General features: G+C 70.9%; 53 protein-coding genes and 1 pseudogene (1 of these 54 running past the window's edge). 30 read left to right on the top strand and 24 right to left on the bottom strand.

The window, feature by feature from the left end; genetic code table 11:
* The 4 genes from cyc2 to QQM72_RS32100 all read right to left on the bottom strand — a co-directional run.
* Positions 1-1,133 carry the 5' portion of a germacradienol/geosmin synthase Cyc2 gene (cyc2, locus tag QQM72_RS32115; protein ID WP_314224344.1) on the bottom strand. It extends 1,081 nt beyond the left edge of the window, so 1,133 of the gene's 2,214 nt are visible here — the first part of the coding sequence; the start codon lies at positions 1,131-1,133; the stop codon falls past the left edge of the window.
* 284 nt (positions 1,134-1,417) lie between these two features.
* Positions 1,418-2,710, bottom strand: a complete 1,293-nt coding sequence (locus tag QQM72_RS32110) for a damage-control phosphatase ARMT1 family protein (RefSeq protein WP_314224343.1) — start codon at positions 2,708-2,710, stop codon at positions 1,418-1,420.
* A 75-nt stretch (positions 2,711-2,785) separates the two neighbouring features.
* Positions 2,786-3,436 (bottom strand): ScbR family autoregulator-binding transcription factor, encoded by a 651-nt coding sequence (locus tag QQM72_RS32105; protein WP_314224342.1) that lies wholly within the window; start codon positions 3,434-3,436, stop codon positions 2,786-2,788.
* Between the two features lie 595 nt (positions 3,437-4,031).
* On the bottom strand, positions 4,032-5,840 hold the full coding sequence (locus QQM72_RS32100; RefSeq protein ID WP_314224341.1) for a S8 family peptidase: 1,809 nt from the start codon (positions 5,838-5,840) through the stop codon (positions 4,032-4,034).
* 366 nt (positions 5,841-6,206) lie between these two features.
* Here QQM72_RS32100 and QQM72_RS32095 point away from each other — a divergent pair, with 366 nt between their 5' ends.
* A complete protein-coding gene (locus QQM72_RS32095; RefSeq protein ID WP_314224340.1) occupies positions 6,207-7,142 on the top strand; it encodes a lytic polysaccharide monooxygenase auxiliary activity family 9 protein in 936 nt (311 codons plus the stop codon).
* Between the two features lie 76 nt (positions 7,143-7,218).
* Here the strand turns inward: QQM72_RS32095 and QQM72_RS32090 are convergent, their stop codons facing one another.
* Complete coding sequence (locus QQM72_RS32090) at positions 7,219-7,854, bottom strand: Tat pathway signal sequence domain protein (protein WP_314224425.1); 636 nt, start codon at positions 7,852-7,854, stop codon at positions 7,219-7,221.
* A 686-nt stretch (positions 7,855-8,540) separates the two neighbouring features.
* On the opposite strand from QQM72_RS32090, the gene QQM72_RS32085 reads away from it, so the two are divergent.
* The 8 genes from QQM72_RS32085 to QQM72_RS32050 all read left to right on the top strand — a co-directional run bounded on the left by QQM72_RS32085 (position 8,541) and on the right by QQM72_RS32050 (position 16,462).
* Positions 8,541-9,206, top strand: coding sequence for a DUF6230 family protein (locus tag QQM72_RS32085; RefSeq protein ID WP_020125291.1), 666 nt, complete (start codon positions 8,541-8,543; stop codon positions 9,204-9,206).
* Positions 9,206-9,667 carry a DUF6114 domain-containing protein gene (locus QQM72_RS32080; protein ID WP_314224339.1) on the top strand — a complete coding sequence of 154 codons (462 nt, stop codon included), beginning with the start codon at positions 9,206-9,208 and terminating at the stop codon, positions 9,665-9,667. Before QQM72_RS32085 ends, QQM72_RS32080 begins: the two co-directional genes overlap by 1 nt.
* A 240-nt stretch (positions 9,668-9,907) precedes the next feature.
* Positions 9,908-10,900 (top strand): sporulation protein, encoded by a 993-nt coding sequence (locus tag QQM72_RS32075; protein ID WP_314224338.1) that lies wholly within the window; start codon positions 9,908-9,910, stop codon positions 10,898-10,900.
* Between the two features lie 385 nt (positions 10,901-11,285).
* Positions 11,286-12,302, top strand: coding sequence for a substrate-binding domain-containing protein (locus QQM72_RS32070; protein WP_314224337.1), 1,017 nt, complete (start codon positions 11,286-11,288; stop codon positions 12,300-12,302).
* Between the two features lie 61 nt (positions 12,303-12,363).
* Entirely contained in the window at positions 12,364-15,054 is a 2,691-nt protein-coding gene (locus tag QQM72_RS32065) for a sensor histidine kinase (protein ID WP_314224336.1), read from the top strand.
* A gap of 11 nt (positions 15,055-15,065) precedes the next feature.
* Complete coding sequence (locus QQM72_RS32060; protein WP_020125285.1) at positions 15,066-15,500, top strand: roadblock/LC7 domain-containing protein; 435 nt, start codon at positions 15,066-15,068, stop codon at positions 15,498-15,500.
* A gap of 1 nt (position 15,501) precedes the next feature.
* Entirely contained in the window at positions 15,502-15,858 is a 357-nt protein-coding gene (locus QQM72_RS32055) for a DUF742 domain-containing protein (protein WP_267021273.1), read from the top strand.
* Complete coding sequence (locus tag QQM72_RS32050) at positions 15,845-16,462, top strand: GTP-binding protein (RefSeq protein ID WP_314224335.1); 618 nt, start codon at positions 15,845-15,847, stop codon at positions 16,460-16,462. The genes QQM72_RS32055 and QQM72_RS32050 overlap by 14 nt, the downstream gene beginning before the upstream one ends.
* Positions 16,463-16,558: 96 nt before the next feature.
* Here the strand turns inward: QQM72_RS32050 and QQM72_RS32045 are convergent, their stop codons facing one another.
* On the bottom strand, positions 16,559-16,975 hold the full coding sequence (locus QQM72_RS32045; protein ID WP_314224334.1) for an ankyrin repeat domain-containing protein: 417 nt from the start codon (positions 16,973-16,975) through the stop codon (positions 16,559-16,561).
* A gap of 205 nt (positions 16,976-17,180) precedes the next feature.
* Between QQM72_RS32045 and QQM72_RS32040 the strand changes: the two genes are divergently transcribed.
* Complete coding sequence (locus QQM72_RS32040; protein WP_314224333.1) at positions 17,181-18,551, top strand: glycoside hydrolase family 43 protein; 1,371 nt, start codon at positions 17,181-17,183, stop codon at positions 18,549-18,551.
* A 42-nt stretch (positions 18,552-18,593) separates the two neighbouring features.
* On the opposite strand, the gene QQM72_RS32035 is transcribed toward QQM72_RS32040, so the two are convergent.
* Together QQM72_RS32035 and QQM72_RS32030 are read right to left on the bottom strand one after the other, a co-directional pair.
* The gene (locus QQM72_RS32035; protein WP_314224332.1) at positions 18,594-20,570 is read right to left on the bottom strand and encodes an aromatic amino acid lyase; all 1,977 of its coding nucleotides are present in this window, start codon (positions 20,568-20,570) and stop codon (positions 18,594-18,596) included.
* Positions 20,571-20,639: 69 nt separating this feature from the next.
* On the bottom strand, positions 20,640-21,596 hold the full coding sequence (locus QQM72_RS32030) for an ABC transporter substrate-binding protein (RefSeq protein WP_314224331.1): 957 nt from the start codon (positions 21,594-21,596) through the stop codon (positions 20,640-20,642).
* A gap of 402 nt (positions 21,597-21,998) precedes the next feature.
* Here QQM72_RS32030 and QQM72_RS32025 point away from each other — a divergent pair, with 402 nt between their 5' ends.
* The 6 genes from QQM72_RS32025 (at position 21,999) to QQM72_RS32000 (ending at position 28,449) form a co-directional block, all read left to right on the top strand.
* Positions 21,999-25,316, top strand: a complete 3,318-nt coding sequence (locus tag QQM72_RS32025) for an ATP-binding protein (RefSeq protein WP_314224330.1) — start codon at positions 21,999-22,001, stop codon at positions 25,314-25,316.
* Complete coding sequence (locus tag QQM72_RS32020) at positions 25,313-25,789, top strand: roadblock/LC7 domain-containing protein (RefSeq protein WP_020125273.1); 477 nt, start codon at positions 25,313-25,315, stop codon at positions 25,787-25,789. Before QQM72_RS32025 ends, QQM72_RS32020 begins: the two co-directional genes overlap by 4 nt.
* Positions 25,790-25,820: 31 nt before the next feature.
* Entirely contained in the window at positions 25,821-26,264 is a 444-nt protein-coding gene (locus QQM72_RS32015; protein WP_020125272.1) for a DUF742 domain-containing protein, read from the top strand.
* Complete coding sequence (locus QQM72_RS32010) at positions 26,251-26,850, top strand: GTP-binding protein (RefSeq protein ID WP_020125271.1); 600 nt, start codon at positions 26,251-26,253, stop codon at positions 26,848-26,850. Before QQM72_RS32015 ends, QQM72_RS32010 begins: the two co-directional genes overlap by 14 nt.
* A 175-nt stretch (positions 26,851-27,025) precedes the next feature.
* Entirely contained in the window at positions 27,026-27,469 is a 444-nt protein-coding gene (locus QQM72_RS32005) for a RidA family protein (RefSeq protein WP_314224329.1), read from the top strand.
* Positions 27,470-27,699: 230 nt separating this feature from the next.
* Positions 27,700-28,449 (top strand): class I SAM-dependent methyltransferase, encoded by a 750-nt coding sequence (locus tag QQM72_RS32000; protein ID WP_314224328.1) that lies wholly within the window; start codon positions 27,700-27,702, stop codon positions 28,447-28,449.
* Positions 28,450-28,624: 175 nt separating this feature from the next.
* Here the strand turns inward: QQM72_RS32000 and QQM72_RS31995 are convergent.
* From QQM72_RS31995 to QQM72_RS31975, 5 genes and pseudogenes are all read right to left on the bottom strand, one after another.
* Positions 28,625-28,810: pseudogene (locus tag QQM72_RS31995) on the bottom strand (transposase); the annotation flags it as partial.
* Positions 28,811-28,883: 73 nt separating this feature from the next.
* Positions 28,884-29,552: an ABC transporter permease gene (locus tag QQM72_RS31990; RefSeq protein WP_314224327.1), complete on the bottom strand. Its 669-nt coding sequence runs from the start codon at positions 29,550-29,552 to the stop codon at positions 28,884-28,886.
* Entirely contained in the window at positions 29,549-30,265 is a 717-nt protein-coding gene (locus QQM72_RS31985) for an ABC transporter permease (RefSeq protein ID WP_314224326.1), read from the bottom strand. The genes QQM72_RS31990 and QQM72_RS31985 overlap by 4 nt, the downstream gene beginning before the upstream one ends.
* A complete protein-coding gene (locus QQM72_RS31980) occupies positions 30,262-31,416 on the bottom strand; it encodes an ABC transporter ATP-binding protein (RefSeq protein WP_314224325.1) in 1,155 nt (384 codons plus the stop codon). Before QQM72_RS31980 ends, QQM72_RS31985 begins: the two co-directional genes overlap by 4 nt.
* Positions 31,417-31,498: 82 nt before the next feature.
* Positions 31,499-31,897 (bottom strand): hypothetical protein, encoded by a 399-nt coding sequence (locus QQM72_RS31975; protein ID WP_314224323.1) that lies wholly within the window; start codon positions 31,895-31,897, stop codon positions 31,499-31,501.
* Between the two features lie 136 nt (positions 31,898-32,033).
* On the opposite strand from QQM72_RS31975, the gene QQM72_RS31970 reads away from it, so the two are divergent.
* Positions 32,034-32,894 carry a dolichyl-phosphate beta-glucosyltransferase gene (locus QQM72_RS31970; RefSeq protein ID WP_314224322.1) on the top strand — a complete coding sequence of 287 codons (861 nt, stop codon included), beginning with the start codon at positions 32,034-32,036 and terminating at the stop codon, positions 32,892-32,894.
* The gene (locus QQM72_RS31965) at positions 32,891-35,092 is read left to right on the top strand and encodes a mannosyltransferase YkcB-related protein (protein WP_314224321.1); all 2,202 of its coding nucleotides are present in this window, start codon (positions 32,891-32,893) and stop codon (positions 35,090-35,092) included. The genes QQM72_RS31970 and QQM72_RS31965 overlap by 4 nt, the downstream gene beginning before the upstream one ends.
* A 258-nt stretch (positions 35,093-35,350) precedes the next feature.
* Here the strand turns inward: QQM72_RS31965 and QQM72_RS31960 are convergent, their stop codons facing one another.
* The 3 genes from QQM72_RS31960 to QQM72_RS31950 all read right to left on the bottom strand — a co-directional run bounded on the left by QQM72_RS31960 (position 35,351) and on the right by QQM72_RS31950 (position 37,843).
* Positions 35,351-36,085 (bottom strand): FAD:protein FMN transferase, encoded by a 735-nt coding sequence (locus QQM72_RS31960; RefSeq protein ID WP_314224320.1) that lies wholly within the window; start codon positions 36,083-36,085, stop codon positions 35,351-35,353.
* Position 36,086: 1 nt separating this feature from the next.
* Entirely contained in the window at positions 36,087-36,323 is a 237-nt protein-coding gene (locus tag QQM72_RS31955) for an FMN-binding protein (protein ID WP_314224319.1), read from the bottom strand.
* Positions 36,324-36,505: 182 nt separating this feature from the next.
* Positions 36,506-37,843, bottom strand: a complete 1,338-nt coding sequence (locus QQM72_RS31950) for a ferredoxin reductase family protein (protein ID WP_314224318.1) — start codon at positions 37,841-37,843, stop codon at positions 36,506-36,508.
* A 152-nt stretch (positions 37,844-37,995) separates the two neighbouring features.
* Between QQM72_RS31950 and QQM72_RS31945 the strand changes: the two genes are divergently transcribed.
* From QQM72_RS31945 to QQM72_RS31935, 3 genes are all read left to right on the top strand, one after another.
* On the top strand, positions 37,996-38,688 hold the full coding sequence (locus QQM72_RS31945; protein WP_078615461.1) for a response regulator transcription factor: 693 nt from the start codon (positions 37,996-37,998) through the stop codon (positions 38,686-38,688).
* Positions 38,685-40,145, top strand: a complete 1,461-nt coding sequence (locus tag QQM72_RS31940) for a sensor histidine kinase (protein WP_314224317.1) — start codon at positions 38,685-38,687, stop codon at positions 40,143-40,145. Before QQM72_RS31945 ends, QQM72_RS31940 begins: the two co-directional genes overlap by 4 nt.
* A 686-nt stretch (positions 40,146-40,831) precedes the next feature.
* Positions 40,832-41,845, top strand: coding sequence for a lysylphosphatidylglycerol synthase transmembrane domain-containing protein (locus QQM72_RS31935; protein ID WP_314224316.1), 1,014 nt, complete (start codon positions 40,832-40,834; stop codon positions 41,843-41,845).
* Between the two features lie 57 nt (positions 41,846-41,902).
* Here the strand turns inward: QQM72_RS31935 and msrB are convergent, their stop codons facing one another.
* The 4 genes from msrB to QQM72_RS31915 form a co-directional block, all read right to left on the bottom strand.
* The gene (msrB, locus tag QQM72_RS31930) at positions 41,903-42,313 is read right to left on the bottom strand and encodes a peptide-methionine (R)-S-oxide reductase MsrB (RefSeq protein ID WP_314224315.1); all 411 of its coding nucleotides are present in this window, start codon (positions 42,311-42,313) and stop codon (positions 41,903-41,905) included.
* A 13-nt stretch (positions 42,314-42,326) separates the two neighbouring features.
* Positions 42,327-43,712, bottom strand: a complete 1,386-nt coding sequence (gene murC / locus QQM72_RS31925) for a UDP-N-acetylmuramate--L-alanine ligase (protein ID WP_314224314.1) — start codon at positions 43,710-43,712, stop codon at positions 42,327-42,329.
* A gap of 196 nt (positions 43,713-43,908) precedes the next feature.
* The gene (locus tag QQM72_RS31920) at positions 43,909-44,382 is read right to left on the bottom strand and encodes an indole-3-glycerol phosphate synthase (RefSeq protein ID WP_314224313.1); all 474 of its coding nucleotides are present in this window, start codon (positions 44,380-44,382) and stop codon (positions 43,909-43,911) included.
* Between the two features lie 190 nt (positions 44,383-44,572).
* A complete protein-coding gene (locus tag QQM72_RS31915; protein ID WP_314224312.1) occupies positions 44,573-45,412 on the bottom strand; it encodes a pyrimidine reductase family protein in 840 nt (279 codons plus the stop codon).
* A 37-nt stretch (positions 45,413-45,449) separates the two neighbouring features.
* Here QQM72_RS31915 and zapE point away from each other — a divergent pair, with 37 nt between their 5' ends.
* The 6 genes from zapE (at position 45,450) to QQM72_RS31885 (ending at position 51,751) form a co-directional block, all read left to right on the top strand.
* Positions 45,450-46,556, top strand: a complete 1,107-nt coding sequence (gene zapE, locus QQM72_RS31910; protein ID WP_314224311.1) for a cell division protein ZapE — start codon at positions 45,450-45,452, stop codon at positions 46,554-46,556.
* A 183-nt stretch (positions 46,557-46,739) separates the two neighbouring features.
* The gene (locus tag QQM72_RS31905) at positions 46,740-47,153 is read left to right on the top strand and encodes a hypothetical protein (RefSeq protein ID WP_314224310.1); all 414 of its coding nucleotides are present in this window, start codon (positions 46,740-46,742) and stop codon (positions 47,151-47,153) included.
* A gap of 90 nt (positions 47,154-47,243) precedes the next feature.
* Positions 47,244-47,825 carry a carbonic anhydrase gene (locus QQM72_RS31900; RefSeq protein ID WP_171400094.1) on the top strand — a complete coding sequence of 194 codons (582 nt, stop codon included), beginning with the start codon at positions 47,244-47,246 and terminating at the stop codon, positions 47,823-47,825.
* Positions 47,822-49,324 (top strand): SulP family inorganic anion transporter, encoded by a 1,503-nt coding sequence (locus tag QQM72_RS31895; protein WP_314224309.1) that lies wholly within the window; start codon positions 47,822-47,824, stop codon positions 49,322-49,324. Before QQM72_RS31900 ends, QQM72_RS31895 begins: the two co-directional genes overlap by 4 nt.
* A gap of 126 nt (positions 49,325-49,450) precedes the next feature.
* Positions 49,451-50,287: a slipin family protein gene (locus QQM72_RS31890; protein ID WP_314224308.1), complete on the top strand. Its 837-nt coding sequence runs from the start codon at positions 49,451-49,453 to the stop codon at positions 50,285-50,287.
* Positions 50,288-50,377: 90 nt separating this feature from the next.
* Complete coding sequence (locus QQM72_RS31885) at positions 50,378-51,751, top strand: alkaline phosphatase PhoX (protein ID WP_314224307.1); 1,374 nt, start codon at positions 50,378-50,380, stop codon at positions 51,749-51,751.
* Positions 51,752-51,766: 15 nt separating this feature from the next.
* On the opposite strand, the gene QQM72_RS31880 is transcribed toward QQM72_RS31885, so the two are convergent.
* Together QQM72_RS31880 and QQM72_RS31875 are read right to left on the bottom strand one after the other, a co-directional pair.
* Positions 51,767-52,345: a transposase gene (locus QQM72_RS31880; RefSeq protein WP_399079474.1), complete on the bottom strand. Its 579-nt coding sequence runs from the start codon at positions 52,343-52,345 to the stop codon at positions 51,767-51,769.
* Positions 52,346-52,374: 29 nt separating this feature from the next.
* Positions 52,375-53,148, bottom strand: a complete 774-nt coding sequence (locus tag QQM72_RS31875) for a maleylpyruvate isomerase N-terminal domain-containing protein (protein ID WP_314224306.1) — start codon at positions 53,146-53,148, stop codon at positions 52,375-52,377.
* A gap of 483 nt (positions 53,149-53,631) precedes the next feature.
* Between QQM72_RS31875 and QQM72_RS31870 the strand changes: the two genes are divergently transcribed.
* Positions 53,632-54,486: a polysaccharide deacetylase family protein gene (locus tag QQM72_RS31870; protein WP_314224305.1), complete on the top strand. Its 855-nt coding sequence runs from the start codon at positions 53,632-53,634 to the stop codon at positions 54,484-54,486.
* Positions 54,487-54,599: 113 nt separating this feature from the next.
* The gene (locus QQM72_RS31865) at positions 54,600-54,788 is read left to right on the top strand and encodes a hypothetical protein (protein WP_314224304.1); all 189 of its coding nucleotides are present in this window, start codon (positions 54,600-54,602) and stop codon (positions 54,786-54,788) included.
* Between the two features lie 453 nt (positions 54,789-55,241).
* On the opposite strand, the gene QQM72_RS31860 is transcribed toward QQM72_RS31865, so the two are convergent.
* A complete protein-coding gene (locus QQM72_RS31860; RefSeq protein ID WP_314224303.1) occupies positions 55,242-55,913 on the bottom strand; it encodes an ABC transporter in 672 nt (223 codons plus the stop codon).
* The gene (locus tag QQM72_RS31855; protein WP_314224302.1) at positions 55,910-56,770 is read right to left on the bottom strand and encodes an ABC transporter ATP-binding protein; all 861 of its coding nucleotides are present in this window, start codon (positions 56,768-56,770) and stop codon (positions 55,910-55,912) included. The genes QQM72_RS31860 and QQM72_RS31855 overlap by 4 nt, the downstream gene beginning before the upstream one ends.
* 57 nt (positions 56,771-56,827) lie before the next feature.
* Here QQM72_RS31855 and QQM72_RS31850 point away from each other — a divergent pair, with 57 nt between their 5' ends.
* Positions 56,828-57,550 carry a peptidyl-tRNA hydrolase gene (locus QQM72_RS31850; protein ID WP_314224301.1) on the top strand — a complete coding sequence of 241 codons (723 nt, stop codon included), beginning with the start codon at positions 56,828-56,830 and terminating at the stop codon, positions 57,548-57,550.
* Positions 57,551-57,671: the final 121 nt, after the last annotated feature.

Genomic DNA, 57,671 nt, shown 5'->3' with positions numbered 1-57,671 from the left:
GGCACGTGCGCGTACGCCCGCAGCCTCCCCCACCGCCCGGAGGGCGTGGGAGGCGCCCCCATGGCGGCCGAGGCGAGCAGCGCGCCGACGTCGGCGGCGGAGGTGCCGGGACCGGTCAGCCGCTGCCAGGGCGCGTCGGAGGTGGCGCCCTTGTTCATGTACCGGCTGGAGCGCATGTGCCACTCGTGGCCGCCGGACTGCCAGTCCTGCAGGCCCTTGGTGTACGCGGCGACCGCGAGGACCTCGTCGGGCGTGAGGCCCCTCTCCAGGGCCACCGCGGGCACTTCGGTGAACGCGGTGTGCTCGAACTGGTGGAGGCGGGAGGTGAGGATGTCGTTGACGGTGTCGGCGGCCTCCTGGGTGGTGCAGCCGAAGAACGTCTCCAGGACGAGCACGCCGTTGCTGTTCTCGCCCTCGTCCTCCACCTCGCGCTGGTAGGAGAACAGGTCGTTGCGCAGGTGCACGGCGTCGGAGAACGTCTCCATCAGCACCCTGAGCGGCCTCGACCCGGCGACGGCGGAGGGGACTTCGGCGGTCGCGTACTCCACGAGCCCCGCCGACCAGGGCGCGCCGCCCACCTTGCGCCGCATCTCGATGTACTCGACGGGGTTGGCGATCCGCCCCTCGTTGATGTTGGACAGCTCCCACATCGACTCGTTGAGCAGGTGCTCCGTCGCCACGGCGAAACGACGCCGCCAGTCCAGCGACATGTCCGGCACCGTGCGCGTCCACAGGTCGGCGAGGCCCGCCTCGACCGGGTTGCGCGGCTCGGGCACGGGCGTCGACAGGTCCAGCGGCATGAACAGCGGCAGCCGGTCCAGGTGCGCCTTGCCGGCGGCCCGGTCCGGGGTGCGCTTGAACATGTCGAGGAAGTGGTCGTCGAAGAAGAACACCCACACGTACCAGTCGGTGATCAGCGACAGCGCGGGACCGTCGCAGTCGGGGTGGGTGTAGGCGCAGAGCAGGCCGTAGTCGTGCGCCTCCAGGTCGGCCTGCTCCCAGATCCCGGACCCCTCCAGCATGCCCATGTCGCGCGCCCACTGCGTCGAGTGGGCCCGCGCCTCCTCGACGTGCGGGTTCAGGCGCGCGGGGTGCGGCATGTAGAAGTGCGGGAGTTCGAACGGTTGCGTCATGGCCGGGCCCTACCCGGGGGTCCGTGCCGCCATCCGCGGGGCGACACATGATCACACCATCGCGTGAATCGGGCGGGAAGCCCTGAACCGCACGGGACTTGACGTATCCGTCGCCGGGGCCCGCACCGCCACCTGCCCGATCGTCGGCGATGTCGTCGGTCAGCGCCGTCGACACGGGGGGACCACGGCGGGCGCTCCGGTCGCGTTCGCCCGGCAGTTCGGTGCCCGCTCGGGGCCCTGCTCGGCAACCCCGACGACCTCTTCGCGCGGCCGCCCCGCGGGTGTCACTCCCGTACCTGGATCAGCGCGTGCGTTCCTCCGGTGCGCCAGCGCTGCCCCTCGGCGGCGACCAGGGCGGCCTCGGTGCCGGCCTCCAGGCCGGTGATCACGTCGGACTTCAGGGTGCGAAGCGCCGCGACCGGGCCGGGGAAGTAGGCGGTGACATCGGCGAACGGGGTGGTCGGGCGCCACCGGCTGTCGCCGACCAGACGACGGTAGTTGAGGTCGCCCTTCACGATCGTCAGGGAGGCCGCGGCGAACTCGGCCCGCAGGTCGTCCGGCATCGCGGCGTAGGGCAACGGGGCGGCGGAGAAGGGATGGGCCCGCACCGTGAGGGTGCCGTCGGCCATGGCCGCCCAGAGCCGCCGGCCGAAGTCGGCGGCCGCCCCCCGCGCGGCCGTCAGCTTCCTGAGCGCGTCGACGACATCGGCCGTGGTGGCGTCGGAGACGTAGTACGGGTACGGCTTGACGTGCAGGACGACGCGGCCGCACCGCCCGCTCGCGAGCAGGTGGGCGGCCAGGAGGAGATCCGGGATCAACTCCCGACCCGCGTTGTCGGCGACCAGGCACAGGGTGCCTGCACCGCTGCTGGTGCTGGTGCCTGTACTGGTACCGGTGCCTGCGCCTGCGCCGGTATCGGCCCATGTACCGGCACCGGTACGGGAACCGGTTTCCGTACCTGTATCCGTATACGTGTCCGCGACCGGCAGCAGCGACCAGAGCGTCTCGCTGTCGTCGGCGACCAACCCCGTCACGGCGGCCCGCTTCTCCGCCTCCACGTCGGACAGCCGGAACCCGAGGTCGGCACGGTTGCCCCAGAGGGACCCGTGCAGGAGCGCGCGGGCCCGTTCCTCGACCGGGCGGCCGTCGAGGGTGTCGAGCACGGCCAGTTCCTCGTCGGTCTCGGGCGCGTCGAGCTCGGCGAGCTTGAAGGGACGGAACGGGTCGATGCCCCGCCAGGGTCCAGGACCGAAGTAGCCGACAGTGTCGAGGAGTCGGCGATAGAAGTAACTCTCCGACCACAGCCAGGGGACGTCGAACCAGGATCGGCCGACGTACGCGTCGAGACCCCAGGTCCGCCACCGGTCACGGTCGGGCGCGCCGGCAAAGAGCGGTTCGATCACGCCCTTGGTGCAGTTGTCCAGCAGCGCGTCCAGACTCCGGTGGATGTCGGGACCGTAGGGGAACGCCTCCCGCACCTGCCGGATGATCGCCGGATGCCGTTCGGCCAGGACGCCGTGGGGGAACGAGCCGGGTTCGTCGCCGAGGATCACGGGCGGCGCGGGGGTGTCGGACATGCGGCTCACCGTATCCCGGGGGCGCACCGCGCGGGCCGACCGTCACCGGCACCACGGCCGCGCGCCACGAGCCCCTCACACCACCGCCATGATCTCCCGCTCCAGCCGTGCCGCGAGGCTGAGATAGCGCGGTCGGCGCGGTACCGGCACCAGGCCGCGGATGAGGACGTGCCACATCTCGGCCATCCGGCGGGGCAGTCGGCCGACGGGTTCCCGGGTGCGGCCGACGACCCGGGTGCCGACGAAGAAGCAGACCAGGGAGTGCGCCACGACGTCGACATCGACGTCCGGATGGATGTCGGACTCCTTGAGCGCGCCACCGAGCCGCCGGGAGATCAGGTCCAGCAACTCCGCGAAGGGGTGCGGCAAGGGCGGCCGGACCGCCACTCCCCCCGTGGCGAGCCGCAGGCCGGCCCGGGTGATCGGGCCTTCGACCGACAGCCGCGTCAGGGCGAACGTCAGGCGCATCAGGGCTTCGAGCGAGGCGTAGCCACGGTCGTCGATCTCGCCGGCGATCCGGCGTGAGGCCGAGGACTGCAACTCCATGATGGCGTGCGCCAGATCCTCCTTCGCCGCGAAGTGGAAGTAGAGGGCGCCCTTGGTGACATGGGCGTGCTCGACGATGTCACTGAGGCTTGTCGACTCGTAGCCGTGCCGGTCGAACAGGTCGGCGGCGGCCGTGATGATCGTCGTGCGGGTCTGTTCGGCGCGTAACTGCCTCGCCATCGACTGGTACTCTCCCGGGCCGGTAACGAACGGGTCATGCCGTTTTTTCTTACTCCCCGTACACAATAGCTCACGGTACGGCTGTAGTGGCCACGGGAGTGACAGACCGCCGACGCCCCCTGCTCTCAACCGACTTGCACGCCATCGCCGGACTATCGGGGAAGCCTCCCACAGAGAACGTACCGGAGGCATAATCGAGCCTGACTCAAAAGAGACGGGCTGTGCGGTTTCCGCTTGTGAGCGCCTTGCGGGCAGGGTCCCGGAACGCCCGAGCGACACGTGTAACCGCATACCGAGGCTTCCACGGCACCCTGCGGAGCACACCTCTCGGGCGGCATTCATGTGCGAGGCGGCCGGTTTGTTTTCCGGGGAAACGGCTGGAAACACACAGGTAACCCATCGCCGCCGAGGGGAGTTTGCCGATCGCACCGGAGCCGGCCCACGGCGCCGCACGGAAACAGGCCGAAAACATGCTGAAACACGCCGAGACGGGCCTCGCCGGAAACAGGCCGGAACAGACGAGGGCGGGCCGGCCGGTGTCCCTCCACACCGGTCGGCCCGCCCTGTCGTCGAAAGCGGCGAGAGGCGAGTTGCCTCAGAACGTCAACTGCCAGCTGTTGAGCTTGCCGGTGTCCTGCGCCGCGGTGTCCTGGACACGCAGCTTCCAGGTGCCGTTGGCGGTTTCACCGGAGGCGTTCACCGAGTAGGTGGTGCTGACGTTGTCGGCGGAGTCCGAGGAGCTCGCCGCCTTCAGCCGGTAGGCGGTGCCGTCGGGCGCGACGAGGTCGATCACCAGGTCGCCGCGGTAGGTGTGGGTGATGTCGACGCCGACCTTGAGGGCGGCCGGGGCATTTCCGGAGCGGCCGCTGACGGCGATCGAGGACTCGACGGCGGATCCGTTGTCCGGGATCGCGACCGCGGTCGTGTTGGTGAAGGTGGTGCCCCCCGTGGAGCCGCCGGAGCCGCTCACCGCCTGCACCGTCCTGGCCGCGTCCGCCAGACCCGCGCCGCAGCCACCGGAGCAGGCGCCGGGCAGCGCGCGGGCGTTGTTCTTGATGGCCGCCTCGATCTGCGCGGGGGTCAGCGTGGAGTTCGCCGACTTGACCAGCGCGACCAGGCCCGCGATGTGCGGGGTGGCCATGCTGGTGCCCTGGTAGTAGGCGTACGACTCGCTCGACGGCGTCTTGGTGCCGGAGTTCAGGGTGGACAGGATGCCGTTCGCGGTGCCGGTGCTGGTCTGGCCGCCGGGCGCCGAGATGTCCACGAGGGAGCCGTAGTTGGAGTAGGACGCCTTGGCGCCGGTGCGGTTGGTCGCCGCGACCGAGATGACGTTGTCGCAGTTGCCCGGCGAGTGGTTCGCGACGTTGTCGCTCTCGTTGCCGGCGGCCACCACGACGGTCGTGCCCCGGTTCACGGCGGCGGTGACGGCGCTCTGGGTCGCCGAGGTGCAGGCGCCGTCGCCGCCCAGGCTCATGTTGATGACCTTGGCGACGCTGGAGTTGGCGGGAACACCGGAAACGGTGCCGCCGGACGCCCAGGTGATCGCGTCGATGATGTCGGAGTCGTAACCGCCGCACTTGCCGAGCACCCGGACCGGCGAGATCTTCGCACCGTACGCGATGCCCGCGACACCCTTGTTGTTGTTCGTGACGGCGGCGATGGTGCCCGCCACGTGGGTGCCGTGCCAGGAGGAGTTGCTCGCCGGGACGCCCGAGCCGCACTCGCCCGCGGCGTAGTAGTCGCCCGGGTCGGCCGGGTTGCTGTCGCGGCCGTCGCCGTCGACGGAGACCGCGGTGTCGGCGATGAAGTCGTAGCCGCCGACGATGTTCGCGGCGAGGTCGGTGTGCGCGACGTAACCGGTGTCGATGACGGCGACGGTGACACCGGTGCCCGTCGAAGTGGTCCAGGCGCCCGGCACGTTCATACCGGCGGTGGACTCGAAGAGGTCCCACTGCTTGGTGTACTCGGTGTCGTTCGGGTCGGCCTTCGGCTTGTTCAGCCGGTCCGGGACGACATAGGCGACCTGCGGGTCCGCCCGGTACTGGGCGACCACGTCGGCGACATCCGCCTTCGTGAGGTCGTCGCCCAGGTCGACCAGGGCGGCGCCGGTGCCGAGGCGGCGCCGGAAGTCGACGTCCTCGCCGGTCTTCTCACCCTTGGCGGCGGCGTCGGCCTCGGCGGCCGGGTTCGACCTGGCCTCGGCGGCACCGGACTTGTAACCGACGATGAGGCGCTCGGCAGGGATGCCGGGCGCGGCCTCGGTCTGGGCGGCGGGGACGGCGGAACCCTGGGAAACGGTTTCCTGGGCGGCGACGGCCGAGGCCGTCGAAGCGGCGGTGAGCAGGGCCGCGGAGGCCGCGGCGACGGATATCAGTTTCCGTCTCAGGACGGGTGAGGTGCGCAAGGGCGTGCCTTTCGTAACCGACTCCGGGCAGGGCGGAGCGGCGGTCGATTCGCTTCGGAGGGGAAGCGGCGGGGGGTGCATCGAAGAGCAGCGCGAAAGGCCGGCCAGGCGCGGGAACCGACCCCGTCGGGGTTACCTGTGGGTCGGCTGTGCAGGAACGATAGGCAAAGGATCAGTCATCCGGATACAGGGGAAACCCTTGATCCGGCCAAAAACAAACCCTCGACGCAACAGATCGGCCAACTGGCGCCCGATTTGATCGTGTCCGTACGGCGTGACAGCCGTCGGACGACGCACTGAACGCGCCGGACCGGATTCCCGTACTGACTGCAGACCGTTCCCGCGCCGGCCGAGGAGACGTCCCCGATGCCCCGCACGACCGCACACCGCACCGCAGCTCTGGCGACCGCCGCCGTGAGCCCGCTCCTGCTGGGCCTGTGGGCCGCCGGACCGGCCCAGGCGCACGGCGCCCCCACGAATCCGGTCAGCCGGGTGTTCGCCTGCTCCCCCGAAGGCGGAGCCGACGCGCTGACCGCGGCCTGCCGGGCGGCCGTCGACGCAAACGGCACGTCTTTCGCCGCGTGGGACAACCTGCGGGTGGCCAACGTGAACGGCCGCGACCGGCAGACCATCCCCGACGGACAGTTGTGCAGCGGTGGCCTGTCCGCGTACAAGGGACTCGACCTCGCCCGCGCCGACTGGCCGTCGACCCGGCTCACCCCGGGCGGGACACTGCGCATGACGTACGCCTCGACGATCGCGCACACCGGCACGTTCAAGCTGTATCTGACGAAGCCGGGATACGACCCGTCGAAGCCGCTCACCTGGTCCGACCTGCCGACGAAACCGTTCGCCGAGGTCAAGGATCCCGCGCTGACGGACGGCGCCTACCACCTCACGGCGAAGCTGCCGGCCGACCGGTCAGGACGCCAGATGCTCTACACGATCTGGCAGAACAGCAGCACGCCGGACACCTACTACTCGTGTTCGGACGTGGTGTTCCCGGAAGCGGTTTCACAAAGCAAGCCGGAGAGCAGCCCGGCGGCGAAGACGCCCGCTTCGGCCACGCCCTCGGCGTCCGCGCGCACGACGCCGAGCTCACCGTCCGCCGCTCCGTCGGTGGCGGCCGCGTCCGGCGCCGCGCCCGCCCAGGCCGCCTCGGCCGGTCCCGAGAGCACTCCGGTGGCGTCCACCACCGGGGCCGGCTCCGGGCCGTCCGCACCCATGCTGGCGGGCGGCGCCGCGGCGGTGTTGGTGCTCACCGGCGGCGCCGCCCTCGTCGTGCGTCTGCGTCGACGCTGAACCCCGTTCGCACAGGGCTCAGTTGCGCGTCGACCGATCAGCCGCGCGGACGGTGTTCAGTTGTCGGTGCCGGTGTTCAGTTGACGGTGACGGCCGCGCCCGCGTCGGTCACCGGGGCGTACTTGGCGGTGAAGAAGCCGTTGGCGAAGCAGAGCGACGAGCCGGACGACTTGGTGAACTGCTGGCTGGTGAAGGTGATGCTGTTGTCGGCGTTGCTCGCCGAGCCGGTCAGGCTGGGCGCCTGGTAGACGCAGTTGATGCTGCCCAGCAGGGTGCGCAGCACGACCGTGGTCTGGATGGTGGAGCCGCTCGGCGGGGTCACGGTGACGGTGCCGTCGGAGGCGACGCTCGTGGTGTAGGACAGGTTGTTGACCGTGATGCTGGTGACGCCGAGCACGCCGACGACGTTCGCGGTGCAGCTGCCGAAGGTGTGCGCGGTGAGCGACTCGGTGGCGGTGCCGGGCGCGGCGGGGTTGTCGGTGACGGTGGCGCTGAACCCGGACGCGGCACAGGAGACGCCGCTGGTGCCGGTCGCGCTGGAGTACAGCGTGGCGGCCGTGCCGCTGGCCAGGGAGGCGTTGAGGACGTCACCGACGGCGACGTCGCCGTTGGCGGTGGTCAGCACCGCGCCGGCCGCGGAGGCCGGGGTGACGGCGGTGAGCGAGAGGGCGGCGACAGTACCTGCGAGGGCGAGGAGGGAGCGGGAGCGCAGCATGCGGGTGCCTCTTTCTCAAGTGGGGCTTTTTTTGGGGGGATTGGCTGGTGGGGGATGAACCGGCGCGTCGCTGGTCGCGACAGAGGGGGGACGCTGATCGGCGTCCGCCGCCGCCGGCCCGTGACGCCTTCTCCGTACGTGACGGACCGGCAACGGCGGCCGGCCGGTGACCGGTCGGAGGCACTGGCGAGTGACTCCGACCGGGCCGGGCGGGGAGGGGCGACCGGTCGCGGCCCGCCGGGGGAAGCGGCCGTGCCGGTGCCGTAGGGGGATCGAGCTCGGGACCGAGTGGCCCGTACTGGCTGAAAAGCGTCCGGGAGCGCGGCGGTGTCGCCGCGCTGCGGATCCGGCGCCACGGATCCCGGCTGAGCCAGGGAGAGTTGTAGACCTGATGGTCAGTCAACGTCAAGGCTCTGCAACAAAGTTGACGGTCCGACAGATATATGCGGGAGGCACACGCGGCATACGGTCCGCGGGCGGCACATAATGAACACTCTTTTTCCACATCTCCCTTGACCGGATGGTGTAACCATCGGTAACTTCCTCGTCGGCTACTGCTGCGTAACCAGAAAGCCCTTGCGGTTTCCGGGAGTCGCGAGGGGGCGTGCGCGGCAGCCGCTGTCCGCGCCAGGACAACGTGCCACTGAAGCCCAACCCGCATGACCAAGTGCATGGGAGCAGACATGGCCTCGTCCCCGGACGTCAATTCGTCCGCCGACCACACCCCCGAGAACCCCGAAAGCGGTTCCGCAGCGAGACGCGGCCGGGTCCGGCTGCGCCGGGCCGCCGTCATGGCGGTGCCCGCCACCTTCATCGCCGCGGGGCTCGCGGTCCTCACCGCGCAGGGCGCCCTCGGCGTCCAGTTCGCGATCTCCGGGATGCCCTTCGTCGTCACCGCCGACCGGCTCGACGGTGAGGGGTTCGCCCAGTTCGGCGGCCTGGACAACATGATCGAGAACAGCCCCAACCAGGGCGACACCGGCGGCCAGGTCCTGGTCGTCACCTCGGTCGTGAAGAACGGCAAGATCACCAACATGTGCCAGAGCGTCGACCTCGGCGGCATCCAGCTCATCCTCAGGGCCGGCGGCGGATCCACCCCGGTGAGCGTGAAGAACCTGGCCATCGACTCCGACGAGATCTCGGGCGACGCCGAGTTCAACAACATCGAGATCGGCCGCGACTCCAGCACCTTCGACAAGGTCCCGATCCAGGGTCCGGCGGGCGTCTACGGCCAGCAGGCCGACACGGTCGTCATCAAGAACCTGTATCAGCACAACTACGCGGCCACCGCCGCCGTGTTCAAGCTTCCCGGCCTGAAGATGAGCTTCTCGAGCGAGGGCTGCAAGTAATGACCTCCACCCAGTGGCGGGACCGCTTCAGGGAGTGGAGAGGCCACCGGCCCTTCGCGGGCGGCGTGCTGCTCGTCCTGGGCGGCGCCGAGATACTCGTGACCATGAAGGCGCCGCTCCCGGTGATCCTTCATGTCGGTATGCAGGGCTTGGCGGGCTATCTGCTGCCCACCCTGATGGTGGTCTGCGGTCTGCTGATCCTCTTCAACCCGACCCAGCGGCTGTTCTACTCGATCATCGCCATCCTGCTCTCCCTGGGCACCTGGCTCACCTCCAACATCGGCGGCTTCGTCATCGGCCTTCTGATGGGTGCCGTGGGCAGCAGCCTGTCCTTCGGCTGGCTGCCCGACCAGGAACCGCGCCAGAGCCGCCGGCAGCGGCGCAAGGAGACGCTGACGGAACGGACGGCCGAGTCGGTCCGGCAGGACGGCCCGCTGCCCGGAGCGGGGAAGCCCGCCTGACCCGCGGCCCTTCGCGGACCTGACGCGCGGACGGGACTCACTGCCGTACGTCACTTCACCGGCGGGGCCGGGACGACCTGCACACAGCAGGCCGCCCGGCCCCGCCGGTTTCGTCGCCCCGCCACCGCACGTCATTCGAACAAGTGACTTGGGAACTTCTTTGCCGCCGCGACGAGTTCAGCGGAAGATCACTGCAATGGGTTCGAGGCAATGGGTTCGGCGTGAAGGAGCGACAGCGGCATGGTGTTCAAACGGCTGCTCGGGGCGATCGGCGTAGGCGGCCCCTCGGTGGACACGGTGCTCGACGGCGAGGCGGTAATGCCCGGTGGGGCACTGTCGGGTCAGGTCCGGCTGCGGGGCGGCGGCGCGGCCGTGGAGATCGAGGAGATCGGCCTGGAGCTGCTGGCACGCGTCGAGGCGGAGCATGAGGAAGGCGAGAGCGAGGGCACCGTCGCCTTCGAGCGGTATGTCGTCGGCGGGGGCTTCCTGCTCGATGCGGACGAGGAACGCAGTGTGCCGTTCTCGGTCACGGTGCCCTGGGAGACGCCGGTGACCGAGCTGTACGGGCAGCCGCTGGGCGTCGTCCTCGGCGTACGCACCGAGCTCGCGGTGGCGGACGCCCGCGACCGGGGCGACCTCGACCCGCTCGTCGTCCGTCCCCTGCCCGTGCAGGAGGCGGTCCTCGAAGCGCTCGGGCAGCTCGGGTTCGGCTTCCGCTCCGCCGACCTGGAGCACGGCCGTATCGGGGGCACGGGTCAACGGCTGCCGTTCTACCAGGAGATCGAGCTCACCCCGCCCCCGCGGTACGCGCACACGGTGAGCGAGATCGAGCTGACCTTCCTCACCACCGCGTCCGGCCTGGAGGTCGTGCTGGAGGCCGACAAGCGAGGCGGCCCGCTCACCCCCGGCCATGACGCGCTGACCCGCTTCACCGTGCGCCACGAGGACGTGCCCGTCCTCGACTGGAACAGCGAGGTCGACGGCTGGATCCGCAGACTGGCCGAGCACCGGGAGGCGTACGGCGCGCAGGCGTACGTCCACTCCGCGCCGCATGCCGACCACTACGCCGTCCACGGCTCCGGCCCGGGTGCGGGCGCGGCGGGCGCGGCGGGCGCGGCGGGACTGGGCGCGGGATTCGTCGGCGGCATGGTCACGGCCGAAGTGGTCGACGAGATCGGTGACTTCTTCGAGGGAGAGGACGAAGACGAAGCGGAGGAGAGCGAGGAGGACTAGGAGGTACCAGGAGGACCAGGAGAGCCGGGAGGACCGGACGGACCAGGAGAGCCGGGAGCAGGGCGAAAAGAGCCGGCGGGGAACCGGGGACGAGGGACGCGGACATCGCGATGCACGGGGCGGTGTCCCGCGATCCCCGAACCACGCACACGGATTGACGATCAGTCAATTCAACTGCGGATATGCTCCTTTCGGTCCTCGCCGTACGGTCCCGGATCACAATGCGGCAGCAGCGCCTCACCCCACGTGGTTGCTCACTTGACTCCCAGCGGTCACACACGGTTGGCTCCGAGCCAACGAATGCCTCTCGCCGGTGCACACCCCTCGCTCCGGCGACGCTCGCCCCGTCCTCCCTGCTCTGCCGCACAGCGAGGTGCAGCCCCCCATGAACACTCCCCTCCCCGCTCCCTCCGCTCCCGCTCCCCTCGGACCCGTACGCCTCAGCGCCCTGGCCGCGGCCTGCTGCCTCCTCCTGCTGACCGGCTGCTCCGGCACCACGTCGTCCGGTTCGGACATGGACGCGGCCGGCGGCTCGGCCGACCGCATCAAGATCACCCTGGTCACCCACGGCGCCGAGGGCGACGACTTCTGGGAGCTGGTACGCAAGGGCGCCGAAGCCGCGGCCGCCAAGGACGGCGTCGACCTGACCTACGCCAGCGACCCCGACGCCGCCGGCCAGGCCGAGCTGGTGCGGGACGCGATCAGCGACCGGGTCGACGGCATCGCGGTGACCCTCGCCAAACCACAGGCCATGAAGAATCCGGTGGCCCGGGCCAAGGCGGCCGGCATACCCGTGGTCGGACTCAACTCGGGTATCGACGCGTGGCGTTCGGCGGGACTTCTGGAGTACTTCGGCCAGGACGAGAGCGTCGCGGGCCGCGCCGTCGGCGACAAACTCGACGGCCTCGGCGCCAAGCACGCCCTGTGCGTCATCCACGAACGGGGCAACATCGCCCTGGAGGCGCGCTGCGCGGGCGTGAAGAAGACGTTCACCGGCGAGACCGAGATGCTCTACGTCGACGGCACGGACATGGACGCCATGACCGCCGCCGTCGCGGCACGACTGCGGCAGGAACCCGACATCGACGAAGTCATCGCCAACGGCGCGCAGTTCGCCCTCGCCGCGGTGCAGGCGACCGGGAAGGCCGGCAGCAAGGCCAAGGTCGCCACCTTCGACCTCAACAAGGACCTGGTCACAGCCGTCCGTGACGGCAGCGTTCAGTTCGCGGTGGATCAACAGCCCTATCTTCAGGGTTACCTGGCCGTCGACGGGCTCTGGCTCCACAAGACCAACGGCAACCTCAGCGGCGGCGGGGTGTCGCCCGTGCTGACGGGTCCGGCCTTCGTCACGAAGACCAACGTCGCCGAGGTCGCCCGCTTCGCCGCCGCCGGCACCCGCTGACCGAACCGTTTCCCCTGGCCCCCGCTCCTCCCCCTCCCCCGCTGATCGCTCTAGGACGACTATGTCTCCACGGACAGGTGCCCGGCGCCGACGTCTCGGCTCCATACGTCTCTCGCTGATCCTGCTGGCCCTGGTGCCCAGCGTCACCCTCGCCGCCATGTGGGGTGTGACGACGACCCAGATGTTCGCGGAGGGGCTGCGACTGCGCGCGCAGACCGAACTGAGCCGGTCGACCGGTGCCATGGGCACCGAGGCGACGCTCATGCTCCAGCGGGAGCGCAGCCTGTCCGCCGTGTGGCTGGCCTCGCGGCCCGCCGGCTCCCGGGCCGCGCTGGAGGCACAGCGCGAGAAGACGGACGCGGCGGTCGCCAAGCTCGTCGCCCGGTCGGACGACATCCAGCAGGCGTCCGACCGCGTCAGGGACCGGATGTACTCGGTCGTCGCCTCCGTGGGCAGCCTGGAGTACTACCGGGGCCAGGTGGACGACCCCGTCGACATCACCGCCGCCCAGGCACTGGACCAGTACACGTCGATCATCGACGACCAGATCCACGCCTTCCAGGAGCTGTCCCAGGTCGACGACGGCGACCTCACCTCGCAGGCCGGACCGCTCGTCGCCCTGGAGCACGCTGCCGAACTGGTCTCCGAGGAGGACCTCCAGATCACGCTCGCCGGGCCCCGGCAGCGGATGGACGAGAAGACCTGGGCGGAGTTCGCCCAGTTGGTGAACACCCGGCGCTGGCTCGTGCAGGACCAGATCGTCCCCTCACTCACCGGCACCGCGAAGACGCAGACCGAGAAGATCCTGACGAGCTACCAGTGGCAGATCCTGGAGTCCGTGGAGGACAAGGTGCTCGCGGCCCGCGCGAAACAGGGCGAAAACGGTGACATCGCGTTGCCGGACGTGCAGAAGCAATGGCGTGCCGCGCTCATCGACGTCTCCGACCAGTACTCGGGGCTGATCCGGCTGCAGACCACGGCGCTGCTCCAGCACAGCGCGGACGAGGCGCGCGAGCTGCTCATCACGGCCGCCTCGCTCAGCGCCGGCGGTCTCGTCGCCCTGCTGCTGTGCGTCGGCATGTCCTGGCGTATCACCCGCTCGCTGTCCCGGCGGCTGCACGGGCTGCGGATGGCCACGCTGAGCCTGGCGCACGAACGGCTCCCGGACGTCGTGGCCCGGCTGGACCGGGGCGAGACCGTGGACGTGGACTCGGCGGCCCCTCCCCTGGACTACGGCGGCGACGAACTCGGCCAGGTGGCAGCGGCGTTCAACACCGCGCAGCGCACCGCCGTGCACACCGCGGTCGAACTCGCCGACACCCGGCGCGGTTTCCAGAAGGTCATCCTGGGCATCGCCCGCCAGAGCCAGAACCTGGTCAACCTGCAGCTCAGCAAGCTCGACACACTGGAGCGACGGCACCAGGACCCGGACGTCCTCAACGGACTCTACGAACTGGACTCCACGGCAAGCCAGTTGCGTCGCTATGAGGAGAACCTCGTCATCATCAGCGGTGGCCGGCCGGGGCGCAGCTGGACGGAGCCGGTGGCGCTGATGGACATCCTGCGCAGCGCCGTCGGAGAGGTCGCCGAGTACCGGCGGGCCGAGGTGCACACCGAGGAGGACGTGTACATCGCGCCACCCGCCGTGGCGGACGTGATCCATCTGCTCGCCGAGCTGATCGACAACGCGACGTCCTACTCGCCGGCCCCCAGCCCGGTCGGCGTACGGGCCGCTCTGGTGGCCAGAGGCCTGGCGATCGAGGTCGAGGACCGGGGCCTCGGCATGTCCGAGGAGGACTACGCCTCGTTCAACGCGCAGTTGGCGGTCCCGCCCCAGTTCGACGTGGTGGCGCTCGCCGACGACCTGCGGCTGGGCATGTTCGTGATCGCCCAGCTGGCGACCCGGCACGACATCGCCGTCACCCTGCGCTCGTCACCGTACGGCGGGACCACGGCGATCGTGCTGGTCCCGCACGACATCGTGGTCCGCGAGGCCCCCGGTCAGCCGGCCCCGGCGGCCGAGGACCCGACCGGGCCGGCGACCGCCGGATCCCCCTCCCCGGCCGCGGACCTCCCGTCACCTGCGCGGGACACACCGGACGCGGCGCGGGAGCACAGCCGGTCGGGCACCGAATCGGCTGCGTCGCCCTCGCCCGCAACCGCCCGCGCTGCGGCACCCGACTCGTCGGCCCCATCGGCCGGTAGACGGGACCCGGCACCGAGCAGAGCGGTCTCGGAAGGCCTCGCGCCGGACTCGCCCGTCCCGGCCGAATCCCCGTCCTCGACGGACGTCGCGTCCCCGGCGGGCGACTCTCCCCTTCCCGCGGACGGCGTGACGGCCCCGGCCGGTGCGTCCGCCCCCGGGCCCGCCGCGTCGGACGCAGCGGGCCGTGGGGGGCTCCGGGCGGGCGGGGTGGCGACCGCCACGGCCCGGACCCCGGGTACGGCCGCGCGGCCCGAAGGTCTCACCCCGTTGCCCCGCAGGGTCCCGCAGACCAGCCTCGCCACCGAGTTGCGCGAGGACTCCACGTCCACCGCGGCCGTCGAGGAAGACGGTTACCCGGACGACTTCACCGCGGAGCGCGCGGCCTCTTCCCTCGCCGGTTTCCAGCGAGGCACGCTGCGAGCACACGCCGACGCCGACCTGTGGCCCGACGACCCGCAGGAAACATCCACCGAGGAGGCCCCCGGCCCGCCGGTCACCGCCGCGAGCACCTCCCAGACCCCGACACCGCCCGCCGACCGCTCATGAAGGACTTCGCGATGACACGCTCCATCCCCGGCACGAACACCCAGCTCGACCAGCTCCTCACCGGTCTCGTGGACCGGGTCGCCGACGTGAACCAGGCCGTCGTACTCTCCGAGGACGGGCTGGTGGTGAGCAAGTCCACCGGTTTCCTGCGGGAGGACGCCGAACGGCTCGCGGCGACCGCGTCCGGCCTGATGAGTCTCAGCAAGGGCGTCAGCATGGATTTCCGCGGCGGTCCGGTGCGCCAGGCGCTCATCGAGATGGCCAACAGCTACCTGATCCTGACCTCGGCCGGCCCGGGGGCCCATCTCGTCGTACTGGCGGGGAAGAACGCGGACGTCGGCGTGGTGGCGTACCAGATGAACATGCTGGTGAAGAAGATCGGCGAGCACCTCAGCGCGGCACCGCGGGCCCATGTCGGTCCCGCCGTCCGCACCAACGGCGGGTGAGGTGAGCGGAGGCGACGAAGCGGGCAGACTCGTCAGGCCGTTCACCCTCACCGGTGGCCGGACCCGGCCCAGCCGTGCCGACTTCACGCTCATCACCACGGTGACCGCGGTCGACCCGCCGCCCGAGCGGGCCGCGCGGCCGCAGCCGGAGCACACCCGGATCCTGCGGCTGTGCGCCCGGCCGCTCGCCGTGGCGGAACTCGCGGCCCATCTCGACCTGCCGGTGAGCGTGGTCGTCATCATGCTCTGCGACCTGCTGGAAGCGGGCCTGATCACGGCCCGGCCGCCCCGTTCCGTCACGGGCACCCCGGATCTCGATCTGCTGGAGAAAGTGAGGGACGGCCTTGGCCGGATCTGATTCCACCGCTCCCACCGCCCTCGGCCCCGGGCCGGCCGCGGCACCCGACGCGGTGAAGATCCTCATCGCCGGCGGCTTCGGCGTCGGAAAGACCACCATGGTCGGGTCGGTCAGTGAGATCGCGCCGTTGCGCACGGAGGAGCCACTGACCGTCGCCGGGCTGGAGGTGGACGACCTCAGGGGCATCGAGGAGAAGCGGTCCACCACCGTGGCCCTGGACTTCGGGCGGATCACCATCGGCGACGATCTGGTGCTGTATCTCTTCGGCACGCCCGGTCAGCAGCGGTTCTGGTTCATGTGGAACGACCTGGCGATCGGGGCCCTGGGGGCGGTGGTGCTCATCGATGTGCGCAGGCCGGAGTCCAGCTTCGCCGCGATCGACTTCTTCGAGCGCCGGGGCATCCCGTTCGTCGTTGCGGTAAACGGATTCCACGGGTTGCACCCGTATCCGACGGAGGAGATCAAGGAGTCGCTGGCGTTGCCGGCACACGTTCCCGTGTTGCTGTGCGACGCGCGCGAGCGCGACTCGTGCCGGGACGTACTGATCGCTCTGATCGACCGGCTGATCGAGGACGTCACACTCCAGCCGAGCCCGGCACACTGATCGACCGCCCGCGCCGACCGCGCCGCCCAAGCTGCCCAATTCGCATCTGCTCGACTGCCTGACCGCCTGACCTGCGAGTGTCCGGGACTCCGTCCGTCAGTGGGCACCTGCGGCACGCAGTACGGCAACCGTTTCCGGATGCGGGCCCGCGGTCGCCCACTCGAGTGGGGTCAGCCCGGTGCCGTGGTCCTCGCGCAGGTTGGGGTCGGCGCCGTGGGCGAGCAGGGTGCGGACCGTGTCGACGTGGCCCCAACAGGCCGCCGCGCACAGCGGGGTTCCCTCGGCTCCCAGGCCCGAGCTCTCGGCGTCGGGCGGCGCACCGGCCTCGAGCAGTCTGCGCGCGGCATCCGCGGACCCCTGAACGCAGGCCTCGTACAACGGGGTCGTCCCGTGGACATCGGCAGCCGTGGGGTCGGCACCGGCCCGCAGCAGCAGGTCGACCTCGGGGCCGCCCCCGAACATCACCGCCGACAACAGACGCTTCGTCAGTTTCTTGTGTCGTCTCCTGTTCACGGTCGCCGAGAGTAGCCCGGACGGGCGAGAAGATCGCCGGGTTTTCGCAGGCCTCCAACAGGTGCGAGGCGGGAAACCGCCATGCGTGTCCCAGTGATTGACCTGCTCCCCGCACGCCCCTACTTTCTGACCGACTCACCGAACCTAGTTCGACATTTCGAACTCGGTCGGCATCCAAAGGGCACCCCGCATCCCTGGAGCGCATATGACCCCCAACCCCTCCCGCCGCCTCGTCCTGGGCGCGGCCGCCTCCGTCCCCCTGGCCCTCACCCTCGGCGTCCCGTCCGCCCACGCGGCCGACTCGGCCTATGTGATGAGCTACTTCACCGAATCGACCAGCCTCGGCGCCGGCACCGACTACGGCCTCCACCTCGCCGTCAGCACGGACGGGTTGCAGTGGATGCCGCTGAACCAGAACAACCCCGTGGTCACGCCCACCGAGGGCGCGCTGGGCCTGCGCGACCCGTTCATCCTGCGCAAGCAGGACGGCACCTACGTGGTGATCGCCACCGACCTCAAGGGCACCGACTGGAGTTACGTCAGCCAGTACGTGCACGTGTGGAACTCGGCCGACCTGCGCACCTTCACCGGCTACCACCGGCTGAAGCTGCACGACATGAACACCCACAGCTGGGCGCCGGAGGCGTTCTGGGACGCGGGACGGGGACAGTACGCGCTCATCTACTCCGCCGTGAACAGCAGCGGCCACAACGTGATCATGGTCAACTACACCACCGACTTCGTCACCGCCTCGGCCCCCCAGGTCTTCTTCGACCCCGGATACGACGTGATCGACGGCGACATGGCCGTAGGGGTGAACGGCGTCAACTACCTCTACTTCAAGAAGGACCAGACGCTGGTGGGCGCACGGTCCAGTTCCCTCGACCCCGGCAGCTTCACGGTCTTCAACACCGGGGTCGCCCACGGCGGCACCGAGGCGCCGACCCTCGTCAAGTCACTGACTTCCAGCACCTGGTGGCTCTGGGGGGACACCTACACTCCCAACGGCGTCTTCTACGCCTGGCAGTCCACCGACCTCTCGGCGGGCACCTGGACCGCACTCGACCAGAAGACGTACACCCAGCCGGTGAACTCCAAGCACTGCGGGGTCACGACGATCACCAGCACGCAGTACAGCAACCTCGTCGCCAAATGGGGCGCCCCGGCCTGGAACCGGCTCAAGTCCTACAACTACCCGGACCGTTACGTCCGCCACGCCAACTACGTCGGCCGCATCGACACGTATCCCTTCGACCTGTACACCGATTCGCAGTGGAAGCTCGTCCCCGGCCTGGCCGACAGCACCGGGGTCTCCTTCCAGTCGGTGAACTACCCGACCCGGTACCTGCGGCACTACAACTACCAGCTCCAACTCGACGTCAACGACGGCACATCGGCGTTCGCCGGTGACGCGACCTTCTACCGTACGGCGGGCCTGTCGGACTCCGGGTGGGCGTCGTTCCGCTCCTACAACAACCCGACGCGCTACATCCGGCACTCGAACTACGTACTGCGCATCGACCCCGTCTCGACGGCCACCGAGAAGCAGGACGCGACGTTCTACGTGGGTTACTGAACGAGACCCGTCACCGGAGCCGGCCGTCCCCGGTCGACCGGCTCACAACTCGGCCAGTTTCGGCAGCAGTTGGGTCGCCGCCGTCACATCACCGGTCAGCGGACGGTCTTCCGTGGCCGCGGGAAGAACGGCCTTCGCCGCGGCGAGAACCGCGACCGGCGCCGGAAGCGACTCCGCCTGGGCCGGGCGCATCCTCAAGGCCCTTACCGCCACGACGAGTTCGCATGCGAGGACGGTGGCGTAGGCGTCCGTCGCCCGCGAGGTCTGGCGGGCGGCCTGTCCGGCGAAGCTGGCGGCCTCCTCCAGACCCCGCGACAGGACGGCGTGGCCCGCCGAGGCGGGTGTCGTGCCCGAACGCAGCTCGGCCAGAGCGGAGTTGGCGGTGTACTCCAGGATCATCGTGCCCGAGCCGGCCGCGGGTCCCCCGCCGAGGAACGGGGGCAGGCCGGTGAGCCCGGGGTCGCCGAGCGCCGTCAGGCGTGCGGCGGAGAGCTGCGCGGTCTGCAGCAGGGCGAGATTCGCGGCGTCCAGGGCGAGGCCCAGGGGCGCGGCGAAGAAGCCACCGTGGTGGTAGGCCGCGGTGCCGTCGGGATCGATGAGGGGGTTCTCCGAGGGGCAGTTGACCTCCACCTCGATGACTTCCCGAAGTCTCTCGGAGGCGTCCAGGGCGCAGCCGTGCGCCTGCGGGAAGGCACGGAAGCCGAAGGGGTCCTGGACACGCCGGCCCTGGCGGCGCCGCGGCCGGTCGGGCAGACCGAGCAGCCGCCGCACCTCACCGGCCGCGCGGGCCGCGCCGGGATACGGCCGCAGGGCGTGCACGGGCGCGGCGTACGCCTCCGGCGAGCCGGACACCGCGGCGAGGGAAAGGGCGGCGACGGCGTGCGTGGCCCGCAGCAGCACGTCGAGCTCCTGCTGGGCGAGCGCGGCCTGCCCCAACGCGAGGGCGTTGCTGCTGAGCAGGGCCAGGGCGTCACCGGGCTGAAGGACGACCGGGGCCGGGAGCCCGGTGGAGAGGGCGGTGGCGGTGACGTTCGGGACGGGGGCAGCTGCCGCCGCTGGGGCGGAAACCGGGACGTAGACGGTTTCGGCGGCAGGTCCGGGCAGAGTGACGAGCTGAACGGCGGGAGCGACGACGTACTGAGCGGCGGTGGCGAGCTCGCCACCGGCGGCTGTGCCGGCAGCCCGCACGGCGGCCGGCGACGGGCCGGCCCACCCCGTGTCCGGCTCGGACTCGGGCTCGCTCGCCGCGCCGCCCAGGCCGACCTGCGATCGCCGCAGCTTCCCCGGACGGGCCGACGCACCGCCCGGTTCACCTTCCGCGCCCGCACCCGACACCCCGCCCGGTGCGAGCTGCATCCCCGCCACCGATACCGGACCTGGCGCGAGTTCCGCACCCGCGTCCGACGGACCGTGGTCTGCCGGGTTCGTCACCGAGGCGACGAACCCGCCGCCCGGGGCGGCGTTCTCCGTCCGGCCGGTCGGCCCGCCGTCCGGCCCGGAGGATTCCTCCGGCCCGGTGCCCTCCCCGCTCAGCCATGGCCGTTCGCCGATCAGCGTCAAGCCGGTCTGGGCGAGCGCGGTCAGGTCACCGGTGCCGACGGCGCCGTACTCGTTGACCGCCGGGTGGACGCCGAGACGGATGGCGTCGACGAGGGCGTCGATGAGCGCGGGCTGGATGCCGGAGCCGCCGGCGAGGAGTTGGTTGGCGCGTACCGCGAGCATGGCGCGGACCTGGCGGGCGGGGAGCAGGGCGCCCGCTCCGCCCGCGTGACTGCGCAGCAGGCGCAGTCCGTGCGCGGCCTCGTCGCCCTCGTCGACCGGCACCGAGCGCTGTGCGCCGACGCCGGTGGCGCGGCCGTACAGCCGTCCGGCGGCGGCGAGCGCCTGCGCCGTGCGCCAGGAGAGGGCGGCGCGCTCACGGGCCTCGGGCGCCACCGCGGGCACGGCCGCACCGTCGACGAGCACGATCAGCTCGCCGACGGTGAGGGTGGTTCCGGTCAGGACGGTCCGGGCACCCACGCGGTGCGGAGGAACCCGGGTCGGTCCGTTTGCTGTTGTTTCCAACGGTTCAGGTGATCCGGTGGAACCTCAGCCGAGGCCGGCCGACTTCAGCCAGGCCTTGGCGACGTCCAGCGGGTCCTTGCTCTCCAGCTGCACCTGGGAGTCCAGGTCCAGCAGGGCTTTGGTGTCGAGCTTGGCGGAGACGGCGTTGAGTGCGTCGATGCCCTCCTGGGAGAGCCCGCTCTTGTAGACCAGGGGGGTCACGTTCGCGAATCCGAAGAGGTTCTCCGGGTCCTGGAGAACGACGAACTTCTCCTGGGTGATGGTCGGGTCCGTGGTGAAGATGTCCGCGGCCTGCACGGTGTTCTTCTTCAGCGCGGCCTGGGTCAGCGGTCCTCCCGCGTCGAGGGCCTTGAAGGACTTGAACTTCAGCCCGTACACCGACTCCAGGCCGAGGATGCCCTGCTGGCGGGTCTGGAACTCGGGCGAGCCGCCGAGGACCAGTTCCGGCGCGATGTCCTTGAGGTCGGCGAGCGTGGACGTCGCGGTGAGGTTGTACTTCTTCGCGGTCGCCGCGTTGACCGTGACGGAGTCCTTGTCCTCGGCCGGCGACGACTCCAGCAGCGTCAGCTTGGAGTCGAGCTTGGCCTTCGCCGCGGCGTTCACGGTCGCGAGCGAGGTCTGCTCGGCCTTCGCGTCCAGGTAGGCCAGCAGCGAGCCGTTGTACTCCGGCAGGACGGTGATGGAACCGTTCTTGAGCAGGCCGTACGTGGTCTCACGGCTGCCGATGTTGGGCTTGTAGGACACCTTGATGCCCTTGGCCTTCAGGGCCTCGCCGTAGATGTCGGCGATCAGGATGCTCTCGGCGAAGTTGTTGGAGCCGACGACCACGGTGTCGCCGGCCGCCTTGTCGCCGGCGAGCGGGTCGGAGGAGTCGTCGGACGAGGAGCATCCCGCCAGCAGGACCGTCACCGCCGCGAGGGCGACGGCCGCCGCGCCTGGGTGGTTCCTGAGGGTCCTGCTGCTGTGGGCGTTGGTAGTCACGGTTCCCGTTCCGAGCTGGGGGGTTGATGAGAACTCACACACTCTGGCCTGATCCAATCCACCCGCTTCTTGATCAGTCAAGAGGAGCCGGGTTACCGATTGGCTTCGATCCGTGATCACTTGCGCGCGGATCGGTAGATCACCTGTGTACCCCTTTGGAGGCCCCCGAACGGTTCCGGTTCACCGCTTCGTAATGGATTCTTGACGTAGGGCGACGCGCTCGACCGTTCGAATAGGCGATAGTCTCGCCGGAGTTGGCGTCCGCCACAGCAGTCGGCGTCGGCCACAGCGGTGTACGGGGGCCGCTTCCGTATCATTCATGTTCGGACACGTGTGTGCAGAAAGTCGGCATGCATGCCAACGCCCCCCGCACGCCAGCAGCACCCCCTTGAAGGAGGCCCGGTGTCCACGAAAGAGGTGGACGCGTCCGCCCGGCCGGCATCCTCGGCATCCACGTCCGCGCGCCGGGGTCTGCGGGGATTCGCCGATCGGTGGCCCTTCCAGCGCAAGCTGAACGTACTCGTCGGTATCCCGCTGACGGTGATCGCGCTGCTGCTGACGTACCTCATCGTCGACCTGGTGCAGGAGTCCAACCGCGCCGAGGACGCCGCCCAACTGGTCCGTGACAGTGCCCAGGTCGCCCAGCTCGTCGCCGATCTGCAGGACGAGCACCAGCAGGCGATCCTGCTCTCCGTGCGGCACGAGGCGTCGTTCGACGGCGGCACCCCCTCCACCGACGGCTACCGGCAGGCCCAGGCCGCCGTGGACGCGCAGGTGCACGAGGTGGTCGACGCCTTCGGCGACCGGCTGCCGGACACCGAGGTGCAGGCGCTGAAGGAGGTCCAGGGACTGGCCGGTCTGCGGGCCACCATCGAGCAGGGCTATCTGCCCGCCGACAACATCGACCCGGCGTACTCCGGTGCGGCCGACGGCCTCATCGACGGCCTGGGCCTGGACCGCAACGCCGACCTCGCGACGACCTTCACCGGCAACCTCCTGGACTCGCTGCTGCGCGCCGACGCCGCACACGGCGCCTTCGAGACGGGCGTGTTCTCCGCCCGGACCGGTGACAGCAACGCGCTCATCGAGTTCACCGGCGCGGTCGGCTCCTACGAGCTGTTCACCTACCAGGCGCAGCGGTTCGAGCGATTCGCCAACGAGACGCAGACCGAAGAGTTCGGCGGCATCGAACACAACTCCTCGCAGGCTTCGATCGGCCAGCACTACGCCGAACTGGCCGTGGACCCCAGCGCGTTGCAGGCCGAGTCCAAGGCCGACATCCGTAAGGCGTTCCGGGCGGCCATCGCCTCCTACCCCGACTACAGCGCCCAGGCGCGGACCCGGCTGAAGATCACCGCGTCACTCATCGACCAGATCGCCGACCGGGCCGACGACACCGCCTCCAGCGCCCAGTGGCGCGCGGGCCTGCTGCTGAACCTGGCGCTGCTCAGCTTCGCCCTGTGGATCGCCTTCTCCATCCTGGTACGCCGCTCCGTGGTCCGCCCGGTGCTGGCGCTGACGGGAGCCGCCCAGGAGGTCGCCGACGTCGCGGGCCGCGAACTCGCCCGCGTCGCCGACGACGACGCCGAGGAGTCCGGGCCCCCGCGGCTGCGTGAGCTGCCGGTCACCGCGGACGACGAGATCGGTGAACTCGCCGAGGCGTTCAACAACGTGCAGACCACCGCGGCCGCACTGCTGGAACGCCAGGTGCTCAGCCGGCGCAACGTCGCCGAGATGTTCGGCAACGTCGGGCGTCGCGTCAGCAACCTGACGACTCGTCAACTTGCGCTGATCGACGCGGTGGAGCGTGGCGAGACCGACCCGGCGCTGCTCGAACGCCTCTACTCCATCGACCACATCGCGGTCCGCCTGCGCCGCAACGCCGACAGCCTGATGCTGCTGGCCGGCATCCGCGAGACCGTCCTGGACGCCGGGCCGACCGAGCTCACCAACGTCGTACGCGCCGCACTGGGCCAGATCGAGGGCTTCCAGCGGGTTCAGCTGCGTGCCGCGTCCGAGGCCCTGGTGGAGCCCGACATCATCGGCGACCTCACGCTGATGATCGCCGAACTCCTCGAGAACGCCGTGTCGTTCTCGCCCGAGGGCAGCCCCGTCGAGGTGGTGGTCGGCTCCGACGCCGACGGCGCCTCGATCACCGTCGCCGACCACGGTCTGGGCATGAGCGCCGAACGCCTCGCCGAGGAGAACTCCCGCCTCGTGCGCCGCGAACGCCTCGACGTCGTCCCGACGAAGGTGCTCGGCCTGTTCGTGGTCGGCGCGCTGGCCCGCCGCTGGGACGTCGACGTCACCCTCTCCCGTACTCCGGGCGGCGGTGTGACGGCCGAGGTGATGATCCCGTCGTCGCTGCTTGTGACGATGAGCGAGCTGGGCCCGGTGGGCAGGCCCGCGCACACCGGCGCCTCCCCGGCCACGGCTGCGCTCGCCGCCCCGTCGGCCCCAGCGGCCGGCCCCTCGCCGTCGTCCTCGATCCCGTCCACGGTTCCGTCCTGGGCCACGAGCGAGGACGATCCGTCCGCGCTCCCGCGCCGGGTCCCCCGCCGTGACCCGTCCCCGGGCGAACGGGACGCCGAGGCCCCGCTCACTCCGGCGGTCGGCCCCGACGACCCGACACGCGACACCGCGACCGCCACAGCCACAGCCACAGCCACGACGGTGACAGGGACTTCCGCCGAAACCGACGAAACCGCTGTCTCGGCCGGTACTGCGGAAACCGGTTCCTCAAGCCTTACACCCGGAACCGGTTCCCCTTCCTCCGGGAATCCCGCTGTAACCGCTTCCTCCGACCGTGCCGTCGAAACCGGTGTCTCCGCCCGTACGGCGAAGCCGGCCTCCCTCTCCGATCCCGCCCCGTCCGAGGCTCCGGCCACCGCCGGGGCCGAGCCGGAGACCACGGCCGGGCCCGCGACCCGCGCCTACCCGGCCGGCGTCGGCATCCCGTCGCCCCGCACGGCCGAGGCGACGGCGCTCCACGCCCGCGCGGAGCACGACCCCGGGGACCACGCCCGTACGGCGGAGCGCACGCCCCCCGTCGGCACGGCGCGGTCGTCGCATGCCCACGCGGCCGAGTCGCGGCCCGCCGCCCGTACGACGGAGCCCGCGCCGCACGCCCACCCGTCCAGGCCCGAGGGCGGCCCCGCCCGCGCCACAGGCGGCCCCGGCGACTCCGTCCGCAGGGCGGAGCACGTCGCCGCCGACCGCGGCGACGAACCGTCCGCACTCGACCGTGGCACCGGTCCCACCGGCCCTGCCGGTCCCCTCTCCGCTTCCGCCCGGGCCGACGCGTTCGCCGTCGGTCCCGACGGCTCCCGTCCGCTCCGTCGACGGGTGCGCGGGGCGACGCTGCGGACGACGGCCGACGCCGCCGCCCAGCAGGCCGCGCGACAGGCCGTCCGCCCCGCCGACGCGGACGCCGTGCGCGATTCGCTGGAGGAGTTCGAGGCGGCCGTGGCCCGCGCCCACCGGGACACCGGCGAACACCCTCGCCCCGTCGAGCCCCACCCCCTCACCCCCACCCCCGAAGACCCGATCGACCGCCGGAACGACCGCCGGCACGATCACCGTCCCGACGTTTCGACCGACCCGACCGACCGGACAGAGCCGTCCGACGTGTCCGGCCGGACCGAGCCGATCACCGACCCGATCACCGGCCGGGACACCACGCACCACCAGAACCACCTTCCGGAAGGAGCCGAGCAGTGAGCACGTCGACAGGTGAGACTCCCGCCGGAGATGCCAAGCCGACCGATCTGCGGGCCGCCGCAGCCGACTTCACCTGGCTGCTCAACCGTTTCGCCACCGAGACCGCGGGGGTCGTGGACGCCATCGCGGTGTCCTCCGACGGACTGCTGATCGCGGTGTCGGAGCTGCGCGAGCACGCCGACTCCGAACGGCTGGCCGCGATCGTCTCGGGCATCACCAGCCTGGCCGCGGGCGCCTCCGGCAACTACGGCCTGGGCGGCCTGAACAAGGTCATCATCGACCTGGAGGGCGGCCACGTCCTGGTCTCCGCGATCGGCAGCGGCGCCGTGCTCGGCGTCGTCACCGACAAGGAGGCCAAGCTGGGCAACATCGCCTACGAGATGACGGTGTTCGCCAACCGCGCCGGCACGGCGCTCAGCCCGCAGCTCGTCCTGGAACTGAAGAACAGCGTCGGCGCCACGCGTACGCGCTGAGCGCGTGCCACCGTAGAGAGAGCGAACACCGATGGCGGACGGCCGCACACCGCGCGGGGCCGGCGAGGACGGCGTCGCCCCCGTCGGCCCCGCACCCGCCGTCCGGCCCTTCCTGGTGACCGCCGGCCGGGTCGCGGGCGGCGCGGGCGAGGCGTCGTCCGGCCGGACGATGCCCGTGGAGACCCAGCTGGTGGCCACCACCGGCGGGCTCGACGCGCTCGGCCGGCTCTCCTTCGAACAGCACGACATCGTCGCCGCCTGCCGCGTCCCGCAGTCCATCGCGGAGATCGCGGCCAGGCTGCGGCTGCACCTGAACGTGGTGCGGGTCCTCGCCGAGGACCTCCGGACGGCGGGGCAGTTGTCGGTGCACGTGCCCGACTCCGGCGTCACCCACGACGCATCCGTTCTGCGCAGGGTTATCGATGGCCTGCGGGCCATCCCCGACTCCCGGGGGGTACTCCGTGACACCGACTGAACCGCTGGTCCGCACCTCGGCCGGCCAGGCCGCCGTACGGCCGCCGCTGCCGGTGAAACTGGTGATCGCGGGCGGCTTCGGCGTGGGCAAGACCACCGCCGTCGGCTCGATCTCCGAGATCGAGCCGCTGACCACCGAAGCGGCCATCACCGAGGTCGCGGCAGGTGTGGACGATCTCAGCCACACCCCACGCAAGACCACCACCACGGTCGCGATGGACTTCGGCTGCATCACCATCGACCCGACACTGAAGCTGTATCTGTTCGGCACGCCCGGTCAGGAGCGGTTCGGGTTCATGTGGGACGACATCGTGGAGGGCGCGGTCGGCGGGCTCGTCATCGTGGACACCCGCCGTCTCGACGACTGTTACGCCGCGGTCGACTACTTCGAGCACAAGCAGATCCCGTTCGCCGTTGCCGTAAACGCTTTCGACGGCCAGATCGCGCACACGCTGGACGAGGTCCGCTGGGCCCTCGACGTGTCCGAAGGCGTCCCGCTGCTCGTGTTCGACGCGCGCGAGCGCGGCTCGGTACGAGACGCCCTGCTGGTCGTGCTGGAACAGGCACTGGCCCGATCGGGCGGCTGACGGCGCACTGGGCGGCCGGAACGTCGGAAACGACTGGAAACAGTTAGGAACAGCGGGACCAGCTGGAACCGGTGAGCAACAACCGGAACGGTCGGAAACAGCAGAGGCAGTGTGCCCGGGAAACAACTGCGGTGCGGGGGGAATGACCTTTCCCCGCACCGCAGTTGTTTCCGTCATGAGCCAGAGCGACAGCCACAGCAACGACGACCGTAAGATCACCAACCCGCCCACCCTGCACGACCCCACGCCCTTCGGCTACAGCCATGCCGTGTCGGCGCCGGGCGAACCGGTGTTCCTCGCGGGTCAGTACGCCTCTGACCCGTCCGGCGCCCCCGTGCCCGGCGACTTCGCAGCTCAGGTGGAGCTGGCCTTCGACCGTCTGGAGGCGGCGCTGGCCGGGGTGGGTCTCGGGCTCCGCCACGTCGTACGGTTGGGCACGTTCGTCGTCGACCACGACCCCGGCAGGCTCGAGATCCTGGGCAAGGCCCTGCACGGCCGCTTCGGCGAGCGGCTGCCCTCGCAGACCCTGAGCGGGGTGGCCTCGCTCGCCCTGCCGGGCATGCTGTTCGAGGTCGACGCGATCGCCGTACGGCCACCCCGGAGCGAGGACCTGTCATAGGGCGTGTATCGAGTCATGATCGATGTGACTGCTTGAGCCCGCCCCGAGGCGCCCGCCGGCGTGGGAGAGGGGCACGTCGACGTCATGCGTTTGGCCGGGAACCAGATCGTCACCGGTGCTTCTCGGGGTACCACCGTCTGGCCGAGCAGGGCTCGCGGTGGCGCGCCCTCATCTCGGCTGTGGCGAAAGTGCGTTGACGTTCCTCGGGCGGTGGTCAATCATCGCTGCTCATGCTTCGAAGTGAGATTTGGGATGAACAGGCCGCTCAGGGCTATGACTCCCCTGGGACCGGCATGTTCGCACCGGAGGTGCTGGGGCCGACGGTGGACCGCCTGGTGGAACTCACCGAGGGTGGCAGGGCGCTGGAGTTCGCCATCGGGACCGGACGGGTGGCAGTGCCGCTCGCCGAGCGGGGAGTCTCGGTCAGTGGCATCGAGCTGTCGAAGCCGATGATGGATCAGCTCCGCACCAAAGCGGACGAGACGGCCATCCCGGTGGTTGTCGGCGACATGGCCACTGCGCGAGTCCCGGGTGGGTTCCAGCTCGTCTACCTCGTCTACAACACCATCTCGAACTTGCTCACGCAGGCCGGGCAAGTCGCTTGTTTCCGAAACGCCGCACGCCACCTCGAGCCAGGCGGACGGTTCGTCGTCGAGCTGTGGGTACCCGAGGTTCGCAAGTTGCCTCCAGGTCAGCAGGCCGTGGTCTGGGAGTCGGCCTCGGGCTATATCGGGCTCGACACCTACGACGTCCTGCGCCAGCAGGTCGTCTCGCACCATTTCCGGTTCGACGCCGAGGCCGGCCGTGAGGCCCGGCTGTTCCGCAGCCCACACCGTTACATCTGGCCGAGCGAACTTGACCTGATGGCCGAGCTGGCCGGAATGACGCTGGAGTCCAGGCACGCCGACTGGGCCGGAGCGGAATTCACAGCAGAGTCGCGTTCCCACGTCTCCGTCTACCGGACGGCCGCCTCGCTCTGACCGGGCAAGTCACCGATGTCAGCGGCTCGTGACTGTCAGATCACGCGCGTCTGTCGGGCTGTACTGACTCGGGGTGCGGGTGAGGTCTTTGAGCCAGATCATCGAAGCCCGCTGGTACAGCCCTGCGAGGTAGCTGCGGGGAGTCCTGTCGCACCGGGTGGCGATGCCCCGCCAGGCGTCCCAGGAGGGCGGCCGCACCGGACTCCTGCGGCTTCTCTCGCCACTGCCCGCCCGTCCTGAACCGCCAGATCCCGCCCTCGAACTGCTGCCGCAGCCGGTCGGGATACGGGCCGTACTCGCCGATCGGTAGGTACGGCCCGACGAACTCCCGCTCCAAAACGGTCAGTTGCACTGGTGTCACGCAAGACGACCTACCGGATCGCGCCTCGCGGCGAGGGCGAATCCCTCGGATTGATCATGACTCGATACGCGCCCTAGTTGCTCCTGCGCACTCCCGGCGAGACCGTCACCTTCGCCGCCGCCCAGAACACCGCGAGCGTCGCGAGTGCCATGCCGGCGACCAGGGTGGCGCCGCCCACCACCTTCTCGTAGTCGTGCTGGTAGAGACCGTCGACGATGTAGCGGCCGAGGCCACCGAGGCTGACGTACGCGGCGATGGTCGCCGTCGAGACGATCTGGATGGCCGCCGAACGCAGGCCGCCGAAGATCAGCGGGAGCGCGACGGGCAGTTCGACGCGCAGCAGGATGCCGGACTCCCCCATGCCCATGCCTCGCGCGGCGTCCACGGGCGACGGATCGACGGAGCGCACCGCCTCATAGGTGGTGACCAGGATCGGCGGGACGGCGAGGACGACCAGCGGGATCATCACGGGCAGCATGCCGAACCCGAGCACGATGGTCGTCACCACCAGCAGACCGAAGGTGGGCAGCGCCCGGCCGGCTGTCGCAACAAGAGAAAGGACGTTTCCGCCCCGCCCGTAGTGACCGGTCACCAGGCCGATCGGCAGCCCGATCGCGGCGGCGAGGGCAAGCGCTTCCAGGGAGTACTGGACGTGTTCCCACACGCGGGTGGGAATTCCGTCGTAACCGTGCCAGTGTGCGCTGTCGCTGAAGAAGGCGCTGACGAAATTGATGACGTTCACCGGGCTGCGTCCTCCAGGGCGGGCACGGCCGGATCGGGCCGGACCCCGGCGGGCCTGGACTTTCCGCCGCGCGCGCCGCTCGGCATCCAGGGGGTGAGCAGGATGCGTACGACGACCAGCAGGGCGTCCGCGAGCACCGCCAGAGCGGCGCTGGTGATCACGGAGTTCCAGGCGAGTTCGGGCCGGTTGTAGATCTGCGCGTCGTGCAGCAGGTTGCCCAGCGCGCCCTGGTTGCCGATCAGCATGCCGACGCTGACGAGGCTGATGCTGGACACGGTGGCGACCCGAAGTCCGGCGATGATGGCCGGCACCGCGATCGGCAACTGGACCTGGATGTAACGGCGTACGGGTCCGAAGCCCATCGCGGTCGCGGCGGCGAGGGTCTCCTGCGGGACCGAACGGACGCCGTCGACGATCGCCGGGACGAGCACCACCAGGCTGTAGATGGTGAGCGGGATCATCACCGTCAGTTCGGTCTGCCCCGTGTAGTCGATGAGGACGACGAAGAAGGCCAGGGACGGGATGGCGTAGAGCACGGTCGTCACCCACAGCACGGGCGGGTACAGCCAGCGCAGCCGCACACACAACTGGGCCAGCGGGAGCGCGAGCAGCAGCCCGCCCAGCACCGGCAGCAGGGCCTCGCGCAGATGGAGCCCGATGAGGCCGAACCAGTCGTGCTGGAGGTCGCTGGGGATGTCGAAGAAGCGGTTCACCGGATGACCTTCTGGGCGGCCCCCTCGGGCGAGGCCTGCTCCTCACGGCCTGCCGCGTGGGCGCCGCGGATGGCCTCTCCGATGGCGGTCTGGGAGACCACTCCGGCGGCCCGGCCCTCGGCGTCCACGGCGACCGCCCAGCCGGTGGGCGACAGGACCGCACAGTCGAGGGCCGCGCGCAGCGAGTCCCGTTCGGCGACGAACGGCCGCCCGTACGGCAGCAGTCGGTCGGCGTCGACCCGTCCGGCCCTCAGCGCGCCGGGCTCGCTCCAGCCGAGCGGACGGCCGTCCAGGCCGGTGACGAGGAGGTAGGGGGCGTCGGTCGCGCCCCGTGTGGCGATCTGCTCGGCCGTGGAGTCGATCGCGACGATCGGCGTGGTGAGCAGTTCCAGGCCGGCGGAGGAGAAGAAGGACAGGCGCCGGATGCCCCGGTCGGCGCCGAGGAAGTCCTCGACGAACGCGTCGGCGGGGTCGGACAGCAGCTCGGCCGGCGGCGCGAACTGGGCGAGCCGGCCGCCGGTACGCAGCACCGCGACCATCGTGCCGAGCTTCACGGCCTCGTCGATGTCATGCGTGACGAAGACGATGGTCTTGCCCAACTCAGCCTGGATGCGCAGCAGTTCGTCCTGAAGACCCTTGCGGACGACGGGGTCGACGGCGGAGAACGGCTCGTCCATGAGCAGTACCGGCGGATCGGCGGCGAGTGCGCGGGCCACGCCGACGCGCTGCTGCTGGCCGCCGGAGAGCTGGTAGGGGTAGCGCTTGGCGAACGAGGCGTCGAGCCCGACCCGTTCCATCAGCTCGCGTGCCCTCGCGCGGGCCTTGTCCTTGCTCCAGCCGAGCATCCGGGGCACGGTGGCGATGTTGTCGACGATCGTCCGGTGCTGGAAGAGCCCGGCGTTCTGGATGACGTAACCCATGGACCGGCGCAGGGTGTTGACCGGCTGCTGACGGCTGTCGACGCCGTCGATGAGGATCGTGCCCTCGCTGGGCTCGACCATCCGGTTGATCATCCGCAGGGTGGTCGTCTTGCCGCAGCCCGAGGGGCCGACGAGGACGGTGATCGCACGGTCCGGTATGTCGAGGGCGAGCCGGTCGACCGCCACCGTGCCGTCCGGGTATCGCTTGGTGACTGAATCTATCCGTATCAAAGCGCCGAATACCCTTCGGGTCTGGCAATTTCTGCCCGCTCTCGCTACGAGTTCGGGCCGTTGCGGAGAGAGTCTAGACCGCTTACCAGATCAGCAGTCCGCCACCGGCCTCCTGCGCGTACCGCGCGCTCGCCTCGATGCCGTCCAGGCGGCCGGAGATGTGGTGGCGGTGACTCTCGACCGTCCGGTCGGGCGGACGGGTCTCGGCGGCGAGACGCTCCGAGCAAGCGCGTACCAGAACGATTTCCGCCAGAAAGGCGGGGATCTCGTCCGGAGCGACGACATCGCCGTTGTGCACGCTCACCAGCGCCGGCAGGAACCGGGCGCCGATCCGGCGGACGGCCCGTGATCCCCAGACCGTCCTGCGCCACGACTCCGGCCCGGCCAGGTCCATGCCGTCGGGCCGACCGTCCCGCTCCCCGGTCAGGATGTCGAGGTCACCGTCGTCCGCCACCAGGAACACCTCACTCGTCAGGCTCATACCGCCGGTGGAGCACGCCACCCGCACCTGGGTGAAAGGGGTTTCCGCTGTGCGCAACCTGTGAGTCCGCTGATTCTCACTCTTCCCTCAGGACCGGCTCAGGGATCCCCCAGACATGGCCCCGATCGTCATGACCATGAACGAAACGAACGCGGGAGGCGTCCGGCAGCGGTCGGTCGAGATCGTGGTGCCGGTGTACAACGAGGCACACGTCCTCGCCGAGAGCATCGGCCGTCTCCACGCACACCTCGAAGAGTCCTTCCCGTTCCCGTTCCGCATCACGATCGCGGACAACGCCAGCACGGACGCCACCTGGTACGCGGCTACCGACCTGACACTCCGTCTCCCGCACGTGCATGCCATGCGCCTGGAGGAGAAGGGCCGGGGCCGCGCCCTGAAACACGTGTGGAAACGCTCCGGCGCGGACGTCGTCGCCTACATGGACGTGGACCTGTCGACGGGCCTGGAGGCGTTCCTCCCCCTGGTCGCCCCGCTGCTGTCCGGCCACAGCGACCTCGCGATCGGCAGCCGGCTGCACCGCCAGGCGGCCGTGGTCCGGGGCGCCAAGCGGGAGTTCGTCTCCCGCTCCTACAACCTCCTGCTCAAGGCCGGCCTCGGCGCCCGGTTCTCGGACGCGCAGTGCGGCTTCAAGGCGGTCCGCGCCGACGTCTTCCGCGCGCTCGCCCCGCACATCGAGGACACCGCCTGGTTCTTCGACACCGAACTGCTGGTCCTGGCCCAGCGCAACGGGCTCCGCGTCCACGAGGTGCCGGTCGACTGGACCGACGACACCGACAGCCGGGTCGACATCGTCCGCACGGCCGTCGACGACCTCTTGGGCATGGGCCGGATGCTCCGCTCCACCCTCACCGGCCGAACCCGCGTCCCCGGCGTACCCCGCCGTACGAGCACCCCCCAGGTGCCGGCGGCACGCACGAGCACCCCCGTCGCCGTCCTGCCCACCGGGGCGAACACCCACCTGGAGTACGCGTCATGACGACACTCGCCCCGCCGCCCGCCCCCGTCGGCGAGGACGGCGCCCGCCACCGGTCGGCCCCGGCCGCCGACGGCGGACTCGCCTCCCGCGCCCGGCGTCTGTTCACCGGCGCACCCGAGGACCCGCGCTGGGCCCGCCCGGCCCTCTGGGCGATCCTCGTCCTGGCCACCGCCCTCTACGCCTGGAACCTCTCCTCGATCACCGGCAACACCTTCTACGACGCGGCCGTCTACAGCGGCACCAAGAGCTGGAAGGCGTTCTTCTTCGGCGCCTTGGACGCGGGCAGCTTCATCACGGTCGACAAACCGCCTTTCGCCCTGTGGGTGATGGGCCTGTCTGCCCGTGCCTTCGGGTACGGCACCTGGCAGTTGACGCTGCCGATGGTCGCCGTGGGAACCGGTTCCGTCGCGCTTGTGTACCGGCTCGTCAAGCGGGACTTCGGCGCGGCGGCGGCGACGATCTCCGCGCTGGCGCTGACGCTCACCCCGATCACGGTCGCCATCACCCGGGACACCAACCCCGACCCGATCCTCGTCTTCCTGATGCTGCTGGGCGCGGCCGCGCTGCTGAAGTCCGTGCGCACCGGCCGGCTGCTGCCCCTGGTGTGGTCGGGTGTCGCCATCGGTTTCGCGTTCAACACGAAGATGATGCAGGCGTACGTCGTCCTGCCCGCGTTCTTCCTGGTGTACCTGTGGGCCGCGAACGCCTCGCTGGGCAAGCGCATACGCAACCTTGCCGTCGGCACGGTCGCGCTGATCGTCTCCAGCGCCTGGTGGATGGTGGTCGTCGATCTGATACCGGCCTCGTCCCGCCCCTACATCGGCGGTTCCACGGACAACACGGTCTGGGACCTCGTCATCGGCTACAACGGTTTCGGCCGTATCTTCGGGGCGAGTTCCTCGGTGGGCTCGCAGGGCAACGGCGCCAGCTTCGGCGGCGAGGCGGGCCTGTACCGGATGTTCAACGACACCATGGGCGGCCAGATCTCCTGGCTGATCCCCTTCGCGGCGATCGCGCTGGTGGCGGGTCTCGTCCTGCGCGGCCGGGCGCCCCGTACGGACGCCAGGCGTGCCGCGCTGATGCTGTGGGGCGGCTGGTTCGTCCTGCACTACCTGACCTTCGCCCTCGCCGAGGGCACCTTCCACCCGTACTACGTCACCGCCATGGCACCCGGTATCGCGGCCCTGACCGGCGCGGGCGGCGTCATGCTCTACAACGCTTTCCGTAACGGCTCCGCGACGGTGGGGGTCTCCCCGGCCGAGCGAAGCCGGGACCGGGGGATGGGCTGGGCGCTGCCGGTAGCGGTGGCGGCCAGCTCGGTGTGGGCGGTCTTCCTGCTCCAGCGGGTCTCCGGCTCCGGAACGCTGTACACGGTCGCCGAGGTCGTGGCCGGTGTGGCGGGGGCGGCCTCGGTGATCGGACTGCTGGTCGCCCGGTTCACGAAGCGGCAGCGGCTGATGGGCGTCGCGGCGCTGGCGGCGGTGGTGGCGCTGCTCGCCGGCCCGGCCGCCTACTCGGCCTCGGCGGCGACCTCCAGCACCAACGGCACCAACCCGACGGCCGGGCCGAGCACCGGCGGTATGGGCGGCATGGGCGGTGGCGGCGGCCAGCGGCCCGGCGGGACCGCCGACGGGCCGGGAACCAACTCCGGTGATGCGCCGAGCGGTTCGGGCGACGGCCAGGAAACGGGCCAGCCTCCGTCGAACAGCGGCAGCTCCACGGACGACGGCGGCTCGACGGGGTCGGGTACGACCGACTCCGGCACCGCGGAGTCCGGCTCGACCGGGTCGGGTACCACCGAGTCGGATACGGCGGGGTCCGGCAACGCCGACGGTCGCACCGGTGGGGGCATGGACGGCGGTACCCAGGTGTCGTCCGCGATGATCACGTACCTGAAGAAGAACCAGGACGGCGCCACCTGGCTGGTGGCGGTGGCCACCGACCAGACGGCCTCCTCGGTCATCCTGGAGTCCGGTGAGCCGGTCATCTCGATGGGCGGCTGGTCCGGCAGCGACAACGCGATGACGCTGGCCAAGCTGAAGAACCTCGTGAAGGCGGGCAAGCTGCACTACATCGTCGTCGGCGACAGCGGCCAGGGCTCCACGAACTCCGAGATCTCCACCTGGGTCAAGGCGAACGGAACAGCCGTGTCCGACTACAGCGGTCTCTACCGCCTGGACGCGTCGGACGTCGGCTGAGAACCACGGCACAACGGAACAGGAGAGGCGGGCCGCCGGTGGAACCGACGGCCCGCCTTCCGCATGCCCTGAAACCTTCGTGAAACCGCTTCAGAGCGGGCTGCCACCGAAGCGAGCCACAACCGGAGCAACCCGCTCAGCGACACCGGCGCTGACGACGCGCCTGCGGCCGACGTCCTCGCCCCGACGTCCAGGCGAGAACCGTCGCGCCCCAGCCGAGCAGCCACAGGGCGGCTCCCAGGGCCGCCGCCCCGACGCTCACGCGGCCGCTGCCCCCGCCGTCGGGAAACCGCCGCTGCGCAACACGCGTCCGCCGGGCAGTACGGCGTACACCTCGCAACCGTCCCGCGCGGCCGCCCACTCGACGCCGTCCGCGCCCAGGGCGAAGGCGGCCGTGGCGACGGTGTCCGCCTCGGTCAGGGTCGGGGCCACGACGGTGAGGCTGTCGAGGCCGGTCACCGGCCGGCCGGTGCGGCCGTCGAGGATGTGGTCGCCGCGCTCGTAGCGAGCGGAGGTCGCGACGGCTCCGTCGGTGAGGTCGAGGACGGTGCACAGCCGGTCGGCGAACTCGGGATGCCGTACGCCGACCCGCCAGGGCCCGCCGGAAACGACCACGTCACCCCCGGCGTTGAGGCAGAACCGGCTGAGCCCGGCCCCGGTCAGCAGCTCCGCCGCGCGCTGCACGGACCAGCCCTTGACCACCGCGCAGGGGTCCAGGCCGCGGCCGGGCAGCCGGATGTCGAAGGCGCCGCCGGTGGCCAGCCGATACCGCTCGCAGATGTCGAGCACCTCCACGAGGTCGGCGCTCAGCTCGTCGGCCGACAGCTCACCCCGGCCGTACCGGGAGACCTCGCTGTCGGCCTTGAACGGGCTGAAGCGTGCGTCGACCTCGCGCAACCACGCGAACACGTCGTCCCCGGTCCCGTCGGGGACGACGGTGTCGTCGACCCGCAGCGAGACCGGGAACCCCATGACGTGTTCGACGCGGTTCACGTCAGGCGCCCTTCGCGTCGATCGCGGCCTGGAGCGACTCCTTGTAACCGTCGCTCGTGATGGTCGCGCCGGAAACGGTGTCGATGTCCGCACTCTGCGCGGTAAGCGTTTCGGCAATCAGCTTCGGCACCGCCGCGGTCGTCTGCGGATGATTCGGCTGCTTCAGCATCTCCACAGCCGTGATCTTGTCGCCGTCGTAGGTGATCCGGACCTGGACGTCGCCCTTCTCCGTGGCCACGGTCGTACCGGTGAACGTGGTCGATCCCGAGGAGCCCGAGGCCGACGTGGAGGAGGACACGGAGGGCGTCGAGGCGGCCTCGGTGGTGGATGTCGTACCGGTCGAGGGCTCGTAGCGCCAGACCGGGATCAGACCCGCCACGGAAAGGACCAGGACAGGGATTACTCGCTTCACGATGTCTCTCATCCCGCCAGGCTGAAGCGTTCGAAGTGGATCTGCGGCTTGGGCACGTCCAGCTCGCGCAGGGTGCCGAGGACTGCGTTCATCATCGGCGGCGGCCCGCACAGGAAGACGTCCCGCTCCGCGATGTCCGGTACGAGCGCGGCGAGTTCACGCGGCGCCAGTCGGTCGGGCACCGGCGGCCCGGTGACCAGGTGCAGCTCGGCGCCCTTGGTCAGGGCGAGTTCGCGCAGCTCGTCGTAGAGCACGGCGTCCCGCTCGCCGGCCACCCGGTAGATGACCACCGCGTGCCCGTCGATCTCCTCGAGGAGCGCCCGGATCGGGGTGACGCCGACACCGCCGGCGATGAGCAGGGCCTCGGGCCGGGTGCGGTGCATGGCGGTGAACGCGCCGTAGGGGCCCTCGGCGAAGACGCGGGTGCCGGGCTCGAGGTGGCGCAGTCCGGCGGAGCCGTCGCCGGCCGCCTTCGCGGTGAGGCGCAGCCTGGTGCCGTCGGGCGCGGCCGACACGGAGAAGGGGTTCGCCTGCCACCAGCGGTCCTTGGTCAGGAACCGCCACAGGAAGAACTGGCCGGCCCGGGCGGGCAGCCGGTCCAGGTCACGACCGGTGATGTAAACGCTTACGACGTTGTCGGCCTCGGGGACGACGGCCTCGACGCGCAGCTGATGGCGCCAGTTCCGCCACAGCGGCAGAACCAGCCGGCCCAGCAGCACCGAGCCGAGGGCGACACCCCACACCGCGTACCAGTACGCCGTGGCGGCGGACGACGCGGTGAAAGTCGTCCCGACCGCGACCTGGTGCGTGAAGGCCAGCACCACGGCGACGTACGTGTACAGGTGGATGAAGTGCCAGGTCTCATAGGCAAGGCGCCGACGGGCCCAGCGGCCGGAGACGCCACCGATGACCAGGATCAGCACCATCGCGACAGCGGCGCGCAGCACGCCCTCGACGGTCTCGGCCAGGTCGACGAGCTGGCTCACCGGGTTCATCGACGATGATTCGGCGTAGCCGAAGGTGATGAACACCATATGGCCGACCAACATCCACAACAGGCTGAAACCGGTCCAGCGGTGCCAGTTGGTCAGCCGGTCCATGCCGATGCGGCGGTCCAGCCAGGGCAGCCGGGCCACCAGCAGCAGTTGGAACGCCATGAGCAAGGCGCTGTAGAGGCCGGCGAAGCGGCCGATCACGACGAGCGCGTTGGAGGCGAAGCCCGCCTGGACGGCGAAGAGGGTCACGACGGCCGCGTTCGCGGCAAGCACGGCGTACAGGCCGGTGCGGGCCACTACTTTGGGACGTATCGCCGTGGGGGGTACGGGAGGCGATTGGACGGTCGTCACGGACGGAAACTCCTAGATCGGGTCCTCAGAACACAGAGCTTGTCCGTGCTTCGCTGTCGTTTTCCTGTCGTTCAACTTTCAAGATCTTATCGATTCGCGCGCACGCGAGACGCGGGTCTGGCGCTGCGGGGTGCGTGGCGCACTATGAGCAGGTGGAAAAAGTACGACTCCTTGTTGTGGACGACGACCCGCCGATCGCCGATCTCGTGGCGACGGTCGCCCGCTACGAAGGCTGGGACGCGGTCACCGCGAACTCGGGTGCGGAGGCGCTGCGCCGCGCCGCCGACTTCCACCCCGACATCGTGGTGCTCGACCTGATGCTGCCCGACATCGACGGCTTCGGCGTGCTCGACCGGCTGCGGCACAGCGGGACGATGGTGCCGGTGGTGTTCCTGACAGCACGCGACGGGGTCGCCGACCGGGTCGCGGGGCTGACCCGGGGCGGGGACGACTATCTGGTGAAACCGTTTGCCGTGGAGGAGCTGATGGCCCGGCTGCGGACCGTGCTGCGGCGCAGCGCCGGTCCCGGTGTCCAGCGCTCCGTGCTGCGCGTGTCGGACCTGACCATGGACGAGGACACCCGGGAGGTCCGGCGCGGCGGAAAGCTGCTGACGCTCACCCCCACCGAGTACGAGGTGCTGCGCTATCTGATGCGGAAGTCGCCGACCGTGCTCACCAAGGCTCAGATCCTCGACCATGTGTGGGAATACGGTTTCGGCGGCCGTTCCAACGTCGTCGAACTGGTCGTCAGCCGACTGCGCCGCAAGCTCGACACGACGGGCGACGACCCGCTGATCCAGACGGTGCGCGGTTTCGGGTACGTGATACGGCAGGCGGCCGAGTGATCGGCCGCTTCCGGCACGCGTACCGCAGACTGCGGCTCGGCACCCGGCTGGCGCTCGGCCTGGGCGCGCTGTCGCTGGTCGTGTTCGCGGTGGTCGGCGCCACGCTGACCATGTACATGCAGGACTATCTGAACCATCAGCTGCGTGACCAGATCAAGCTGGTCCAGGTCGTGCAGTCCAAGGACGCCAAGGCGCACGGCATCGTGGAGCGCAAGCCGTACTACGGCTGGTACACGGCCGTGTACGACGTCTCCGCGGGGTCGGCCGTGCTGCGCAAGCCCGCGGACGTGCCTGCGGACACCACGGCGCTCACCGCCCTGGCCCGGCGGATGGAGGATGTCGACGCCGACGTCACCCGCACGGTACGGATCGACGGCGAGGGCACCTATCTGCTGCGCGCCTGCGAGGTCTCGCCCGGTGTCGTGCTGGTCAGTGCCGCGCCGACGGAGGACATCGACGGCACCGTGCGCCAGTTGATCACCATGCAGGTGGTCGCCTTCGGCCTCGCCCTGCTCGCGCTCGTGGTGTTCGGCCGACGGATGCTGAAACACGGTCTGAAACCGTTGAGCGACATGGCGCACACCGCGCACGGCATCGCCTCGCACGACCTGAGCGAGTCGGCTTCCCGGCTGCATCTGCGCGCGGACGCCCCCGGCGGCGGTCCGGAGGTCGAGGAGCTGCGCACCGCCTTCAACACGATGTTGCAGCACATCGACGACTCCCTGGCGGTGCGCGCGGAAGCCGAACAGCGCCTGCGCCGCTTCGTCGCCGACGCCTCGCACGAACTCCGCACGCCTCTGATGTCAGTACGCGGTTACGCGGACCTTTTCCAGTACGCGCCCGCCAACGCGCCCGAGGAACGTGACAAGCACCTGGCCCGGCTGCGCGCCGAGGCCGCCCGGATGGGCTTTCTCCTCGACGATCTCCTGCTGCTCGCCCGCCTGGACGCGGCCGAGGTCGAGACGCCCCTGCGGATGGAGAACGCCGACCTGGTGGAGCTGGTCGAGCAGGCTGCCGACGCGTTCCGCGCCAGTCACCCCGGCCATCCGCTGACGGTGTCCACCGGCCCGGTCGCCGTACCGCTGCGGATGGACCCGCACCGCGTCCGCCAGGTCCTGGACAACCTCCTCACCAACGCGGCCGTGCACACCCCGGCCGGCACCGCGGTCCGCGTCGAGGTCGCCGTCTCGCCGGACACGGCACGCATCCACGTCACCGACAAGGGCCCCGGCATCCCGCCGGGCGACCACGACCGCGTCTTCGACCGGTTCTACCGCGTCGACAAGGCCCGTAGCCGTGACCGCGGCGGCAGCGGCCTCGGCCTGTCGGTCGCCCGGTCCCTGGTGCGGGCACACGGGGGCACACTGGAGCTGGACGACATGGAGGGGGTCACGGTCTTCACGGTGACGCTGCCGAGGGGACCGGTCACGGCCGGGCGGGACGCCGCAGACCGGTAACGCGGTGACGCGGTGACGCGGTGACGCGGTGACGCGGTGACGCGGTGACGCGGTAACGCGGTGACGCGGTAACGCGGTAACGCGGTAACGCGAAGAATCGGTGATCCGGGAGGCTCTGCGCACGGCACGGCACGGCACCGCACCGCGCCCGCGGCAACCGCAACCGCAACCGCAACCGCAACCGCAACCGCAACCGCAACGATCAACGGTTGTGGAATGGCCTGGCACGGGAGCGAGTTGGTTTCCACAGAGCTGAGAAGAACTGAACTGGGCTGAGCTGCTCTTCCGACGTGGCGGAAACAATTTTCCTCACCCCCGTAGGCGACCGACCGGCGCGCGCGGAGAGGGCACCCCGTACTGCGGGCCGGTGAACCTCGGGGCGTGCCCGGGATGAACTCCGGGGGGTACGGGCAGAAATCCCACAGCCCCACCGCACCTCCCCCCGCCTCAGGGCAGCACGGCACCCCGCCTCACGGCACCGCACAACGCCTCACCGCACCTCGCCTCACAGCTCCAGCCGCACGGCATCCCGTATCACCGCACTGCGGTCGCCCTTCGGCCCGCGCTCCGTCGGCTTACGGACACCGCACCGTCACACCGGAGGGGAACGACTTCCCCGTCCCCTCCCCAGGCCCGATCCGTCTCACCGCCGCGCGCGGTCACGACGCGGAAGGACGACGTGCGCCGTGTCCCTGCTGCCCCTCGACGACCCCGCGTCCCCGCCGCCGCCCCGGCCCCCGCTCGCGGAAGACCGCCGCCGCCCCCTGGCCGCCACCGCCACCCGCCGGGCCCTCACCCTGTCCCCGGTCCTGCTGCTCGCGGTGTGGGCGGTGATCGACTGGCACGCCGTGCGAGACGGCACCGCCCTGCTCGCCACCGCCGACCCCTGGTGGCTGCTGGTCGGGCTCCTCTTCACCTGTCTGGGCTCGGTCGCCGCGGCCTGCGTCCGCCAGGGGGCGATCCCGGACCGGCTGCCACCTGGTCTGCTGGTGGCCTCCCAGATCGCCGCGGGCGCCGCGAACCACATACTGCCCGCGAGCATCGGCGCCCACGCGGTCACGGTCCGCTTCCTGCGACGCCAGGGCGTCGCACTCCCCCGCGCCACCGCCTCGATCGCCCTGTATTCCCTGGTCAGAGCTGTGGCCAAGACACCCGTTGTGCTGATCTTCCTGCTCGCCGCGCCCAGCGCCGTACCTCCCGCCAGGCTTCTCCCGGAGGGACGGACGCTGCTCCTGGCCGCCGCGGGCCTTCTGCTGGCCCCCGCGGCGACCGCGGCGCTACTCGTTCTCGTAAGGCCGCTGCGCGGCCCCGCCCTGAACTTCGTCCGTACGGCCCTCACCGATGCCCGGCGTCTGCACACCCGCCCCGCCCGCTTCCTCCCCCTGTGGGGCGGAGCGGTCGCGGCGCCGCTGATCCAGGCGAGCGTGGTGGCCTCGGTGGGAACGGCGCTGGGCCTGCCCCTGTCCTGGCCGCAGTTGCTCTTCGCGTTCCTCGCGGCAAGCACCGCGGCCGGCGCCGTCCCCGCACCCGGCGGTATCGGCCCGGTCGACGCGGCCCTGGTCCTCACGCTGGCCGGCTACGGCACCCCGCTGCCCCTCGCGACGGCGACGGTCATCGGCTACCGGGTGCTGACGGTGTGGCTTCCGCTGCTGCCCGGGATGCTGGTGCTCTCGGCGCTCGTACAACGCAAGCACCTGTGAGCCGTAAAGCCCTCGCCGCCAGCCTCCGCCGTCCGGCCTCGCCGTCAGCCCCTCCCGTCAGCCCTCGCCGTCCGTCGCCAGCCGCAGCGAGATGCTGTTGATGCAGTACCGCTGGTCGGTCGGGGTCGCATACCCCTCGCCCGCGAACACGTGTCCGAGGTGCGAACCGCACCGGGCGCACCGCACCTCGGTGCGCAGCATCCCGTGCGAGCGGTCCTCGATGAGCTCGACGGCGTCGGTGTCCTTCGGGTCGAAGAAGGACGGCCAGCCGCAGTGGGAGTCGAACTTGGTCTCCGAGGTGAACAGTTCGGCACCGCAGGCGCGACAGGAGTAGACGCCCTCGGCCTTGGTGTCGGTGTACTCACCGGTGAACGCGGGCTCGGTCGCGGCCTGCCGCAGTACGGCGTACTCGCCCGGGGTCAGCTCCGTCCGCCACTGCTCGTCCGGCTTTTCGACGTCGTACGACATGAGCCTCAGCCCCTTACTGGGAAAGACGGTCCAGAATGCGCGGGCCCAGGTCCGTCACGTCGCCCGCGCCCATGGTGAGAACGAGATCACCCGCCTTCGCCATTCCCGCCACGGCCTCCGGTGCCAGGTCCTTGTCGTGCACCGCGGTCACGTCCGCGCCCGCCGCCCGGGCAGCGTCGATGATCAGCTCGCTGGTCACGCCCGGGATCGGGTCCTCGCGGGCGGGGTAGATGTCGAGGACGACGGAGGCGTCCGCGAGGGCCAGCGCCTGCCCCATCTCCTTGCCGAGCTCCTGGGTCCTGGAGAACAGGTGCGGCTGGAAGAGGACGAGGATGCGGGCGTCGCCGACCGCCGCGCGCATCGCCTCCAGGTCGGCCGTCATCTCCGTCGGGTGGTGGGCGTAGGAGTCGATGACCTGGACGCCCGCCTCCTCGCCCTTGAGCTGGAGCCGGCGCTTGACGCCCGTGTACGCGGCGAGGGCGGGGGCCAGTTCCGCGGCCGGGACGCCCAGGGCGACGCCTGCGGCCAGCGCGGCGACGGCGTTGTGCGCGTAGTGGCGGCCGGGCACGGAGACCGTGAAGGTGAGCCGCTGCCCGTCGAGCAGCACGGTCACCTCGCTCTTCAGCCCCTGCGGGACGACGGACAGCACCCGCACGTCGGCGTCCTCGGCCTCGCCGTAGGTCACCACCCGCACACCCCCGACCCGCCGGGTCAGCTCCCGCGCGCCCTCGTGGTCGGCGGCGATCACCAGGGTGCCGCCGGGCACGATCTTCTGGGCGAAGGTCTCGAAGGACGCGTAGATCTCGTCCATCGAGGCGTAGTTCGCGTGGTGGTCCAGCTCGACGTTGAGGACGATGGCGACCTCGGGCGCGTACTTGTGGAAGCTGCGGTCCGATTCGTCCGCCTCGGCGACGAAGATCTCGCCCTCGCCGTGCAGCGCGTTGGAACCGGGCGCGTCAAGGTCGCCGCCGATCGCGTACGAGGGGTTGAGGCCCAGCTCGGACAGCGACACCGCGAGCATGGACGTGGTGGTCGTCTTGCCGTGCGTGCCCGCGACGGCGATCGGGCGCGTCCCGTCCATCAGCCGGGCGAGCGCGTCCGAGCGGTGGACCACCGGGATCCCCAGCTCGGCCGCGCGGGCCAGCTCAGGGTTGTCCGCGCGGATCGCCGACGACACGACGACACAGCTGGCGTCGTCGGCCAGATGGCCGGCGGCGTGGCCGATGTGCACGGTCGCCCCGAGCGCCCGCAGCGCCGCCGCGGTCTCGGACTCCTTGGCGTCGCTGCCGGCCACCTTCGCGCCGCGCTGAGCCAGGATCTTCGCGATCCCCGACATCCCCGCCCCACCGATGCCGATGAAGTGCGGTCGGTCCATGGCGGTAGGAAGGCCGGGTGCCATGCGTGTTCTCCCAGGGTGCGCTACGACGGTTCGGTGCGCCCCCACCCTATTGCGCGAGGCTCACCGCACCCACCCAGGGGCGCGGGGCCGTATGGATGGACGACCGCGCGGCGCGGGCGGGAGCAGCCACAGCGCATCCGCAGCCGCAGCCGCACCCGCACCGACCCATCACAGGAAGCCCGTCACAGGATCGCGCTCAGGCCTTGCTGTGGGAGAAGAGCTTCAGCACCGGGACCCCCACCTTGTGCCGCGCCCGGGAGGCCCAGTCCCGGTGGAAGAACTCCTCGACGTAGTGGGGGTCGGTCAGCACGATCACCTCGTCCGCCCCCGTCTCCGCCACCAGGGACTTCAGCGCGTCCAGCGGATGGTCCTCGACAAGGCGTCCGACCGCGTCGTGACCCGCCGCGTGCAGAGCCTGCAAGGACACCTCCAGGGCCCGTACGCCGAACCCCGTGGCCTCGTCGCCCTCGGGCGTCTCGCCCTCCCGCGCCGCCTCGTCCAGTTCGCCGAGAGCCACGTCGTCGATGGCCCGCAGCAAGCGGTCCGCCTGGTCGCCGCGTGGCTGGAGCAGCACCTGGAAGGTGACCGGCTCGTCCCCGTGCAAGGTGCTGACGAACTCCACGTCGGCGGACGTCAGGGCCTTCTCGATCATCAAAACGCTTGTGAACACCAGCGCCCCATTCTCCTTCGAGGACCCCCGTGGCCCTCTCTCCTCCGTGGGCCGTCGGCGGCCCTGCGGAAACCATCCTTCCCCGTGTGCGCACGGGGACTGCGAGATTCAGTGTGCCCGCCGGACGCCAAACGGAACGGTCGATTCCGCCCTTTCGGGACCGGCGGCGCCGATCGAACCCCTATCCGTATCACGGCCGTCGATACCTGCCGAACAGGAAACCCTCCTCCTCCAGGAGGGAGACCAGCGCGAATCGCCGGGGAACCGCGACCGACGGGCCGCCCGCGATCCGCTGCGCGTCACCGGCGGCGAGCATCGGGGAGACGGTCAGACAGAGCTCATCCAGCACCCTGGCGGCCACGAACTGACCCAGCAGGCGGGGCCCGCCCTCCGTCAGCAGCCGGGTGTGCCCGAGCCCGGCGAGCGCCCTGACGACCCGGTCCGGCTCGACGCCCGTGCCGTCACCGGCGATCACCACACGCGCGCCCGCCTTCTCCGCGGCCGCGACCCTGTCGGGGGCCGCCGCGGCGCCGGTCAGGATCAGGGTGGGGACCAGCGGCGAGGTGAAGAGGGGGAGCGAGAAGTCCAGGTCGAGGCTCGCGGTCACCACCGCGACGGCCGGCGCGGGACCCTGCCCGGCCGCCTCGCGCCGCGCAGCGAACCCGGCACGCGCGCGTGCGGGACGGTACCCCTCCAGACGTACCGTTTCCGCGCCCACGACCACCACGTCCGCCAGCCCGCGCAGCGTGCCGAAGATCCGCATGTCGGTGGCGGTGGAGATGGCCTGGGAGCGCCCGTCGTGCTGGGCGGCGCCGTCGAGCGTGGACACCATGTTGGCCCGCAGCCAGGGCCCCGGCTCGCCGGGTCCGGGCTCGGGGTACGCGTAGGCGTCGGCGAGCTCGTCGAGGCTCCACTCGCGGTCCTGGGCCGCCCCACCTCCTTCGCCGACGCCCTCGCCGGGGACCCCGGGCGGCCTGCCGCCGGAATCGGTCGTCGCTGTCTGGTCGGTCACAGGGAACAGCCGTCGCATGCCAGGCAGTCTGGCACGCCCCGTAGCATGGGGAACCGTGTCGTCCTCGTCCTCCGCCCCCGGCCTCAGCCCGATAGCCGACGCGGCCCCGGTGTCCCTCTGCACCCGCCAGCCGCATGTCCCCGCGGACCGGCTGGTCGCCGAGATGGTGCCGCCGCCACGCTTCGACTCGGTCCGTTTCAGCACCTACATCCCGGATCCGAACCAGCCCAGCCAGACCGAGGCGGTCGGCGTTCTGGAGGGGTTCGCGACCGGACTCGGCGGAGCGCACGCCACCGGCGGCGCGAAGCGGGGGTTCCTCGGCTTCGGCAGGTCCAAGGCGCCCAAGGTCCCCGCCGGGCCGCGCGGCGTCTATCTGGACGGCGGCTACGGCGTCGGCAAGACGCACCTGCTGGCGTCCCTGTGGCACGCCACCCCGGCGGAGCCCGCTCTCAAGGCCTTCGGCACCTTCGTCGAGCTGACCAACCTGGTCGGCGCCCTCGGCTTCCAGCAGACGGTACGGACCCTCTCCGGGCACCGGCTGCTGTGCATCGACGAGTTCGAGCTGGACGACCCGGGCGACACCGTCCTGGTTTCGACACTGCTCGGCAAGCTGGTCGAGGCGGGCGTCGCGCTCGCCGCCACCTCCAACACGCTCCCGGGCAGGCTCGGCGAGGGCCGGTTCGCGGCGGCCGACTTCCTGCGCGAGATCCAGGGCCTGTCCGCGCACTTCCGCGCGCTGCGCATCGACGGCGAGGACTACCGCCACCGCGGCCTGCCGGACGCGCCGGCGCCGTACTCCGACGAACAGGTGACGAAGGCGGCCTACGCCACCGAGGGCGCCTCGCTCGACGACTTCCCGCATCTGCTGGAGCACCTCGCCAAGGTCCACCCGAGCCGCTACGGCGCGCTGACGGATGGCCTGAAGGCGGTCTGCCTGACGGACGTGGGGGCGGTGCCCGACCAGTCCACGGCTCTGCGGCTGGTCGTCCTGGCCGACCGGCTCTACGACCGCGAGGTCCCGGTCCTGGCCTCCGGGCTCCCCTTCGACCGGCTGTTCAGCGAGGAGATGCTGAACGGCGGCTACCGCAAGAAGTACTTCCGCGCGATCTCCCGGCTCACCGCGCTGGCCCGCGACGCCAAACGACTCGTCGAACCCCACTAAACGATCTTGGCCGTCGGGTCAAGAGCCTGTTCGCGCCAAGAATCCCTCCCTTTTGAGGCGCACTTCATCTCGCAACGTCGAGTTAACCCTGCAAACAACCTTGCAGGGTTAACGTGTTTCTTGACCAGTGGTTGACCAACCGTTGGTCTGGACTAGAAACGTGAACGGACCGAAGGGGGGCGCATGTTCCGAGGTACGACGACCCGGACCGTCCTCTCGGTCCTCGCCGCCGTCCTGCTCGCCCTCCCGTTCTTCGCACCCGCCCCACCGTTCGCACACGCGCACACCGTGCGTCAGGTCGAGGCCAAGACCCAGCCCGGAATCAAACACTCCGGCAAAGCGATGCGCCACGAGGTCGTCACGTTCCGCGACTGCGGCCGCTCCGGCGGCCCCGCAGACCCGCTGCGCACCCGCGACCGCCACCGCGCCACCACCTCCGCGCCGGCCGCCTCGACGCCCCAGGAGCCCGAGCGCGCGCTGCTGGCACACGATCCCGCGGCCGCGCATCAGCCGCCCCGGCCCGGCGACGCCCACCACCGCCCGTCGAGATCCTCGGCGGCCCACTCTCCGGCGGCCCTCCAGGTCTTCCGCTGCTGAGAGAGCAGAGCAGAACAGCAGTCCCCCACCTGTCCTGTGTCCTGCACGTCCGACGCGCCCCCACGGCGCGCCAGGAGGAGTCACCACGTCATGCAGCCCCTCATCGACAACGCCCGTACGTTCGGACAGCGCCCTGAGGAGTTCGCCAAACTCGCAGACGGCCAGTCCCCCCAGGTCCTGTTCATCACCTGCTCCGACTCGCGGGTCGTTCCCGCCCTGATCACGGGCGCCCGTCCCGGCGAGCTCTTCGAGCTGCGCACCGCGGGCAACATCGTTCCCCCCTATGGCTCGGACCGCCCCACCGGCGAGGCGGCCACCATCGAGTACGCCGTGGAGGTGCTCGGCGTCCAGGACGTCGTCGTCTGCGGCCACTCGCACTGCGGTGCCGTCGGCGCGCTGGTGCGCGGCGACGACCTCGACGGCGTCCCCGCCGTACGCGACTGGCTCGCGCACGCCGCGGACGAACCGGGGACCGCCGACCCCGACGACCCCACGGTCATGCGGGCGGTGCAGAACCATGTCCTCGCCCAGCTGCTGCGGCTGCGCTCCTACCCGTGCGTGGAGAAGCGGCTGGCCGACGGCCGGCTGCGGGTGCGCGGCTGGTACTACGAGGTGCACACCGGCGCCGTACGCGAACACCGCGTCGACACCGACGGTTTCGAGGCCCTGTGAGCGCCGCGACGGGCCAGCGGCCCGCCGGGCGAATATCCCGGTTCCCCCACCTCAAGCAGGACTTCGCCGCCTCCCTCGTCGTCTTCCTGGTCGCGCTGCCGCTGTGCGTGGGCGTGGCCGTGGCCTCCGGCGTGCCGGCCGAGCTCGGGCTCGTCACCGGCATCGTCGGCGGCATCGTCACCGGTCTGCTGCGGGGCAGCTCGCTCCAGGTGTCCGGTCCGGCGGCCGGACTGACCGTGCTGGTCTTCGAGGCGGTGCAGGAGTTCGGCCTGCCCGCCCTCGGAGTGATCGTCCTCGCCACGGGCGTCCTCCAGCTCGCCATGGGCGCCCTGAAACTGGGCCGCTACTTCCGGGCCATCTCGGTCTCGGTCGTCGAGGGCATGCTGGCCGGAATCGGCCTGGTGCTGATCGCCGGTCAGCTGTACTCGATGGCGGGCGCCAAGGCGCCGTCGTCCGGCCTCGGGAAGATCACCGGACTGCCCGAGGCCGTCGTGGACGCGGTCGGCCGTACCTCCGCGCTGGCCTCGCTCGCGATCGGCGCCGGCACCATCGCGGTGCTCGTGTTGTGGAAGCGGTTGCCGGCGAAGGTGCGTACGGTGCCCGGCCCACTCGCCGCGGTGGGCCTGGCCACACTCGCCTCCCTGCTGCTGAACCTGCCCGTGGCCACGGTCGAGGTGCAGGGCCTGCTCGGTTCCGTCCAGCCGCCGTCGTTGAGCTCCTTCGGCGAGCTGGCACACGTCGGCCTGCTCGGCACGATCGTCGCGTTCACCCTGATCGCGTCCGCCGAGTCGCTTTTCAGCGCGGCTGCGGTGGACCGGCTGCACGACGGTCCGCGCACCGAGTACGACAAGGAGCTGATGGCACAGGGCGCGGGCAACGCGATCTGCGGGGCCCTCGGCGCGCTGCCGATGACCGCGGTGATCGTGCGCAGCGCGGCCAACGTGCAGGCCGGCGCGCGGACCAAGGCGTCCCGTGTCCTGCACGGCGTGTGGCTGCTGCTGTTCGCGGCCCTGCTGCCGAACGTGCTGGCGTACATACCCGTCCCGGCGCTGGCCGGCATCCTCGTGCACGCGGGCGCCAAGCTCGTGCCCGTGCGGGGACTCGTGGGGCTGTGGCGCGAGCACCGCGGCGAGGCGCTGATCCTGGTCGTCACGGCCGTGTCGATCGTCGTGGTCAGCATGTTCGAGGGCGTGCTGATCGGTCTCGCACTCGCCGTGGCCAAGACGGCCTGGGAGGCCTCGCACATCAGGCTGGAGATCGTCGACAAGGGCGCCGGCCCCGTCCAGGCCCATCTGTCGGGCAACGCGACGTTCCTGCGTCTGCCGAAGATCCTCGACAACCTGGAGGCACTCCCGCAGGACCGCCCCGTCGAACTGGACCTCTCCGGTCTGCACCATCTCGACCACGCCTGCCGTACGGCGCTGGAGACCTGGGCCGAACGGCACAGCGCGGTCGGCACGGAGCCGGTGAAGGTCACGGAACCCGTGACGACCGTGTAGCCCGCCCAGCCCCTGTCCGGCCCGGGACTCGGGGCGTGGCCCCGGGCCGGACAGCGGGCATATCGTTACAGGACAGACAGAAGCAGACGGAAACGCTCTTACGGTCCTCTTGCCGAGGAGGTCGTCATGCTCCAGGAGCTGCTGGGCGTCGCCGCGGCGGTCGCCGCAGGAGGCCTCGTGTACGTGGGGGCGGCTGCGCGGGTCGTCAAGCAGTACGAACGCGGGGTCGTCCTCCGGCTCGGCCGGCTGCGCGGCGAGGTCCGTCAGCCGGGGTTCACGCTGGTCGTCCCGGCCGTGGACCGGCTGCGCAAGGTCAACATGCAGATCGTGACGATGCCCATCCCCGCCCAGGAGGGCATCACCCGCGACAACGTGACCGTGCGGGTCGACGCGGTGGTGTACTTCCGGGTGGTGGATGCCGCCGCCGCGGTCATCAACGTCGAGGACTACCGCTTCGCCGTCTCGCAGATGGCGCAGACCTCGCTGCGGTCCATCATCGGCAAGAGCGAGCTGGACGACCTGCTGTCGAACCGGGAGAAGCTCAACGAGGGCCTGGAACTGATGATCGACAGCCCCGCCATCGGCTGGGGCGTGCAGATCGACCGGGTGGAGATCAAGGACGTGTCCCTGCCGGACACGATGAAGCGCTCGATGGCCCGGCAGGCCGAGGCCGACCGTGAGCGGCGGGCGCGGATCATCAACGCCGACGCCGAGCTCCAGGCGTCGAAGAAGCTCGCCGAGGCGGCGAAGGAGATGTCCGAGCAGCCCGCCGCGCTCCAGCTGCGGCTGCTCCAGACGGTGGTGGCGGTCGCCGCCGAGAAGAACTCCACCCTCGTCCTGCCGTTCCCGGTCGAACTGCTGCGCTTCCTGGAAAAGGCCCAGCAACCGCTCCCACAACAGCCACAGCCACAACCGCCGCTGCCGCCTGCACCGCCACCCTCCCCGAAGGACGTGGAGAAGTGACACGAGCTACGCGCGTGGTTCCCGGGGCGCACTCCGGGTGATAGACACAGCGGGATCACAGTTCCTGTCCGCCAGCAGGAAGGTTTCCCCATGTCTGCGACACGACGTCAGATCCTCGCCGGTACCGGTGCCCTGGGAGTGGGTGCGAGCATCGCGTTCACCGGCGCCCTCTCCGATCTCTTCGCGGGCACGGCCGCCGCGCAGGGCCTCGGCCACGACGGCTACGGCCCTCTCGTACCCGACAAGGACGGCCTGCTCGACCTTCCCGCGCACTTCCGCTACCGCGTCCTCTCCCGCGAGGGCGACCCGCTGCGCTCCGGCGAGGGCCCGGTGCCCTCGAACCACGACGGCATGACCGCCCTGCCGGGCCGGGGCGGCCGCGTCCACCTGGTCCGCAACCACGAGAACCGCCCCACGGCGAAGTTCCCCGTCCCCACGGTCGAGGGCCTGACCTACGACCCGGCGGGCAAGGGCGGCTGTACCGCCCTGACGCTGGACTCCCGGAACAACGTGCTCGCCGAGCGGGTGGCCATCGCCGGTACGGCCGTCAACTGCGCGGGCGGGCCCACCCCGTGGCACACCTGGCTGACCTGCGAGGAGACCGAGGACAAAGCCGGCACAAACGGTTACACAAAGGATCACGGCTTCATCTTCGAGGTCGACCCGTCCGACCCGCGCCGCAGCGGGGCCGTCCCGCTGACCACGATGGGCCGCTTCCAGCACGAGGCGATCGCCGTCGACCCACGTCTCGGAATCGTTTACGAAACCGAGGACGCGTTTCTGGAGCCGTTCGGCCTTTTCTACCGCTTCCTCCCGAAGAAACCGCTGGGCGGGGCAGGCTCGCTGCGCGCGGGCGGCCGCCTCCAGGCGATGCGTGTTCCCGGCGTGCCGGACCTGTCCTCGATCCAGGAGACGGGCGCCACCTTCGACGGCATCGAGTGGGTCGACGTACCGGACCCCCTCGCCGTCGAAACCCCGGTCCGCCTCCAGGACTTCGGCCCGAAGGGCATCACCCACGCCCAGAAGCTCGAGGGCTGTTACTGGGGCGGGCGGTGCGTGTACTTCGTTTCGTCGTTCGCGCGCGGCTCGGACGGCTCGGCGGCCGACCACTTCGGCCAGATCTGGCGGTACGACCCGAAGGTCCGCCGCCTCACCCTCGTCATCGTCTTCGGCCCGGACACGGACATCCAGCTCCCGGGCGAGTCCCCGGACAACATCTGCCTGGCGCCCAGCGGCGGCCTGATGGTCTGCGAGGACGGCAACGGCGCCCAGCACGTCTTCGGCGTGACCAGGGGCGGCGAGGTGTACGCGATGGCGCGGGGCCGCCAGAACATCGGAACGCCGCAGGCCCCGGAGTGGGGCGAGTTCGCCGGCGTCACCTTCTCCCCCGACGGCGACACGATGTACGTCAACTGCTACACCCCAGGGACGACCTTCGCCGTCACGGGGCCCTGGCGGCGCTAGGGGCTGTCCTGGCGATCATGAACGGGGCCGGCTGACGAGTGCTGCGGCGGGGACGGTGCCGAGGGCGACGTAGGCGCGTTTGTCGTATCGGGTCGCGACCGCGCGGAACTGTTTCAGCTTGTCGATCGCCCGCTCGACAGCGTTGCGCTCGGCGTACCACTCCTTGTCGAAGCCGGGTGGCCGGCCACCGGTGCTCCCGCGCCGCAGACGGCCGGCCGCTTGGTCGGCTTTCTCCGGGATGACGTGCCGGATCCCGCGTCCACGCAGGTGGGCGCGGGTGCGACGGTTGCTGTAGCCCTTGTCGGCGCTGACGCTGTCGGGTGTCGTGCGAGGCCGGCCGTTGGCCGGGCGGAACACCCGGATCCGTTCCACGACAGCTTCGAGCTGGGTACAGTCGGCCCGCTGACCGGGCGTCAGGACGACCGAGAGCCCTTCGCCCTTGAACAGCGGCACCGGCACCGCGCAGTGTCCCCCAGTGCAGCGGCAGCCGCCGGCAGGTGCGCCTTTAGCCCGTGAACAGCAGGCCCGCAGCCTGCCCGCAGCCGCGCGATGTCCGCAACCCTGGGCCAGTGGCGCCCGCAGGAGCGCGCGCACCGGCGACAGATGCGTCACAAGTGCGCGATTTACGCGTTCGGGTCCCAGTCTGCGAGCTGCTCCATGGGCTCGGTGTCGCCGGTGGTCTCCAGGCCGTCGAGCGGGACGCGCGCGTAGAAGTAGAGGACCAGTTCGCTCGCCGCGCCTCGCATCGCCATGTCGCCCGGCTCCGCGTCTGCGGCGAGGTCGTCGCAGCGGACGCCGTCGGCGTCGAGGGTCAGGCGCCAGCAGCGGCCCTCGGTCGTGTGCAGGTCGATGGTTGCCGGCTTGAACGGCCAGGGGACGGTCGTCGCCGAGACGGTCGTCAGGAACTCGTCGACGCCCTCGACCGCGACGTCCGTCGGCAGCGGCTGTGCGGCGCCCTGGGTGAGCTGGGCGTCGTAGGTGTGGACGGCGAGCTCCTGGATCTGGTGCCGGGCCACGGCTCCGCTGTTCTCCGGGGCCTGCGAGCGGCCCCACCAGGTCCAGCAGCCGCGGTCCGGGCCGGCCTCGCGCATCGCGTCGAGCATGAGCTCGGTCGACTCGGCGAGCCAGGCGTCCAGGGCTTCGTGATCGCGGGGCGCGGTCGGGGCGCCCTTCGGGTCCGTCCTCGCCGGGGGCTCAGCGCCCGGGCCCGCCGCGACGATGGCGGCCTGGCGGCGGCGGCCGTCACCGAGGTGCTGCGCCAGTTCGCGCAGCGTCCAGTCCGGGCAGGTCGGGACCTGGACGTCGAGGTCGGGGGCGGACGCGATCGCAGCGCGGAACGCGGCCGAGCGGTCTTCGATCAGCCGCAGGACCTCGGGGAACTCCAAGATGTTTCGCACGGCGGTTGTGTATCACGGCGCTCCGGCCGCGGGGTAGCGAATTTGTCCGACACCGTCACCGCCGCAGCACTCGTCAGCTGGCTCCGCTCATGATCGCCAGGACGGCCCCCGGTCCGGATCCACGAGGTCAGGGGCCCCGCGCGGCCGGGCCCTGACCGACGTCCGACGTCCGACGTCCGACGTCCGACGTCCGACGTCCGACGTCCGACGTCCGGCTCCCGGCGTCCGGCTCCCGGCTCCCGGCTCCCGGCTCCCGGCGGGGCAGCTCCCGGCGGGGCAGCTCCAGGCGGGGCAGCTCCAGGCGGGGCAGCTCCCGGGCCGGTCGACCCCGATGTGACGTCACGGGAAACTCCGCTGAGGCGAACATTGCGCGCCCCGCCCGCCCGGGCGCTTCCCGGGGGCCGAGAGCCCGGGCGGGTGAACGACCGGAGGCGCGGTCAGATATCGCCATAAATGCTGGCGCAACCCTCATAACTTCATACGATGATCCTTCCCGTACGCCGCCTCGCCGCCCTCTGCGCTCTCGGGGCCGCGCTCGCCCCCCTCACCGCCTGCGGCACCCCCCACACATCACGTGCCGCGCGTCCGGCCGCCCCCGCGCACGCTTCCCTCGCCCCCGCCCGGCCCCCCACGCTGGCCCCCGGTCCGGCCGGTCTCACACCCGTGTTCAGCAACGCGCCCCGCACCGCCGGCAAGAGGGTCGCCCTCACCTTCGACGCCGACATGACCGCCGACCAGGGAGCCCGCGCCGCGGCCGGCGAACACTTCGACAACCCGGGGCTGATCGCGGCACTGCGCGCGCTGAAGGTGCCGGCCACCGTGTTCATGACCGGCCGCTGGGCCGAGGAGTACCCGGACCAGGCCCGCTCCCTCGGCCACGACCAGGGCTTCGAGGTCGCCAACCACTCCTACAGCCACTACGCCTTCACCGACGACTGCTACGGCCTGCCGACCGTCCCCGAGGAGAGGATGCGCGCGGATGTGGAGCGGGCGTTCACGGCCTTCCGCAAGGCCGGGGTACCGGACGCGATGCCCTACTTCCGTTTCCCCGGCGGCTGCTACGACCGGCGGGCGCTGCGCGCGGTGAGCGGCATGGGCGTGACCGCGGTGCAGTGGGACGTGGTGAGCGGGGACGCGTTCGCGACCGACGCGGACGCGGTGGCCCGGCAGGTGCTGGAGGGGGTACGGCCCGGCTCCGTCGTCGTCATGCACTGCACGCGCAGCGCCGCCCCGACGACCGAGCGGGCGGTGCGGGCGGTCGTCCCGGAGCTGCGCCGTCAGGGGTACCGGTTCGTGAAGGTGTCCGAACTGATCGGGGCGGCGAGCGGACGGCGCTGAACCCCGTACGCCCGACCGAGCCGACCCCGCAGGCCACCTGGACCCCGCGCGCGCCTCGCACGTCGGCCGGCGTTCGGACTCGTACGTCGTCATCGCTTACGTACGCTGGAGGGATGAGCGACGACAGTGACCGGGAGTACTGCCTGATCGACGCGACCACGCCGCCCAGGGCCGACGGGCCGCCGTACGCGGAGTGCGTGCTGTGCCGGAAGCCGACGGAGCATCCGGAGTCGTACAAGGGGATCACGCTGTGCCCGGTGTGCGAGTGGCAGGAGGCGCAGCGGACTGCGTGCTCGGGGTAACCGGTTGCCCAAAGTGCCCTTCTGTCCGCGGTCACCGCTTGCCCGCGGTCACCGCTCGCTCGCGGAGCCCGTGCACTCGCGGAGCCCGTTCGCTCCGCGCGACCGGATACTTTCCGGATGGGTAGCCGGTTACCTGCCCGCAAGCGACCGATTGCCGGCGGGTGCGCCGTCGACGGTGCCCAGCCGCTGATTCGAGATCGGTTACCGGGCGGCGTGATCGCCCCCCGGACGCGTAATCGGTTACCCGCGTGTGGTCGTCCCATCGACCCGTAACCGGTTACCCACGCGTGGTCGCCTCATGGACGCGCAATCGGTTACCGGCGCCCGCTCGCTCGCCGACCCCCACAATCGGTTACCTGGGCACATCACCGACGCCCGTTCGTTTCGCTGCTGCGTAAACCGCGTAACCGCTTGCCCGACCTCCGGCCTCCCCCCCTCCTCACGGCGATCTCCTCACCGCGATCGCCGTGACGTAAGCGCGCACGCCACGGCCGTCGCTACCGCGCTCAGTAGGGCTGCCGCGGCCACGGGCAGGAGCGGGACATGGATGGTCGCCGACTGGGAGCCGCTGACCAGGCCGCTCACCGCCGCCTGCGCCGGGGAACCGGTTACCACCAGCGCCAACAGGGTCGCCAGCAGCAGTGCGGGGACCGCGCGGCCGGGCGAGCGCAGCACGGGCCAGGCGGTGAGCGCGCCCACGGCCGCGCCGATCAGGGCGCAGGTCAGGACGGCGAGCAGTCCGGCGCCGGCGGCCTCCAGGACCGGCACGCGCTTGTCGTGGTTACCGCCGACGGGATCGCTGATGAACGTGACCGTCACCGTCGCCGTCGTACCGAACACGACGGCCGTGGTCAGCGCGACCAGGAGACAGGCCAGGTGCGCACGCCCGGGTCCGGCCGCCGCCGCGACGACGGTGCGGGCGGCCGGTGGCTCGTTGCTGACGCAGATCCGCACCAGCCAGGCCGCGACGGGCAGCAGGAACGCTGCCGTGTAGCCGAGCGAGTCCAGCAGCGGTTGACCTCCCTGCACGCCCACGCCCAGGAAGACGGCGTAGAGGAGGAACGGCGGCAGCCAGCGCTGCGAGCGCAGGAGCAGGGCGGTCTGATAGCGCAGGAGGGCGGTCATCGGTGGCGGCTCCCGTCCTGACGGACGCTCACCACGTGCCACGGCGGGCGGGCGGTCAGCAGCGCGCGGAGCAGGACGTCGGAGTGGGATGCGGGGACGGTGAGCCGGTGGGTGCGGTCGGCCGTCTCCTCGGTGGTCGTGGCCAGGCGGAGGGCCTCCGGTGGGAGCGGGGCGGTCGGGCCGCGCACCTCGATGATCATGTGCGGGCCGTCGGGGGCGGTGGCCGGTGCCGCTTCGGTACGGCGGTGGAGCGCGCCGTCGCGGACCGTGTACTCGGCGTCCGCCCGCCCGGCGAGGCGGCGGGGGTCGTGGTCCACGAAGACGACGGCCGATCCGGCGGCGGTCCGCTCGGCGACGGCACGTTCGAGTTCGGCGCGCGCGTCGTTGTCGAGTCCGGTCCAGGCCTCGTCCAGGATCAGCAACTCCGGTTCGGCGAGGAGCGCTTGTGCCACGGCGACCTTCTGGCTGCTGCCTTTGGACAGGCGGCTCATCGGGGTGTGGGCGTGTGCGGTGGCGCCGAAGCGGTCCAGCCAGTCGCCCGCGGCGCGCTCGGCCGCCGCACGGGACAGGCCGTGGACCGCGCCGAGGTGGGTGAGGTAGCCGAGGGCGGTGAAGGGGAGGGCGGCGGGGAAACGTTCGGGAACGTACGCGGTTCGGGGAGCGCCGGTGACCTTGCCCTCGGTCGGGGAGTCGACGCGGGCGAGGAGGCGGAGCAGGGTGGACTTCCCGGTGCCGTTGGGGCCCTCGATGCGGGTGAGGGTGGCGGGCGTCGGGTTCAGGTGCACGTCGCGGAACACCCAGGGGCCGCGCAGGCCGTAGCGGCGGCCCACGGCCTCCAGCCGTAGCTCACGTGGCATGCGGACCGTCCTTTCACTCGCGGCTGCGGGGATCTTCCACCTGGCAGACTGGAGGACGTGACCAGTGATCCGGCCGTTCCCGGCGACAGCCCTTTCCGTTCCGAGCGTTCGACACGGGACGAGGCGCCGCAGTTCGTCCTGCCCTTGGTGGTCCGTATCGAGCGTGCCGACCCGCCGGCGCGCACGGACGCGCTGGAGACGGCCGCGCGCGCCGTGCTGACCCTCCTCGCCGACGAGCGTGCGCTGGGCGAGGGCGAGTGGGCGGCGGACGTGCGGGACTGGCAGGACGCCCGGATCCGCAAGGTGGTGCGGCGGGCGCGGGGCGCCGAGTGGCGGCGGGCGGAGGCGCTGCCCGGCATCACGGTCACGGGCAAGGCGGCGGAAGTAAGGGTTTTCCCGCCTGTTCCGCTGGACGGCTGGCCCAAGGACCTGGCGAAGCTCCAGGTTTCCGGAACCGATCTCGAGGATCCGGAGCCTCCGGTCGGCATCGACCCGACGGCTCCGGTGATCTGGCAGAACCCGGAGGTCGGCATGTCCGCGGGCAAGGCGATGGCGCAGGCCGGGCACGGCGCGCAGCTCGCCTGGTGGGAGTTGTCGGACGCGGAGCGGACCGCCTGGCGCGAGGCGGGTTTTCCGCTCGCCGTGCGGACCGCGGATCCACGACGGTGGCGTGAGCTGACGGGGAGCGGGCTGCCGTTGGTGCGGGATGCCGGGTTCACCGAGATCGCGCCGGGCAGTTGCACGGTGGTCGCCGACCACCCGGCCCTGCGGGCCCGCTAGGTTCTGTCCGGCGGATCATGTGACTTTCTGACTGGTCGCTCGTTGGTTGGGTCATGGGTCGGGGGGATCTGACGAATCGCGAGTGGTTACTGCTGGAGCCGCATCTGCCGCCTCCAGGTGG

It is taken from the genome of Streptomyces zaehneri (assembly GCF_032248645.1).
Lineage (GTDB): Bacteria > Actinomycetota > Actinomycetes > Streptomycetales > Streptomycetaceae > Streptomyces > Streptomyces coriariae.
The sequence above is the reverse complement of the archived record's forward strand: the minus strand, read 5'-3'. Positions and strand labels throughout refer to the sequence as shown.

Coding starts and splice junctions, on each gene's coding strand:
- QQM72_RS32110 (WP_314224343.1), bottom strand. CDS start 2,710: ATGTCCGACACCCCCGCGCCGCCCGTGATCCTCGGCGACGAACCCGGC.
- QQM72_RS32105 (WP_314224342.1), bottom strand. CDS start 3,436: ATGGCGAGGCAGTTACGCGCCGAACAGACCCGCACGACGATCATCACG.
- QQM72_RS32095 (WP_314224340.1), top strand. CDS start 6,207: ATGCCCCGCACGACCGCACACCGCACCGCAGCTCTGGCGACCGCCGCC.
- QQM72_RS32085 (WP_020125291.1), top strand. CDS start 8,541: ATGGCCTCGTCCCCGGACGTCAATTCGTCCGCCGACCACACCCCCGAG.
- QQM72_RS32080 (WP_314224339.1), top strand. CDS start 9,206: ATGACCTCCACCCAGTGGCGGGACCGCTTCAGGGAGTGGAGAGGCCAC.
- QQM72_RS32075 (WP_314224338.1), top strand. CDS start 9,908: ATGGTGTTCAAACGGCTGCTCGGGGCGATCGGCGTAGGCGGCCCCTCG.
- QQM72_RS32070 (WP_314224337.1), top strand. CDS start 11,286: ATGAACACTCCCCTCCCCGCTCCCTCCGCTCCCGCTCCCCTCGGACCC.
- QQM72_RS32065 (WP_314224336.1), top strand. CDS start 12,364: ATGTCTCCACGGACAGGTGCCCGGCGCCGACGTCTCGGCTCCATACGT.
- QQM72_RS32060 (WP_020125285.1), top strand. CDS start 15,066: ATGACACGCTCCATCCCCGGCACGAACACCCAGCTCGACCAGCTCCTC.
- QQM72_RS32040 (WP_314224333.1), top strand. CDS start 17,181: ATGACCCCCAACCCCTCCCGCCGCCTCGTCCTGGGCGCGGCCGCCTCC.
- QQM72_RS32015 (WP_020125272.1), top strand. CDS start 25,821: ATGGCGGACGGCCGCACACCGCGCGGGGCCGGCGAGGACGGCGTCGCC.
- QQM72_RS32005 (WP_314224329.1), top strand. CDS start 27,026: ATGAGCCAGAGCGACAGCCACAGCAACGACGACCGTAAGATCACCAAC.
- QQM72_RS32000 (WP_314224328.1), top strand. CDS start 27,700: ATGCTTCGAAGTGAGATTTGGGATGAACAGGCCGCTCAGGGCTATGAC.
- QQM72_RS31975 (WP_314224323.1), bottom strand. CDS start 31,897: ATGAGCCTGACGAGTGAGGTGTTCCTGGTGGCGGACGACGGTGACCTC.
- QQM72_RS31970 (WP_314224322.1), top strand. CDS start 32,034: ATGAACGAAACGAACGCGGGAGGCGTCCGGCAGCGGTCGGTCGAGATC.
- QQM72_RS31965 (WP_314224321.1), top strand. CDS start 32,891: ATGACGACACTCGCCCCGCCGCCCGCCCCCGTCGGCGAGGACGGCGCC.
- msrB (WP_314224315.1), bottom strand. CDS start 42,313: ATGTCGTACGACGTCGAAAAGCCGGACGAGCAGTGGCGGACGGAGCTG.
- murC (WP_314224314.1), bottom strand. CDS start 43,712: ATGGCACCCGGCCTTCCTACCGCCATGGACCGACCGCACTTCATCGGC.
- QQM72_RS31915 (WP_314224312.1), bottom strand. CDS start 45,412: ATGCGACGGCTGTTCCCTGTGACCGACCAGACAGCGACGACCGATTCC.
- QQM72_RS31905 (WP_314224310.1), top strand. CDS start 46,740: ATGTTCCGAGGTACGACGACCCGGACCGTCCTCTCGGTCCTCGCCGCC.
- QQM72_RS31900 (WP_171400094.1), top strand. CDS start 47,244: ATGCAGCCCCTCATCGACAACGCCCGTACGTTCGGACAGCGCCCTGAG.
- QQM72_RS31890 (WP_314224308.1), top strand. CDS start 49,451: ATGCTCCAGGAGCTGCTGGGCGTCGCCGCGGCGGTCGCCGCAGGAGGC.
- QQM72_RS31885 (WP_314224307.1), top strand. CDS start 50,378: ATGTCTGCGACACGACGTCAGATCCTCGCCGGTACCGGTGCCCTGGGA.
- QQM72_RS31870 (WP_314224305.1), top strand. CDS start 53,632: ATGATCCTTCCCGTACGCCGCCTCGCCGCCCTCTGCGCTCTCGGGGCC.
- QQM72_RS31865 (WP_314224304.1), top strand. CDS start 54,600: ATGAGCGACGACAGTGACCGGGAGTACTGCCTGATCGACGCGACCACG.
- QQM72_RS31860 (WP_314224303.1), bottom strand. CDS start 55,913: ATGACCGCCCTCCTGCGCTATCAGACCGCCCTGCTCCTGCGCTCGCAG.
- QQM72_RS31855 (WP_314224302.1), bottom strand. CDS start 56,770: ATGCCACGTGAGCTACGGCTGGAGGCCGTGGGCCGCCGCTACGGCCTG.